The organism is Streptomyces sp. NPDC048291, assembly GCF_043201715.1.
GTDB lineage: Bacteria > Actinomycetota > Actinomycetes > Streptomycetales > Streptomycetaceae > Streptomyces.
Window position 1 is genome coordinate 283007 of sequence record NZ_JBICZC010000001.1, and the last position, 57671, is coordinate 340677.

A 57671-nucleotide genomic window follows, 5' to 3' on the forward strand; every position below is an offset into this window, starting at 1 on the left:
TCCGTCGCCTACTGCCTGCAGAACACGGCGCTCCCGCTGGCAACCCGGTTGCGCGTGCTCAGAGCCCTGGACGCCGCCCGCGAGGCCGCCCCCAGGAACGTGTGGCCGGCCCAGGTCGTGTTGGCGGGCGACCTGGTCGAGGAGCACCTGCGGATCTTGAAGGACCTCAAGACGGTGAGGGTGAAGCCGCATGTAGTGCGCAGCATGCTGAAGTCATGGGTGAACAGTGGCTCCACGACGGTGCTGGCCGCCGTCGCGGACCGACTCCGTGAGCTAGACACCGGTCTGAGCGATACGAACGGCCGTAACAGCGAGAGCCTTAAGACCCGGGCTCGGCTGGAGAGCCGGCTCGCGCATCAGGACAAGAAGGCACGCGCGTGGCTGTCGGCCGCCGTATTGGAGGGCGAGAGCCAAACAGTGGCGGGTACGGCGGTCAAGATCATTCAGGAGCTTGAGGACCTGCCGTGGGACGAACTGACGCCTTGGCTGTGCGAACTGTTCCGCAGCCCGCACACCGACGCGGTCATGCGGTTGACGCAGATCTTTCTGGACCGGTCCCGCGTCGTCGACGCCGTCTTCACCCAGCATGCGAGGCCGCTACTCGGGACGGCAACCGCCCGTATGCGGCAGGCGGTCGCGACCGACGAGGACCCCAACCTCATCAGAAGCCTCCTGAAACTGATCATCCGCGTAAACGAGCACGCGACGCTCGGGCGGGACGAGGTGATGGAGGTGTACGCCATCACCCGGAGTCGTCTGCCGGACGCGCAGCCAAAGGAGGGGGGATCGTCCACGCTCTCGGCATCAACCGCACCGTCCGCGGAGCGTGAACGGCGGCGGGAGCAGAGGGGCTGGTACTCAGCCGCTCTCCAGGACGTCTCCACCATGTGTGGGGCCCTCCTCGGTACCAGGCTCAGCCGTGCGGAAATCCGTGGGCTGCTGACCGAACTGCTAACCCCGATGCCATCCCAGATCATGGGCAGCACGGTTCGCAACACAGCCGCGACCCTGCTCAAGGGGGTCTGCCACCGTGACCCGGAGGGACTGCACTGGCTGGACGGCCTCTTCGTGCGTACGGACCTCACGCCCGGCATCAAGTACGCGATCGCCAAGGCGGTCCTGAACATCGACGGCAAGCGGCGCGAGGGCAGGGCAGCAGGGCTGCTAGCGCTGCCCGGCTGTCCGAGCGAAGTCGCCGACTACATCCGCGACGAACTGCGCCACTGCGATTAGCGGTGCGCCTTCGGAAAGGCCGAGATCAGGAGACGATCTGCTGCCCAGCCGCCTTAACAAAGGCCTCGACTGCCTCGCGGGCAGCGTCACCGCTGCGGTGGCACTCCTGCTCGTCCTCAGCCTTGTGGATCACGCTTACTCGGTCCAGCGCCTCCTCGGCCAGCCGGACGAGGCCGGGCGACTGGGCGACGAGCCGGAGCCGGAAGAGTTCCTGACGCGCCACTGAGCGCAGCCGGTAGGACTCGACGCGCGCTTCCGTCGCCTCCGCACTGCCAGGATTCTCGTGGGCCCGGTGCCAGCGGTCGAGTTCGCCCCGCCGACAGTGCGCGAGTGCGGCCGCGTACGCGCTGTACGCCGCCATTCGTTCCTCCTGGACGAACCGCCAGCGGGCAAACCGCTCGTTCCGGATGGTCATCCGGTGCTGCACCAGGTAGCTGAAGCACCCGCCGAGGAGGATCCCGACGACGGCTACAGCACTTGTGAGAACCGCTTCCATCCCTGGATGACACCACGTCGGCCGGGCCGCTGAGAATACCGCCCCGTCAGGAGACCCGCCCGACCGCTCCGCCACGTGCATTGGGCACTGGGGAAGTCGGTGACCGGAACCCTGTGGGTCGTCAGGGCTCAGTGCCGGGTTCTGCGGGACATCGGATCCCGGCTCAGGACTAAAGTCCTTAAGGGCCCTCAGTGGGAATTCAGGGAAGGTTTCTGACGCTGCATCCCTTTTGTGGGTAGCGTTTTCTGTGGTGATTAACGCCGGATGGCCTGTTCATACTTTTCAGCGCATCGGCCCAGCTGACCGTTTGGTTCGTACATGACGCTCGGATTCCGTCTGGTTTAGGAATGGGGGTGAAAACTCCCTACGTGCAGGGAGTTTCCGGGCATTTTAGGCTGTGCGCATTGGTGATAAATGGGGACGAAGAATGCCGGAATGGCCATCGCGAATCGACATCAAATGCTCACTCAGGTCGCTCTGGAACTCAAGGAGTCGGCCTCCCGGGCGGTCCGGGAAGGAACCTGGGGCGATCTTGTATGGAAACTCGTCGCTTGCGATGACTGAGCTGAGAGGTCGTGACCGGCAGGCCGATCTCGGTGACGGCGCCGTCGGCGGACGCCAGTCAGGCGGGACGTACCAGGGCGTCGAGCATCTTCTCCAGTAGGTCGTTGTTCGCGTTGAAACTGGCCACCGATGCAGCGATGTTCTCCTCTTGGTCCATGTCCTGCCAAGAGATGGTGTATCCGGCTTCGCGGGCGAGTTGGGCGAGGAAGGCGCGCTGGGTGCGGCCGTTGCCTTCCCGGAAGGGGTGGATGGCGTTCACATCGCCGTACAGGTCGGCCAGGGCTCGGGTGAACTGCAGGCGGTCCAAGTTTTGCAGGTGGCCGTTGTCGGCGAGCTTGCGGAACACGTCCTTTGCGAAGGAGGCAATGTGGATCGACGGGCAGAATGATGTGCTTTTGGAGATTTCAATGGTTCGTAGCTCCCCGGCCCACGGGTACACGCTGCCGAAGATCTGCCGGTGGAACGCTTGTAGGTGTGCGAGGTCGTAGCTGCCAGGCAGCGGCTCGGCGTCCAGGATGGCGAGTTCCACGGCGGCAATGTCCGCTTCGGCCTCGGAGAGCTCGGTTGCGTCGGTGATGCCGAGACTGTTTCGGAGGACGCCGTTGGGCTCGCTGTAGGGGTCGGTCACTCAGCGGCCTTACGGGTGTAGCGGGCGAGGGTGCGGGCGCGCAAGGCTGCGGCGTCGAGCTCTCCGCGTGCGTAGGCGTCGAGGCCGGCGGTGGTGTCTGCGCTGACGCGCAGCCCCTCGGCCTCGGTGGAGCCGATGGCGGAGGCGACCGCGGCTTGGCGACGTTGGGCTTGCGCGTTCTGTTCGCGTCGTCGGTAGCCCTCTAGGGATGCGACGTCCACGCGGCGGTGGGTACCGACCATGCGGAAGTCGATCACGCCCTTGTCGAGCAGCTTGACCAGGTGCGGCCGGGAGACGCCGAGGGCCTTCGCTGCCTGGATAGTGGACAGCTCCATACTCTTGGCGATTACCTCGACGGCGCGGCCGGAGGTGATGAGCGCCATGGTCTCCATGAGGACCGCCAGGGCTTCGCGTGGCACCTCCATGGTGACCTTGCCCGCTTCGGCGACGGTGATGTGGAACGTCTCGGCACTGCTGGTGAGGGCGTCACGCAGGCATGGCACGGCCTCCTCGACGCTGCGCTTGCGCTGCTCCTTCCGCGTCCGCTGCGCCTGGGTCCCACGCAGTGCAGGCGGGTTCTCGGTGGGGCGCTTGCGCGGCACCTTCTTCCGAGTGCGGGAGGTCTCGACCTCGTGGCTGAAGGTCGTCGTACTGTCGTCGGTGGGGTGCATCTTCTGCTTGGCCGGTTTCTGTTCCTGGCGGGTCACGGGCACAGGTACGTCCTCAGCTTGAGTGGCTGCTATCACCCTCAAGTGTATGAAACAAGTGCACCAAGTGCAATATGTGTAACTACTTGAAGTGGCGGCACTGTCCCTTGTGGTATCGGAGGCAGCAGTTTGCGCCTTGTCCCGTGCAGGTCGTACGGCCGCAGTGCCATGGACTGTCCGCCCCCGGGTACAGGGTCTTCGCCCCAGCCTCGCGCATCCGCTCGGTGGCCTGGTTCGGATTGACTGAGGTGAGGTGGCATCCCAACTCCGTACTGACTGACGGCTCGCTCCGCCAGCAGCGTAGAAGTGGTCACGGACATCGAGGCCAGGTCGTGTTACCGCCAACAGATTGAGCTCGCTGTGGGCATCGCGATCCTGGTCCTGCCGAAACCTGTGGACGTAGCGAATTTGAGTAGGGCCAGCAACGGGCGAGGGTTCCACGTCCTTCGGGCGCACGTTCGCCTCCCTCGCGCCTGAAGCCTCCCGGCCGAATATCCCCGAGAAGTCCCAGCGGCCGCATCGGGCCCTCCGCCTTACGTAAAGTACCTGGTCAGGCGGGTCTGGGTGTGACCGTGGCCAAGGTTGACCCAAAGTGGGCGTACAGCCCGACTCGTCTGCCCCTGGTGGTCTCCGATCCGGTGAATGCTGGTCGGGGGCCGCTTTTCTGTCGGTCGAGGGGCTCGGCCGACCCCGTTCGAGCGACCCGGCGTCGCGGGTTTCATCGGCCAGATGGCGGTGGCCGAACCCGGATTCTCACGACCGGCGGTGAACAACCTGTTCTCGCCGTAGGCCTCTTCCAGCACCGCACCGGTCACCGACGTGCAGGGCGCAGCCGTCCGGCGAGCTTCAGGACCCGGCACATGCGCACCCGCGTTCCGCCTCCATGCGCATGCACGTGTTTGAGGCATCGGTCACAACGAGGCCGTGTCCCGCGCGTCAGTGGGAAAACGAGGTCTCAACGGAAAGGAGGCTGATGTGTCACGCGATCGGATCGCACTGGCCGAGGTGCTGGCAGCGGCGGAGGATGCCGCGCCGGTGCGCTCTCTTGATGTCGTGGCCCGCAATCTGCGCGAGCGGTTCGGTGCCCGATACGTGTCGTTCCTGTTCCTCGACGTCGTCGGCCGACGCCTGTTGCGGGTGAGCGAGGAGGCCGCCACGCCCCAGGAGCGTCGCGACGAGGAGGTTCCCTTCGACGGCAGCGTCTACGACGAGGTCCTGCGCGTACAGCAGACGGTGCGGGTGCCGGAGGGCGAGCGCGGGCACCGGGTGCTCACCCCCGTCACCAACCGCGGCGACGCCATCGGCGTCCTGGAGCTGTTTCTCTCCGAGGCCACCCGGGAAGTGCTGGAGCAGGTCGAAGAGGCCGCGCACGCGCTGGCGTACATCATCGTCGCCGACCGCCGCTTCACCGACCTCTACCACTGGGGCAACCGCACGACCTCGGTCGGTCTGGCCGCGGAGATCCAGCGCCAGCTCCTGCCCTCCGCCGCTTCCTGCGAGGCCCCGGAGTTCGCCCTCGCCGGCGCCCTGGTCCCGGCCGCCGACATCGCCGGTGACACCTACGACTACACCCTCGACCACGACACTCTGCACCTGTCCGTCACCGACGCCATGGGCCACGACGTCAGCGCCGCACTCATGGCCACTCTCCTGGTCAACGCCACCCGCGGTGCCCGCCGTGCCGGCTGCGACCTCGCCGAACAGGCCCGCCAGACCCACGAGGCCCTCCTCGCCCACGGCCGACAGACCTTCGCCACCGGCCAGTTGCTGCGCATCGCCCTGGACGGCACCAGCTCCCAGCTCGTCAACGCCGGCCACCCCTGGCCCCTGCGGCTGCGCGACGGCACGGTCGACGAACTGCGTCTGGCGGTGAACCTGCCGTTCGGCGTCGCCACGCACGAGGGACCGTACCGGGTGCAGGATTTCGACCTGCGCCCCGGCGACCGCCTCGTGCTGCACACCGACGGCATGCAGGAACGCCAGGCGAGAAAGGTCGACCTCCCCGGCCTCATCCGTGACACCGCCGCCGAGCACCCGCGCGAGGTCGTGCGGAGTCTGGCGACCGCGGTCACCGACGCCTGGGACGGCCACCCGCAGGACGACGCCACCGTCCTGTGTCTGGACTGGTACGGCCCACATGCCCGCAGACCGTCGCGTGATCGCCGACGTCGGCCCCTCCCCGACTGAGGGGCGGCGGGCGGACCGACTACACCTGCTTGGCGCCGCCGTCGATGAAGATCTCGGTGCCGGTGATGAAACTGGACTGGTCGGTGGCGAGGAAGAGCGCGAGGTCGGCGACTTCCTCCGGTCGGCCCATGCGGCCCAGGGGCACGGTGCCGGCGAGGGTCTCCCGCAGTTGCGCGGCCCCTGCCTCGTCCGCGGCGAGACCGTTGATGCCGGGGGTGGTGATGGGGCCGGGCGAGATGGTGTTGACGCGGATGCGGCGCCCGCTCAGTTCGTTGGCCCAGGTGCGGGAGAAGGCGCGGATGGCGGCCTTCGAGGCGCCGTAGACACCGAAGGCCGGATCGCCGGACACACCCGCGATGGAGCCTGTGAGGATCACGGAGCCGCCGTCGACCAGATGGGGAAGCGCCTTCTGGACGGTGAAGACGGTGCCCTTCACGTTGCTGTCGAAGGTGTTGTCGTAGTGCTCCTCGGTCATCTGGTCGAGGGGGGCGAACTCGCCGCCGCCGGCGTTGGCGAACAGGACGTCGATCCGGTGTCCGGCGTCGGCGACGGTGGCGTAGAGCCGGTCGAGGTCGGCCAGGTTCGCGCTGTCGGCCTGCACCGGGGTGACGTTGCCGCCGATCTGCTCGGCGGCCTTGTCGAGGGTTTCCTTGCGGCGCCCCGTGATGTAGACGTGGGCGCCTTCCTGTGTGAAGCGCTGGGCCGTGGCCAGCCCGATGCCGCTGGTGCCGCCGGTGATGACGACCGTCTTGCCGTCCAGCTGTCCCATGATGTCTCTCCTGTATCCGTGGCGGCCTCCTCGGCCGGCCACCAGAATCTTTAACTTTCAATCAACCTACGGATTGAAAGATGACGTGTCAACTATCTGGATGATACGTCACCCATTTCATCGTTCGCCGGCTCAGTGGTCCGTCGCGACATGCGCATCTGCGTGGTTCGTCGAAGCGTTCGGCTGCCGCGTCACGCCGGGGGAGGCGCCGCCCGGGTCATCCGCGCCCGCGCGGGACGCTGCTTCCCCCGGCGGCGTCTGCCGTGGCCCCGGTCGTCAGCGCCAGCCGAGTTCCGGCGCGACGTGCGTCAGGATGCTGTCGACGACATGTGCGTTGTAGTCGACGCCGAGTTGGTTGGGCACCGTGAGCAGCAGTGTGTCCGCGGCGGCGACGGCCTCGTCCTCGGCGAGCTCCTTGACGAGCACGTCGGGCTCGGCGGCGTAGGACCGGCCGAAGATACTGCGTGTGCCGGGATCGATGTAGCCGATCTGGTCCGTCGAGTCGCGATCCCGGCCGAAGTACGCGCGGTCCCGCTCGTCGACGAGAGGGAAGATGCTGCGGCTGACCGACACCCTGGGGGAGCGGGTGTGTCCCGCCGCGCGCCACGCCTCGTGGTATGCCTCGATCTGCTTGCGCTGCTGGACATGGAGTGGCTCGCCGCTCTCGTCGTCCTTGAGGGTCGAGCTCTGCAGGTTCATCCCGAGCCCGGCGGCCCAGACCGCGGTGGCGTTCGAGCCGGAACCCCACCAGATCCGGTCCCGCAGCCCCTCGGAGTGCGGTTCGATGCGCAGCAGGCCCGGCGGGTTGGCGAACATCGGCCTGGGGTCGGGCTCCGCGAATCCCTCACCCCTGAGCACCCTGAGCAGTTCCTCGGTGTGTGCGCGGGCGAGGTCGGCGTCGGTTCCGCCCTCCGGCGGCCGGTAACCGAAGTGCCGCCAGCCGTCGACGACCTGCTCCGGTGAGCCCCGGCTGAGGCCGAGCTGGAGCCGGCCGCCCGAGATCAGGTCGGCCGCGCCCGCGTCCTCCGCCATGTACAGGGGGTTCTCGTAGCGCATGTCGATCACGCCGGTGCCGATCTCGATCCGGCTGGTGCGCGCGCCGATCGCCGCGAGCAGCGGGAACGGGGAGGCGTGCTGGCGGGCGAAGTGGTGAACGCGGAAATAGGCGCCGTCCGCCCCCAGTTCCTCGGCGGCGACCGCGAGGTCGATCGCCTGCAGCAGGGAGTCCGCGGCGGAGCGCGTCTGCGAGTGCGGCGACGGCGTCCAGTGCCCGAAGGACAGGAACCCGATCTTTTTCATACCGCTTTCAACAATCGGTGACCGTGTTCATTCCGCTGCGACCCGGTGGCCCGGCCGGGCACGGAAGACCGGGTGACGGTCTGTACGAACCCGCACGAACCCGACTCCGGTCTCCGTGAAGCCCCGGAACGGACGACTCGGCACCGTGCGTTCCAGCGGGCCGGGTCGGCGGCCGATGCCCTGCTTCGTGGGTCCTTCCGTCCCTGCCGGCTACCCGTCGAATGACGTCTCCGGGGGCGGCGGGGCCTGTGGGGAGGACCCCTGACTACTTGGTGTCGATCTTCTCGATGACCGTGTCGGTGATCTCCGCGAGGAGTGTGATCTGGCCTGGCGAGAGGTGGTCGAGGAAGAGCCGCCGGACGTCCTTGACATGCTGTGGTGCGGCGGCTTCCAGGGCGGCACGGCCGGCCGGGGTGACCATCATGTACGCCCCGCGTCCGTCGTCGATGCACTCCTCCCGGGCGACCAGGCCGCGCTTCGCCATCCGTGCGAGCTGGTGCGACACCCGGCTCTTCTCCCACCCGAGCACCTTCGCGAGTTCCAGCACGCGCAGTCGGTCGCCGGGCGCGCGGGTCAGCTCTGCGAGCACGGGATAGTCGGTCGCGGACAGCCCGAACTCGTTCTGGAGCGTCCGGCCGGCCTGGTTGACCAGCAGGTCGTGCATGCGCAGCATGCCGCGCCAGGCTCGTTCCTCGACCGGGCTCAGCCAGCGGGGTGCTTCCTCCTCCATGGCCACACCCTATGAGAAGGTTGACCCTTCCACCATATTGCCCGCGGGACCCGGGACGACTGCTCGTTCCCGGGCAATCGCGCCCTCAAGACCTCCGCCTCGTGGCCGCTCTGCTGATCGCCAGCCGTCGCCCGGGCGTGCTGCGGCAGCGGGCCGGGACGGCGGCCGGCGTCGCGGAGTCCGGTCTTCGTCCGGCGGCCCGCGGCGCCCGGTCAGGACCACATCCCCGGTGCGGCGCGGCCATATATGTGATACATCAACTATATGCATCGCGCGGGACGAAGCGCGAGCTTGGCAAGGAAGGGGGCGAGTCGCCATGCCGAACGCCGTCGTCATGACTGGGTACGGTCCGCCGGATGTCCTGAAGTGGGCCGAGGTTCCCATGCCGCAGCCCGGTGACGGGGAGATCCGGATCAGGGTCCGTGCCGCGGGGGTGGGGCCGACCGACCTTGACATCCGGTCCGGCCGTCTCGGATTCCCCCTGCCTCCGCGGCCCGTGCTGGGCTACGAGGTGGCCGGTGTCGTCGATGCCGTCGGTCCCGGCGTCTCGGGCACGCGCGTCGGTGACGAGGTGGCCGCCGTACTCTTCGGCCGCGGAGGCTACGCCGAGTACGCGGTGGCCTCGATCTGGGCGCACAAGCCGGAGTCGGTGTCATGGGTGGACGCCGCCGCGCTTCCGAGTTCGGTGGAGGCCGCGGCCCGCGTTCTCCGGCAGCTGCGGGTCGAGAGCGGAGAGACGCTTCTGCTTCTCGGCGGGGGCGGTTCGGTGGGCGTGATCGCGACGCAGCTGGCGGTCGCCCGGGGCGTGAAGGTCATCAGTGCGGTGGGCGCGCGGGACGAGGACCTGGCCAGGGAACTCGGAGCATCGCCGGTCCGGTACGGCTCCGGCCTCGTGGCCGCCGTCCGGGCCCTCGGATCCGTGGACGCCGTCTTCGACGCGGCCGGCAAGGGGGCGCTCGCCGACGCCGTCGAACTCGCCGGAGGGCCGCAGCGTGTCATCACCCTGTCCGACCATGCGGCGCCCGAGTTCGGAGTCGTGCTCTCGGCGCCCACGGCGGACCGCGCTCCCGGCGCCCTGGACGAGGGCATGGCGATGCTGGCCGAGGGGCGGCTGCGCATGAAGGGCCGCAGGGCCATGCCGTTGCGGGAAGCCGCCGAGGCGCATCGCCTGCTGGAAAGCGGGGAAGTACGGGATCGCGTCGTCCTGACCGTCGACGAGTGATCCGGCCGCGGGCTCTCGGCGTGGAGCTTCCGGTACGGCCGCGCAAAACAGGTCCGCACGGTGGTGTACTTCCTGCACGGCGAGCAGGTCTCGCCCGCCCCGCGCGCCGTGATCGATCCGGCCACCGCCACCGCGGCCGTCCGTGCCCTGCTGAACGGCCCGAGCTGCTCCGAACGGGACCTCGGCCATGTGGCGACCGTCGACCTCTCAGGCCGGTACGACGGCGGCAGCAGCCTGTGGAGTCCCGGTTGAAGGTCACCGACACCACCGGTCACACCGCGGCCGACGTCCGGGTGACGTCCGGGTGACGGCCGCCTCCGGTGCCGGAACCCGGGGTGCTTTCGACGTGACCTTCGCCGACAAGCCCGTCCGTACCGGCCCGGGCCTGCTGACCGCGTACTAGCTGTCCGCCCGGGACGGCAGGGCCGTGACCGTGGACACCGTCCCGGTGCACCTGAACCGGTGAGGAGAGTGCCGGCCGGACCGGACGGGCTCGCGAGGTGATGCCGGCCGCCCGGCCGGCGTGGGCGGCCCGGCTCGGCTCGTCACCTCACCCCGCCGTCGGACTCGGCGACACCGTGCTGTTCGCCGGTGGGGTGAGGACGACCTGCGGCTGGCCCGCGACCGCGGGCGGCGGGGTCAGTTGCTGGGCCGGAAGGTTGGGTGAGGTGGTCTCCTGGGCGAGGGCTTGAGCGAAGTCGACCAGGCCGGTCTTCTCCACAGCCGTGATGTGGTCGAGGACGGTGTCGTTGGCCTGGTCGGCCAGGGCGCGGACCAGCGAGTTCCTCGTGGTGGTGCGGACGCTCGCGATCGTGGTGAGGAACTGGCCGTTCGTCGCGCGCAGGGTGGTGGCCAGGTCCGTGTCGAACTGTTTGCCGCTTTCCGTGTTCAGCCAGGTCTCGAAACTCTGCTGCTGCGGCGACGGCTGGTTGGGCAACGTGATGCCCAGCTGATCGGCGACATCGCGACAGGCGGCGTCCAAGGAGGCATCCCCGTCGACCAGTTGCTTCCCGGCGTCCCTGACCGCTTTCGTTGTCCCTTTCTTGGACGCCCTCTGGCCGACGGGGTACTCCCACAGTCCGGCCGCGCGCACCTTGACCACGAAATCCCGGTCCGCTTCCGTCAGCGGTCCGGTCGCCGGGGTGGCGACGACCCGTTCGGGCGCGCTGCTGACCTTCTGGACTCCGAGCATGGCGGGGTAGAGGAGGGAGCCGAGGGTCATGCCGAGCGCACCACCCACGAAGAGAGTTCCCGCCGCCTTCCGTGAAACGAGCACCGTGTCTCCTGATCCGGTTCTTCGGATCCCGCACGGACAGAGATACGGATGCGAGGGTTCCGTAGAACCTTTTGGGCTCGTCATGGGTTCGTAAAGCGATCGGTGGCCGCCGAGGAAGAGCCGAGGAAGAAGGGCCGTTCGGCCCTATCGACAGGGCCAGGAAGGGACTGTCGGCCCCTGTCGGGGCCGGGTGCCGCACGGTCGATCATGTAGCGGCGACCGGGAAGGGCCAGGCCCATTCCCGCACTTCTGGTCTTTTCCGGCTCGTCGACGACAGTCACCGGCTGATGGGGAGGAGGGCGCCGTTCGGTCATCACACAGGTCATCAGGGCCGGCGGCGAGGAGAGCCGGTGGCGAACGCTGCTGCCGCTCGGTTCTTCGCGGCCCGGCTGCCATCGTGTTCGCGGCTGCTCGTGGCGAGTCGTGGCAAATCGTGGCGAGTTGTGGCAAGTCGTGGCGAGGAGTGAGCCGCCTCGGTGTGCCGTACCCAGGCGGACGCAGGAGGACGCAGGCGGACCTGCCGACGGAAGCTCTGGTTCCGTGTCCGGGCCCGGGCCGTGCTCTCCCTGTGCTTGTATGCATGGAGAGTCGCGTGCAACGCAAGGAGTACTCCATGGGCGGCGAAGAGGTCTTACGGACACCGCACGACAGCGGGGCCCTGGACGGGCAGTCGGCGGGGCCCATGGTGCCGAGGCTGGCGCTGGGCGCGCGGTTGCGGCGGCTGCGCGAGGAGCAGGGCATCTCCCGTGAGGCCGCAGGGGAGTCCATCCGGGCCTCCCGGTCCAAGATCAGTCGGCTGGAGGCCGGCCGTCATGCGTTCAAACGGCGTGACGTGGCCGATCTGCTCACGCTCTACGGAGTCACGGACGAGGCCGAACGCGCGACTCTGCTCGCGCTGGCGGAACAGGCGAACGCGCCCGCCTGGTGGCAGTACTTCAACGACGTGGTGCCCGCCTGGATGCAGCCCTTCCTCGGAGCCGAGCAGGCGGCGAGCGTCATCCGGTGCTTCGAGGTCCAACGCGTTCCGGCCCTGCTGCAGACCCCCGACTACGCGCGTGCCGCCGTCCGGCTCGCCCACTCGGGCGCTTCCGTGGAGGAGACCGAACGGCGGGTGCTGCTGCGGATGACCCGCCAGCGGGTCCTGCACCGGCACCCGGCGGCCCACCTCTGGGCGGTGATCGACGAGGCGGCGCTGCGGCGCCCGGTGGGCGGCCGCGCGACGATGCGCGCCCAGCTCCGGCATCTCGTCGAGATGTGCCGGCTCCCGCAGGTCACTCTGCAGATCATGCCGTTCGCGGCCGGCGGCCACGCCGCGGAGTCCGGGCCGGTCACCATCCTGCGGCTGCCCGGCGGGCAGTTGCCCGACGTGGTCTGCCTCGAAAGGCTCGGCACGGCCCTGTATCCCGACAGGCCGGCCGACGTCGAGTGCTACTGGGATGTCATGAACCGCCTGGTGGTCGAGGCAGAATCACCGGACGAGACTCCGACGATTCTGCATCGCGTCCTCCAGGAGACCTGAGCGCCTCAGTGCTTGCGGGCGACACCGCCGTACTGGTGTACCTCCTCGGGCAGTTCCCAGGCACCGGCGTCGGGCCGCCAGCGTGAGCACGACGCCACGCCCGGCTCCAGCAGTTCCAGGCCGTCGAAGAAGTGCGCGATCTGCGCGGGGCTGCGCAGGATGTACGGGAGCGAACCGCCCTCGTTGTACTGCCGGATGGCCTCGACGTACTCCTTGCTCGTGTCCGTGCTGTCGTACTGCACGAGGTAGCTGCCGGGAGGCAGCGCGTCCACGAGCCGGCGTACGATCTCGCGCGCCTGGTCGAGGTCCGCGATGTGGCCGAGGATGCCCATCAGCATCAGGGCGACGGGCTGGTCGAAGTCCAGCGTCTTCCTGGCCTCCCGCACGATCGTGCTCGGATCGCGCAGGTCGGCGTCGACGTAGTTGGTGACCCCCTCCGGTGTGCTGGTGAGCAGCGCACGGGCGTGTGCCAGGACCAACGGGTCGTTGTCGACGTAGACGATGCGGCACTCGGGGGCCACCCGCTGGGCGATCTCGTGGGTGTTGTCCACGTTGGGCAGTCCGGTGCCTATGTCGAGGAACTGGCGGATGCCCTCGTCGGCGGCCAGGTGGCGGACGGCGCGGGCGAGGAAGTACCGGGCGGCACGGGCGCCCGTCTCGATGCCGGGGAAGGTCGCGCGGAACGCGTCGCCGGCCACCCGGTCGACCTCGTAGTTGTCCTTGCCTCCCAGCCAGTAGTTCCAGATCCGGGCCGACTGCGGCACGGAGGTGTCGATCTTGGAGATTGCCTCCTGCTCGGAGTTGTCTGCCTCGTGCGCCATGGAAGCTCCTGTGTCTGCGTGTGGTGAAGAGGACCGAACCGTCGAACACCGGTCGTGGCTGCCCACGCTATTCCGCGACGACTCGACTCAGGAGCATCACGGACCCCAACTGCCGCTGTTCAGACGTCCGTTGGCTTGTTTTCTGCACAGAGAGGGGGCGGGCGAGCCACACCGGGTCGTTGTGACGTTCTCCGCGGGCCAGTCGAGCACGGTGAGTTCGGGCCACTGCTGTTGCCAGCGTGCCGTCTTGGTCTCGTAGACCGAGCGGGGGGCGAGTACGGGGTTCGGCCGGACGACGAGGTTGAACACGTCCGAGAGGCCGTGCGGTGCGTACACGCGCCATCGGCCGCCGGGCTCCAGCCGAACCCCCAGACAGCACGTCGTCGCGGCGAAGCTGTCGATCGCCGCCTCGGTGGAGTCGTACGGCGGACACGCCACGCCGAACTTGTCCTCGTACCAGAGGTGAACCCGCGCCTCGTTCCGGATCTCGACCTCCGCCGGGAGGCCGGCGAACACCTCCCGGCCGGTCTGGATCACGGCGTCCTCCGCTTCCCAGGACAGCCGCCCGGCGTCGAAGTAGAAGACGTCGTAGTCCTTGATTCCGGCGGTCGGCGGTCTGCCCGTCGCGACGTTCCACACGGTCTGGAACAGGCATCCCGCCGTCACGTACCACCCGGGCAGGTCCAGTGTCGCCGTCCGCGCCAGCACCTCCGTCAGCACGTCGTTCCGTGACAGCACCGCACGCAGGGATTCGAGTTGCTCGTCGAGAGGGAGTCGGCCGATCACCGTCCCTGAGTACCACAACTCGCCTTGGGTCAGGGCGGGTCAACCTCTCGCGCACCTGCGCCCCGGTCAGTCCGCCGTGCCGCCCAGCCGGGCGGTGAGACGGTGGGCGACGGCCAGGCCGAGGCCGCCGCCGACGGGGCGGACATCCGGGTAGCGGTCGGGGGGTGCAGAGCCAGGACGAGAGGGGCTGCCTTCCGGGGTGACGCGCAGGGCGTTCTGTCAGTCCATGAAGCCGAGGCTCCCCTGGCCGGGCCCCGGGCTGCGCCGGGATTGCCGTGGTGGCCTCGGTTCCTTGGTCGCGTAGGCAGGCACGGGCAGGATGCCCTCGTCCCGGAGGTCCTTGGTCGTGATGAGCGGGCCGCTGCTCACGGCGTCCAAGAGCCGGGCCTGTCGGGGCTCGAGGGCTACAAGGAGCCCGAGCGCGTTGATGAGGTCCAGCAGGTCAACGGTCCATCGGGAAGGCCAGGTCGGAGGCAGGATGTCGTTCAACGGGGTCTGCCGCTCCACATCCGGCTTGCGTTTGCGGAAGCTGAACCACTTGCGGATCACCTGCACCCCGCCGATCCGGTAGTCCCAGACCTCCGGCGCCACAGGACGTATGGAGCCGGTACCCACCGTGAGGGTTCGCGTCGTCTCGTCGTAGGAGATGCTGTCCGGCAGCCCGTCGTCCTCTCCGATCGCGACAACGCATTCCGGTTGCTCCGTCGGAGGGAGTCTCGGGGTCGTTCCTGGCGGGCTGTCCTGGTGGAGTGAAGCGAAACGCCGACCGTACGTGTGGATCCACACCGTACGCCTGCCCGCCTCCACCACCTCCGCCCACAAGGCCGAGTCGCGCGTCAGCGGGATACGGGTGCCGCGCTCGGCCAGGTTTGCGGCGAAGCGGCGGGTGTAGCCGCGGTGGCCGGCTGTCCCCGCGATGTACGCGAAGAGGTCTTCGGCGGTGACCGTCATGCCGTGCGTCTTGGTGAGCAGTTGCAGAAGCCCGGGTGTCACGTTCGGTTCGGGCAGGCGGGGGTGGCGGTAGAGGGGCGCGACGCGGCCGCCTTCGGTGCCTTTGAAGTGGTGCATGTCGGGTAGGAGGGCGGTGAACCCCACCGCCGGGCCAGGGCGTCCCGACTCTGTGTGAAGCTCGGAGAGGTAGATCTGGCGTCGTTCGTTGTGGGCGAACCACAGGGCCGGTCGCGGAAAGTCGATCACTCTCCTGTCCGCAATGATGTACTGCCGGTCAAAGGTCATCCGGCCGTAGGGAACGATGACTGGCGCTGTCTCCTTCTCCGTGACGAGGGTGCCCTTCTCCTGCTGACCGGGCAGCGGTGGTTCCGGCTTGTCCGGACGGCGGTCTCTGGTGGTTTTCATCAGTGCCGCCTTGGCCTCTGCCGGAGCCTGGACGAGCCTGCGCCACCGCCTTTCCAGAACGTCCCGGCTGGGTGAGACGGGCCAACTCCGGTTGTTCTTGTTGCCGGAGCTCGTCCAGGGCAGCAAGGCGTCCACCGGCGGCATGGCCGACCACTCGGAGTCGGATGTGACGTGGAAAGGCGCGGTCCAATGGGCGGGGCAGAGTTGCCAGGAGGTTCCGTTCCGGTGGCCCTCGACGCCGAGCCCTTCCAGCCAGCCGAACTTCTCCTCGCGCGTGCCCTCAGGGACGTCGAGTCGCCAGACCCGCGCCGGGGTCCCCGGATCCGGAGAACCCCGGCGGACGAAGACGGCGATGCAGATCTCGCGCTTCACGTCCTGGAAGACGCGGGTGCGTGTATCGGAATAGGGACCTTCGGGTGAGAGGCCGATGACCCAGCCCTCGTCGGCTGCCTCGCGCAGATAGTGACGCATTCCGGCCGCGCCCTCGCTGTCGAGGTATCCGGAGTTGGTGATGAGGGCGACGATCCCGTTGGGCGCCTTCGGTGCGCCCGTGGCCGTGAGCTGGTCGAAGACCTTCCAGGTGGACCACGCCCAGAAGTAGACGTAGAGGTTGTCGAGTGCGTAGCCGACGCGTCCGTTGTCCTCGGGGTGGAAGCGGGCGAGGATCGGGCCCTGCTCGTTCGGGTTGCCCTCGGTGACCCAGCGGCCGACGCCCGACTGCCTCGCCCCCCGCAGGTAGGGCGGATTGCCGATGACGACCATGACCTTCTCGTCCGCCTTGATCTTGTTCGCCATACGGCGGTGGCGGGCGATCGCCTCGTACATCAGGCCCAGGTGGTGCTCGACGGCTGGATCGTCGAGGGTGTCGGCCACGAGAAGCCTCGGCTGGTGACGCGTCACATCGGTTTCGTGGGCCCGGAAGGCGTGGTGCACACGGAGTTCGGCCACGGCGTAGGGCCCGGTCTGCTTCTCCAGCCCGACGAGCCGCTTCGAGAGTTCCCGCAAGAGCCCGGACTTGAGGTGGCTGCCGTACTTCAGCGCGAAGTTCTTGGCCACATGGTCGATGATGTTGATCAGGAAGGTCCCGGTACCCATGGCGGGGTCGACCACGGTGACGTCATCACTTCCGAACCCGTCCTCCTGGCCGAGCCGGTGGCGCAGCACCTCGTCGGTGAACCCGACCATGAAGCGGACGACTTCCCCGGGTGTGTAGTACGTCCCCGTCCGCTGTCGCAGCTCCGGGTCGTAGGCGCTCAGAAAGCCCTCGTACAGGTGGAGGTAGGCGTCTCCGGTCTCGTCCTTGAACATCTCGGGGTCGACGGCCGATATGACGTCGATCAGCGTGTCGATGATCCCTCGAAGGTCGACGAGGGCCTCGTCCGTCAGGACCGCGAGCGCCTTGCCCATCAGGGAGTGCCGTTTGCCCAATCGGATCGCGACCTCGGGGAGGGAGAGTTCGGCCAGGTCGATGCGTTCGAGGCGGGCCAGCAGGATGGCGAACGTCAGCGTCTGGCTGTAATGGTCCGCGAACTCCTCCGGACGGGCGTCGGGGAAGAGCAGGTCCTTCCAGTTCCCGGCCAGGATCGAGAACGCCGCGTCGGCCTCTCCGTGTTCCTCGCGGGTGAGACGTTCGGTGACCTCGTCGCGCAGCAGGGCGCAGATTCCCGCGATGCGCCTGACCAGTTCGTCGACGCTGCCGTGGGTGAGGGGTGCCGGCATGAAGAAGTGCGTGAGGGCACGCTCGAACCCGTCCTCCGCGACGACGGGTTGCCGACCACTGGACTCCAGGTCTCCGACGAGGCGTCCGGTAGGCCCGACTTGTACGCCGAAGCGGTAGACCGCCCACTCATGTCCGTCGGTGTACAGCACGTTCGGAAGGGCCTTGATCTTCTCCCACTGTTTCCGGTCGTGGCTCTTCACGGGCCACTTCTCCGGATCGACGCCCTTGCCCGGCTGCTTCAGTTCGACATGCCCTATGGTCCTGTCACCGCAACTGATGGCGAAGTCAGGCCGGACCCTGAGCCTCTTGACACGGCTCTGACCGTGGGCGACGAGTCTGAGGCGTTGCCGCCAGGCCATGCCGCGCAGCAGGTGTTCCACCGGCGCGGTGAGGCTGTCCTCCTTGCCGCTGACCGCCCCGGCGGGACCTTGCAGCTTGGCCCTGACCTCCTGGCCGAACTTGGCGACGAGGTCTGCGACCGATCCCGTGGTGCCCTTTCCCGCCCAGCCGTCCCCTCGTGACATCGGCCCCCCAAGGCTGCACTCACGCAGGTGATCAGACCAATACATAATGCCCATGACATGACAACCAGTAAACGCCGGATAACTGGGGTATGGGGGGCGTATGTGATGCCTGCTCGTTGTGTGGCTGAGGGGAGCGGCGAGGAGTACCTGAGTGCCGAACGCCCCTGCGGAGGGCTCCTGCTGACCAGCACAGGGGGGGCGCTGCGACCGGTAACCAGTGGCGCTGTTCCGTACCACCTGTGCGGCATTCACGTCTCACGCAGAGTGATGCGGGTGGAGCCGCCGCCCCAGGTAGCCGGCCGTGCGTGCCCCGTCCCGTGCCGCCCCTAGATCACCTCGCCTCCCCGCACCCCCCTGCCTAGCATGGGAAGGACGCCGCTGACCCCGGCGGTGTGTACCCCGTCCCGGCAAAGGGTGAGAGCCGTGGCTACCTCACACGACGAGCAGAAGCGGACGTGGTCGGCGGATCCGGACACCGATCCGGGGACGGGTGGGGAGCGGGTGGGGCCCAGGCCCGACGGGGAGCCGTTCTTCCATCCGTATCACCATCCTGCTGCCGGCTGGGGCGCCGCCAAGAGCGTGAGCAAGTTCCTGGTGCGGGAGCGGGCGCTGGTGGACGGGCCACGGGCGATCATGAAGATGAACCACGAGGGGGAGGGGTTCGACTGCCCGGGGTGTGCCTGGCCCGACGACACCAAGGGGCTGCGGCTCGATCTCTGTGAGAACGGGGTCAAGCACGTCACCTGGGAGATGACCCGGAAGCGGGTCGGGCGGGAGTTCTTCGCCGCGCACTCCGTGGGCGAGCTGGCCGGGTGGAGCGACTTCGCGCTGGAGGACCAGGGGCGGCTGACCGAGCCCATGGTGTACGACGCGGAGTCCGACCACTACGTGCCGATCAGCTGGCGGGACGCGTTCGACCTGGTCGGAGGCGTGCTGCGGGGGCTCGACCATCCGAATCAGGCGTCCTTCTACACCTCCGGGCGGCTCGGGAACGAGGCCACCTTCCTGTATCAGCTCATGGCTCGCGAGTTCGGGACGAACAACCTTCCGGACTGCTCCAACATGTGTCACGAGGCCAGCGGGCGGGCCCTCACCGCCTCGCTGGGTACCGGGAAGGGGACCGTCGACCTCCAGGACTGGGACGCCACCGACGCGCTCTTCATCATGGGTGTGAACGCCGCGTCCAACGCGCCCCGGATGCTCACCGCCCTCGCCGCCGCCTACAAGCGCGGTGCCCAGATCGTGCACGTCAACCCGCTGATCGAGGCCGCCTCGCGGCGGACGATCATCCCGCACGACTTCGTGGACATGGCGGCCTGCCACTCGACCCGCACCGGCACCCTCGACCTCCAGGTGCGCGTCGGGGGAGACATGGCGCTGCTGCGGGGGATCGCCAAGGCCGTCCTCGACCAGGCCACGGCCGATCCCAAGGCACTCGACCAGGAGTTCATCGACCGGTACACGAGCGGGTTCGAGGACTACCGGAAGGCGTGCGAGGCCACGTCCTGGGAGGAGATCGAGCGGCAGTCCGGGGTCAGCCGCGCCGACATCCTGCACGCGGCCCGGATCTACCGGGACGCCGACCGCAGCATCGTCAGCTGGTGCCTGGGGGTGAGCCAGCACGAGCACGGCGTCGACACCGTACGGGAGATCGTCAACGTGCTGCTGCTCCGCGGCAACCTCGGGCGGGAGGGGGCCGGGCCCTCGCCCGTGCGCGGGCACAGCAACGTGCAGGGCAACCGGACCTGCGGCATCGACCACCGGCCGACCGGCCAGTTCCTGGACCGGCTCGCCGCGGTGTGCGAGATCGACCCGCCCCGGGAGCACGGCCTCGACACCGTCGGCACCATCCACGCGATGCTCCGCGGCGACGTCAAGGTGTTCGTCGGCATGGGCGGCAACTTCGCCCTCGCCGCGCCCGACACCCGCGCCACCTACGAAGCCCTGCGCACCTGCGAACTCACCGTCCAGGTCAGCACCAAGCTCAACCGCAGCCACCTGGTCCACGGCCGGCAGGCGCTGATCCTGCCCTGCCTCGGCCGTACCGAGAAGGACCATCAGCGGTGCGGCATCCAGAGCACCTCGGTCGAGGACTCCATGAGCATGGTGCACCTGTCCGTGGGGATGAAGAAGCCGGCCTCCGCGCACCTGCTGTCCGAGCCCGCCGTCATCGCCGGGATCGCCCGCGCGGCGCTTCCCGACAGCACCACGCCCTGGGCCTGGTACGTCGAGGACTACGACCGCGTCCGCGACACCATGGCCCAGGTCCTGGACGGCTTCGAGGACTTCAACCGGCGGGTGCGGCTGCCGCTGGGGTTCCGGATCCGGCAGCCCGCCCGGGAACTGGTCTTCCGTACGCCCTCCGGGCTCGCCGAGTTCTCCTCGGCGCCACTGCCCGACGTCGTACCCGCGCCGGGGACCCTGGCGCTCGGCACCATGCGGTCGCACGACCAGTGGAACACCACCATCTACTCCGACAACGACCGCTACCGCGGGATCAAGAACCTCCGCACCCTCGTCTTCATGAACGCGGCCGACATGCGGGAGCGCGGCATCGAGGAGTTCGATCCGGTGGACATCGAGAGCACGGCCAAGGACGGCAGCACCCGCGTGCTGAACGGGTACCTCGCCGTTCCGTACGATCTGCCCCGCGGCTGCGCGGCCGGGTACATGCCCGAGATGAACGTGCTGATCGCCCTGTGCGACTACAGCGAGCAGAGCGACCAGCCGTTGATGAAGCACATCCGGGTGACGATCGGACCGGCGGCTGCCGCTGCCGCGTCCTGAAGCACCCCGCTCCGGTCAGGAGGCTTTCGGACCGCGCAGCCCGCTCGGCCGCCACGGTCGTTGATGTCATCGAAGGCGCCACCGCCGCCGGTTGAGGCACCGGCGGCCCGAGTCGCGCCCGTGGGACGTCTCGTGTGCGTACGCTGTTCACCGCGCGGAGCACATCGGCGTCCCCGCGCGCAGCACATCGACGAGAGGCCCGACCGTATGTCCGAGTCACCCGGGACCGAGCTGGCGTCCGAGTACAGCGCGCGGATCGCGCGGGACCTCGAAGTCAACGCCGAGGAACAGGACCGCCTCGCCACCGAGATCGCCGCTCTGGAAGAGCAGTTGCGCGCGGTACGGGAGAACAGGGTGGTCCTGGAGCGGCTCCAGCAGGCGCTCACCCCACAGGCCACCGCCACCTCCGCTCCCGTCTCCGTTCCCGCACCCGGAACGGCCGACGCGGACGCGGACGCCGTCGTGCCGCACCAGCGGACCGAGCCCGCGCCGAACCGCCGTTCCCTCCCGCGGCAGGGCGCCGCGGAGCCGAAGCCGAGCCTGGTCGACGCCGTGCACGCCTACCTCGCCCAGCAGCGGGAGCCGCGGTCCGCGACCGACGTCGCCGAGGCGATCAGGGCCGGCCAGCCCGGCCGCACCATCAAGACGACCGTGATCCGCACAACGCTGGAAAACCTGGTCGCCAGGAACCGGGCCCGACGCACCAAGCAGGGCCGGGCGGTCTTCTACACCCTGTCCTCGGCGGAAGCCTCCGAGGCCCCCGAAGCCCCCGAGACCGAGGCCTGACACCCCTCCCGGTCCGCCGGGACATATGTCTGCCGCCCACGGACAAGGCGGGGCCGCATCCTGTGCGGCCGGACCCACACACCGAACGAAAGGGCGCCCGCCCCGCTGGGGGAAGGCCCACGCCGCGAAAGGCACTACGGGGGCATCAATTCGCCACAGAGGGGAGGAAGTTTCACCGGGTCATTTGACGTAAGGCCGATGCCCCAATGCGCGACATGCTGAGCGCCCCGGTCTCCGCCGTGGAGCGGGCGAGCGACGCGACCCTGGAACGCGTCAGCGGCGCCTACGTGGAGTCGGGCGCACGCGTGCAACTCCTCGCCGCGCAGGGGCTGCCCGACGCGGATGTGTCCGTCCTCCTGCTGAACGCCGTGAACGACCACTGGATCACGGTCATGCGCCGGGACGCCGCCCGCACCCCCGGCACTCCCGTCCCGGTCGTGATGACCGCCGACCGCATCACCGAGCGGCAGCTCTCGCCGGCCGTCGAGTACGGACTGACCAGCTCTCTGTGAACTGGGCCGCCGGCAACGGCAGCAGATCCTCACCGACCTGCCTCGCAGGGACGGCCTCCTGCCCCGGAAGGTCGAGGTGGTCGGAACGCACCATCAGGGGCATCATCCACGAGGCCGTGAAGCGACTGCGCGTCAGGAACCGCACCCAGGCGATGGCGTACGCGATCCGGAAGGGCATCTCCTGACGGCGAAGCCCGACCCACAGGGGCAGCAGGTCTTCGACCCGGCGTTCGTCGGCGGGTTGTGTAGGTCCTGTCCTATAACCGGGGTGTATCGGTTCATCGCCGCTGAAGGGCGTAGTCGCCGACGACCGCGGCATAAGGCTTGAGCAGCGGCTGCAGCTCGCGCTTGACGAGCGCCGCGTCGGCTTCCGGCAGCTTCAGGGACGCTCGGCGCATCCGGACGCTCCAGGAGCGGGGGTCGGGGAACACCTGGAGGTCGGTCACCAGGTCCCGCAGCACAACTCCGTTCCTGAAGGGCGCCAGCCCGTGGACGCGCAGGCGGCAGCCCTCCGTGAAGCGGCGTTCCCCGAACGTCACGGGCTCGTCGAGGGTGCTCACCTCGCTGGTCAGCGTTGCCAGGCCGATGATGCGACCGAGGTCGCGGGTGGGATTGCCGAAGCAGCCGCGCGTCGTGTACAGCAGCACTTCGTCACCCTTGTCAAGGCTCAGCGACGCGCGCGTGCGGCCGGCCGGGAAGGCCATGCGCTGGTTCTCCAGGACCCAGGCGAGCGGCTCGCGGTCGCTGATGATGAGGAGATGGGTGGCGGGGGCGTTCGAGGGAGCCATGAGATGCGTGTCCTTCCGTGGACGGTGGAGCGGCGTCTGATCGCGCAGCTGGTCACATGGTCCTGATCCCGGCCCTGCGGAGGGACTTCAGCTCCTCTCCCGTGCGGGTGACACGCCAGAAGGACCACCCGTTCGCGTTTGGTGTGGTCCGGCCAGGGTTGACCGCCTGGATGACGGCCATGGCAGCGGCGCTGGGGGAGGGGAAAACCTGGCCGGCGCAGGGTCCGGCGGTCACCTCCAGAGTGCGGGTGGCCGGGTTGAAGAGTCCCTCGACACGTTCGCTCCGATACACGGCGTAGGCGCGCCCGTCGTCATCTTCGCCGCTCTCAAGATGGCGCGCATGTCAATGCCAGGGTGTCAGATATGACCTATTTCACGTCTCTGGGGTCACTGTACGCCGTCGAGGATCTGCCAGACCTTCCGGTAGGCCGAGCCTTTGGCCCCCAGGGCCGACTGCCAGGCGGAGCCGGGCAGTGCCGCGAGGCGGGTGCGCGCCTTGGCCGGCGTGATGCGGTCATCCCCGTCGGTGACCGCCGCGGCCAGGCGGGGCGCCGCCGAGCGCGGTACGCCGGCGAGCCGCATCGCGATCGCGTCCTCGGAGTGGACGCCGTAGTACGCGTACGACGGGATGTTCCGCAGTTCGCGCTGGGTGTCCGGGGTTAGCGTCGCGAACTCCTGGCCCAGTGTCAGGGACTGGAGTGCGGACAGCCCCCAGGAGACGGTGGGTGCCATTTCGCCGAAGAGGCGCTGGCAGCACTTGGTGACGGCCTTGAGGTCATCGGACTCGTCCGCCTTCTTGAAGTGGTCGGCGGCCAGTTGCGTCACGGACGCTCCGTTCACCCAGTCCTGCATGACCCGGGCGATGAAGTCCCCGCTGCGGCCCTCGTGGTCCTTGGCGACCTCGGCCAGACCCTTGCGAAGTTCGGGCACGTCCAGCATGAGGCCGATGAGCTGGGCGAGAGGGCGCCGGTCGCCCTGGAAGAGCGGCTGGGCCCACACCTCGCGATCGATGTGCGTGGCGCTCAGCCTGCCGAGGGTGGCCTCGACGCTCTCCCAGGAGAAGCCCGTGCTGTCGACCAGGGTGAGTGCCTTGCCGGTCAGCCGTTCCGCGTACACGCGCACACTGCGCGTCAGTTCCGCCGCCCAGCCGCGGTCCCTGCGCCGCAGGTCCTGGAAGCCCAGGGTGCCGCGCAGGATCTGCTCGATCTCCTCGGCGAACTCCTCGTGGTCCCCGATCTGCCGGTACGTGTGGGCCAGGTACTGCACGAACGCGGACCACTCAGGGATGTGCGCGAGGACATGCAGGTCGAGATAGCCGTTGCTGGCCATGGCCTTGGCCACCATGTCGACCAGGGTGGAGTTCAGATCGGCCACCTGGCGGCCGACGAAGTCACGCAGTTGTCCGGCTCGTACCTCGTCCGGCGCGGCCAAGGCCACCAGACCCACCTCGCCCTGTTCGACCCGACCGGCCCGTCCTGCCAGGTTCCAGAAGTCCGAGGCGGGCATGTCGTTGCCGTACGGGTACTGGTGGGAGGCCAGGACGACGTTGGCCACCGGGAAGTTGACCCCCGCGGCGACGGTCGTCGTGGCCACCAGGTGGGCCAGGTCGCCGGACTCCATCAGGAACTCCGTCACCGTACGGATGTCCTCGGGTAGGCCCCGGTGGTGCACACCGATCCCCTTGGCGAGCAGTCCCACCAGCGGGAAACCCGCCCCGAACTCCTCCTCCACCACCTCCTGCACGGCTTTGAGGTCCTCGCTCACCTCGGTCAGCGCGGTTCGGCCGCTCGCGATGCTCTTGGCGATGGACCAGGCGTAGTCGGGCCGTCCGGCGAGGGTGATGGTCTGTCCTCGCTGGGCCAGGACGGCCGCCGTGGCCGCGGCGAGCTTGGTCGGACTGCCCACCTGGGACCAGGTCATGCGCAGCGGGCGGTCCCCGTCCAGGGGCAGGAGGTCGGGGACGCTGAGCGTCCCCCTGCTGGTGACCAGGGGCTCCAGCTCGACTTGGAAGCCGCCGTTGCCTGCGGCACGCCTCCGCCGGGCCAGCGCCAGTATCCGGTCGTTGGGCGTCCAGTCCACCGACAGCCCGACCGACTGCCGGCTTCCGCTGTCCAGCCACTCGGCGATGACGTCCCCGTTGTCGATGAAGGGCGTCAGTAGCAGGAAACCTGCGTCCTGGGCCTCCCGGTTGACGGTCGCCAGCAGCAGCTCCAGCTTGATGCCGCGCTCGTCGACCCCGAGATGGTGTGCCTCGTCGGCCACGACCAGACACAGCGGACGCGCGATCTTCTCCTGCCAGCCCGACCGCAGCAGCAGATCCAGTTTCTCGGGTGTGGACACCAGCACCCGGAACTGCCGCCCGCCGCGCTCGGTGAGCATGTCCCCTTCTAGCCCGTCGAACTCCAGGGCGGGACTGACTCGTTCCACCCCAATCCCGAGATCGGCGAAGTCGCGGCGCAGGCGCCGGGTCACCTGGTTGACGAGCGCCCGGTTCGGGGCGACGTACGCGACCCAGCCCCGCTGCTTGTCGTAGGCGTTGAGCGCCTGAAGGATCCGGAACTGGGCGATCAGCGTCTTGCCCGCACTGGTCGGCAGACTGACCACGACACTGCGGTGGGCGGTCCGGATCAGCCCCTGCTCGGCGAGCGCCACCCGCTGCGGTGGCAGCACCTCGAAGATCGGGCGTGGCCGCCCCCGGCCGACGAGGGACGCCACGAAGGCGTTCACCTCCGGGCTGACCGCACGGGCCACGGTCCACAGGCTGTTGTCGATGATCTGGTCCGCCGTGGCGGTCAACAGCCTTACGAGGACCTCCAGATCGGGGTCCGTCGAAGCGGTCGCCGCCTCCAGCGCACGGTCGCAGTGCGACTGAACACGCTCGCGCACGCCGTAGTGCCGGCTGGAGCGATGCTGGCGCAACAGGCTGCCGGTCGCCAGGTACTCGGCGAGCAGCTCCGCCGTCTTGAGCAGGTGGTAGTGCGCGGCCAGCGCCCAGGCGGCGGGCACGGCGTCGTCACCGGCTGCCGACAGGTACTCCTCCTCCGCGCCCGTCTGCTCACTCCGCAGCCGTGCGAGGAGCTGGTCCAGCGCGTCCAGGTCGCCCCACCCGCGCTTGCGGAGCAGCAGCAGCCAGGCGTCGGCCGCCCCGCGCCGGATGTGTGACTCCCAGTCCTCCGCCGGATCCGGTACGGAGGGCAGCTCGACGTCGGCGAGCAGCCGGGCCGCGAGCGGGGTCTCGTCGGCGATCCAGCCCAGACAGGCCGTGCGCAGCAGTTCCAGCCGCGCGTCGGGGGAGTCGCCCGCAGGCAACCGGGCCCGCGCCAGCGCGAACATCTGCCCGCACAACCGCCGCGTGGCCTCCGCCTTCGGATCCTTCGCGATGGCGTCCCATGCCAGCAGATCCAGCGCGTCTACCGCGAAGTCGACCGCCTCGCGGCTGTTCGGGGGGCCTTCCGGTACCTCGCCGTGCACGGCCCGCAGGGCTGAGCCGATCAGCACGCGCTGCGCACGCTCACCGGCCTCCTGTACGAGCCCGGGATCCAGGGCGCCTTCGAGCCAGCCGAGGTCAGCCATCGTCACCCACCCCGGAGGTGGCGTAGGTGGGCCAAGTGGCCTTGGCGATCGGCAGGTACCACGCCGTCAGCAGGGCGTGCATCGGCTCTACGACCGTCTTGGCGAGCTCGGCGGCGGGACCGCTCAGGTCCGTCGACAGCGGCGCGGTGTCCCGCACGAGACAGCCGAAGAGCCGGAAGTCCTTGCCCGAGGAGTGGATGAAGCGCCGCGCGGCCGTCTGGTAGGCGCTGATGTGCTCCTCGGTACGGCAGCGGTGGCGCAGCCACTTCAGGAGCGTCATGTGGTCGTTGACCTGGGTGAGCCGCTTGAGTTGCTCGATCATGCCGTCCGGGCTGCCGGTCACGACCTTCGGCGGGCTCTTCACCTCCGACGACGACTTGACCTCGCCGAACAGCAGTGTGGCCGAGCCGTCCGCCACACACAGCCCAACCAGATCGGCGCCAGGCAGGCTCGCCTTGCGGGTCCGCCGGTCCCGGGCGCCGTCCCACAGCCATACCGCGCCGTGCCAGTGCTCCAGCAGCACCTCGGCGAGGGCCTCGCCGTACTGCCAGTCCTTCGGCTCCGGCTCGGCCGCGAGCAGCGTGCCGATGAACGTGGTCTCCATGTCGGTCGTCGCCAGCGACCGTAACTCGGTGACGATGTCCCGGTTGGCCGTCAGGTCGCCGGCCCGCTCGGCCCACGGCGCCTGTAACTCCCGCATCACGTCGACCGTCAGCTCGACGCCGCTCCATGTCACGGCCCCGTCCGCGCCGGTGTACACCTCGATCCCGTCCGAGATGCGCGGCACGCCGCCGTCGACGGCGTTGTCTTCCCCCACGTGCGTATCCCTCCCCCAACGTGATCAGAATTCTCTCCACCTCCATGGGAGTTGTCCACGCCTCGTGTCCGCCTGTGGACGGACTGTGCCGTATTCCCCGTCAGGGGAGTGGCAGACATGCCCAGACGGTCTTTCCGGACGGCGGATACGGGACGCTGCCCCAGCGGGTCGTCAGCGCGTCCACGAGGAGGAGGCCGCGACCGGACTCGGCGGTGAGGTCGGCGCCGGCGGCCGTACGGGGCTGGGGCGGGCGGTCGCCTCGCGGATCGGCCACCTCGACACGGAGCGTGTCCGGGGCGTCGACGGCGAGGCTGAGCCGGAAACAGCGGCCTCTCACCCGGCCGTGGGTCACCGCGTTCGCGGCCAGCTCGGCGACGACCAGGGCGGCCGACTCGCTCGCCGTGCAGGAGGCCGGCCAGCCCCATTCCGTCAGCTGCTGCGTCGCCAGCAGACGGGCGAGGCGGGCGCCCCTGGGTGTGGAGCTGAGGAGCTGGGTGAAGCGGAGCGGGGCGAAGGGGGTGAATCGGGGGGTGGAGATTTGTGACTTCATGTCACCGAGCGTGGTCGGACCGCTCTACGCTGACCAGGGAATCCTCCGGTACGGAGGGCGAGGTGTACCGGTGCGCACGGGGTGCGGTACCGGGTGTCGGCCGTGACGTGGCAGGGGGTACGGGTGGTGGCGGAGGGCCAGGAGTCGCACGACGAGGGCGAGCTGAACGGTGACCTCATGCGGGCCATCGGCAAGCAGGTGAAGCTGCTGCGGGAGCGGGCCGGGCTGACTCAGAAGGAGTTGGGGGACCGGCTGGGGTACAGCGAGGATCTCGTGTCGTCGGTGGAGCGGGGGAGGCGGACTCCGCAGGCGGAGTTTCTGGTGGCGGCCGATGAACTGCTCGGTGCGGGTGGGTTGTTGAAGGCGACGATTGAGGATGTGGAGAAGGCCAAGGCGAGGGCTAGGGTTCGGCATCCGGCTTGGTTCAAAGATTATGCCCGGCTGGAGTCGAGCGCGGTTGAGATCAACTTCTACAGCACCCTTGCGCCGCCCGGGTTGTTGCAGACCGAGGACTTCATCCGGACCTTGCTGAACGGTCGACAACCGCTGTTGTCTGAGGAGACCATCGAACAGAGGGTGGTCTCACGGCTGGCGCGGCAGGAGATTCTTACGCGCTGGCCGCTGCCCATGGTCACGGCCCTCATCGACGAGTCCGTGCTGCGGCGGAGACTCGGAGGTCGCAAGGTGCAACAGGGGCAGTTGGAGCACTTACTGAGGCTCGGTCGGCTGCAGAACATCACGCTGCAAGTGCTGCCGCTGGATTGCGAAGAGAACTCCGGGGTGGACGGGCCGTTCATCCTGCTCACGCCCAAGGGAAGGCCGCAGGTTGGTTACCTGGAGGTGCAGGGAGTCGGGCAGTTGATCACTGATCCCGAACGAGTGCGTATCCTGGCCGCGCGCTACGGAAGCATTCGTGGGCAGGCCCTTACCCCGAGTGAGTCCCTCGCCTTGATGCATGAACTGTTGGGAGAGCGATGAGCACTGACACAACCTCGCCCGAACTTGCCTGGTTCAAGAGCAGTTACAGCGGTGCCGAAGGCGGCGAATGCGTTGAGGTCGCCGCGATGTCCCGCACCATCCACGTCCGCGACTCCAAGGCACCGGCCCGAGCCCAACTGGTCATCGGTGCCTCGGAGTGGACCGCGTTCATACGGTTCGCGGGTGCCCGCTGACGATCAGGTCTGGGTGTTGTCCGGGTGCGGGCCGATGTACCCGACGTAGACGTGACCCGAGCCGGGGCCGTCGTCGTGGAAGTACAGGCGGGGTGACACCGTGTTGCCGCCGCCGATGCGCAGGTGGGCCTGCATGAAGAGCTTCTCTTTTCGGTCGACGGACTTCGGTACGGGGAACGTGCGTTGGCGGCGCCACTCCCCGTTGTTCCCGACCGTCTCCGACTCCTTCATCTTGACCTTGCCGGACGGGAACGGGTTCTCGCAGCCGTCCGGCAGGTTGTCGCACCAGTGCCGGAAGTCGCCGCCCGCTTTTCCTGCGGCGGAGGCCGCGGCGTAGTCCTCAAGGGCGTGCAGGGCGTCCCAGGCGACGGTGACCCAGTTGCCGATGCACTGGGCGTCGAGTTCCTTGGTCTTCTTGGCGCTTCCGGTGAAGCGGAGATGCGGGAACTCGTCCATACGGTCGAGGATCTCGGCGAAGGTGGCGGGCCGGTCTGCCGGTTCCGGGGGCGCGGTGTGGGCGGCCGCGTGGATGCCGGCCTCTTCGAGTTGCGACTGGATGAACCGGAGCTTGCGGTGGGCGTCCTGGAGGTCGCCGTACAGCTGGTCGTTCTCAACGATCTGCTCGAAGTCCCGGTTCTCGGCCTGCTTCAGGCGCTGGCGGAAGTCCCGGATCTCCACGCTGCGGGACTCCTCGCGCTGCTCCGCCTCTTCGAGCAGTGCTTCGGCCGTTCTCAGCTCGCCGCGCAGTGCGTCGAGGCTGGTGCTGTCGGCGGCGGGGCGGGGGCGAGTGCGCTGGACGGGCAGGGTGTCCAGGGAGTCGGGGAGGGGCTGGCTCAGGGCCAGCTGTTGGGGGAGGGACGCGAGGATCGCGGCGGCGCGGTTCGGATTCGTCTCGATGGTGGGCCTGGACATCACCGGGTGGCGCTGGGCGTCAGGCTGCCATGCGGGGTCGACGCCGGGGAGGTAGGTGCGGATGCCGCCGCCGAAGACGGGGTGGTATTCGAGGGTGGTGTTGAAAGCATGCAGTGCTTCGGGGCGGAGGACGTACATGACGGCAATTCCGCTCAGGTGCCGGAAGACCGGTTCGACGACCTTTTCCGTCCAGGACTCGGCGTCCTGCCCGTAGGGGACACTCGCGACGACGACGGGCAGCCTGCGGTTCTGCTCGCAAAGTTCCTCGATGACCTCGTCGACGTCGTCGGGTTCGATGAACTTCGGGACCGTGCCGACGTCAGCGAGGCCGTCCTGCGTGGGGAGGGCGTCGAGCAGCAGCTTGGCTATGCCGGGGGTGTTGGCCCGAATGTGGGCCTGGCCCGGCGCTGGCTGGTGCTCGATGTCGACCTGGATCCACGTGCGGCGGCTGTCGTTGCGGTTGCCCGAGCGGACGACCAGCGTGGACTGCCAGGTGCCCTGGGTCGGTGTCTTCGTCTCGCGCAGCCGCCAGCGGGAGTACGAGCCGTGCCGGCCCGCTGCGGCGTCGTGGTCCAGGGTGACCCCCTTGGCGATCTCGTTGCGGCCCTCGTCGAGAGCGGCGGTGCTGTACCTCTTCATCACGCCTAACCAGTGGTGCAGTTGGCGGTCTGCCTCGGCCGAGGCAGTGACGAAGTCCTGCGTGGTCGAGACGACCATGCGGTAGTTACGGGGTTCCATATGCGGCTGCCTGTGAGGTGTCGTGGGCGGGCGATAAGGGGGCCTGACTGTACGGTGGAACACCCAGCTTGGGGGCGGAATGGTTCCGGATCCGACGAACTGCCGACGGATCGGAGGAAGCTGAGCCGGCCCGGCCAAGTACTTCACCGGCCGCGCATAAGTAGTCCTTTCGCGCTTACGAGCCGGGTGCCGCAGCGCCCCGAGTGGCCGCCTGGGCTGTTGAAGGCCGGGCAGGACGAACTGGTCGGCGTACGCTGTTCCAAGTGAATCCAATAACTTCCAATAACTTCCATGTTTCTGGGTGTGTGGGCTATCGTCATCTGCAGCTCACTGCTCACACGTCACGCCGACCGCCCCGTGCCCTTCAAGCTGAGCCGCCTCCGTCTAGGGCGCGTATTGAGTCGTGATCAATCTTCGGGATTAGCCTCGCGCTTTCGCGCGCCCAGCAGACTCGGAGGTCTTCGTGACGTAGTAGATCTTGAGTCGTAAGCTCGCTGTCGCCTGCCGGTGGAAGTCCGGTCCGGGTAGCTGCCAGGAGGCCCGGTAGCAGACTGGCGGCGTCGGGGGGAAACGCCCGGCGTCGAAGCCCAGTGTCGAAAGCCCTGTAAGGGGGAGCAAAGCAGCGGTCCGTAGCATCACGCGAAGCCTGCGGCGTCGTTAGAGGCCCGCCTCTCGGGGCGGGGACAGGGAGTGCCGAGCCCCCGAAATCAGGGCGAAGGCCATGGAAGCGGCGAAGATCCTGGAGATGCAGCCGTGAAGGACTCCCCGGCGTATGGGGCATGGAACGTTGCGACGGTGACAGCGGGAACTGGGGAGGCCCTCCCCGGCCCGGCGGCCTGCGGACAGCTGCCGTCGGAAGCTGCGCGTCCTATAACCGGGTGCACCCCGGGAAGTGGACGCGGGTCGGGTGGGCGTCGGAGGCGGCCGTAGTACCGCGATGAGCCGGCGGACAACACAACCGCCGGCCAGGGAAGGGCCGCTGCTTCGTCGATGCGCAGTCTGTCTGGAGGGACTTGGTGAGTGCCGTCGCGGCTAGTTCCACCACGTCGGGATCCCTGAAGCTGGATCCGGTCCGAGCCTTGCAGCATGCGCTCTACCGGGCGGCCAAGGCCGATCCCGGACGACGGTTCCACGCGCTGGGGGACAAGATCCACCGCAGGGACGTCCTGCGGCGCGCGTGGGCAACGGTGCGTCGAAACAATGGCGCCCCGGGCATTGACGCCACCACTCTCGCTCAGGTCGAGGAGTACGGCATCGACCGGCTCCTTGACGAATTGGCCGTGGAACTCAAGGAAGGCCGCTGGCGGCCGCTGCCCGCGCGCCGGGTGTTCATCCCGAAACCCGGCACGACCGCGGAACAGAGACCGCTGTCGATCCCTTCCGTCCGCGACCGGATCGTGCAGGCGGCGTTGAAGATCGTGCTCGAGCCGGTCTTCGAGGCCGACATGCTCTCGTGCTCGTTCGGGTTCAGGCCCAGGCGCGGGGCGCACGATGCCCTCCAAGTCTTGATCGATGAGGGATGGCGGGGCAGGCGCTGGGTGGTGGAGACGGATATCGCCAACTGTTTCGAGGCGATTCCTCACGAGAAGTTGATGCAGGCGGTCGAGGAACGCGTCTGCGACCGGTCGGTCCTCAAACTCCTGCGCGTAATGCTGCGGGCCGGGGTGATGGAGGACGGGCAGGTCCGGCGGCCGGTGACCGGAACCCCACAAGGCGGTGTGGTTTCACCGTTGATGGCGAACGTCTATCTGCACCGGCTGGACCGGGCATGGGACGTGCGTCGTCATGGGGTCCTGGTCCGTTATGCCGACGATGCCGTGGTGATGTGCACTACCCGCGAGCAGGCCGAGGCTGCCCTTGGGCAGCTGAAGGTCCTGCTGGCCGAACTCGGCCTGGAGCCGAAGGCGGCCAAGACCAGGATTGTGCACCTGAAGGTCGGAGGCGAGGGAGTGGACTTCCTCGGATTCCACCATCGATGGGTCACGTCCCGGCCTCGCGGCGGGCGGCATCCGATCGCCTTCCTCGCTCGCTGGCCCTCGGACAGGGCGGTGCAGCATGCTCGTGACCGGATCCGTGAACTCACGGAGCGGCGCAGGATGTTGCGGCCGGTCAAAGTGATCGTGGAGGACGTGAACGCGTTCCTACGCGGATGGGCCGCGTATTTCCGGTTCGGGAACTCGGCCCATCGGTTTGACCAGATCAGCTCGTACGCACGGATGCGGATCGGCGGGTTCATTGCCAAGAAGCACCGGCGCAGCCGGAAGTTCGGCTGGTCGGTAGTCGCCCACGCGGCCTCCGACTCGTTGGGACTGGTCGCCCTGCACGGGACCGTCGTTGCACCCAGACCCTTCCGGGACTGGCGGGGCAGGCCGAATGCCGGTGGTGAACGGCGTCGGTGAGCCGTGTGCGGGAGAACCGCACGCACGGTTCGATGTGGCGGGGGCTGGAAACGGAGCGTACGTACTACGCCACCGCGCCAGTCCCCGACCCTACTTGATGGGCCGCCGACGGAGTCGGCGGCCCATCTTGTTGCCGGTGGCGGAGACTGCGCAGGCTGAGGGCCCGAGTGTCGTCTCGGGTGGACGCCGGGTTCCACTGCTCCGGTCTGGGGGTTCTCTCGCAGGGACGGGTGGATCTGCTGGTCAGCCTGGGTTCGGCAGGAGTGCGAGCCGTTCGAGGGCAGCGGTGATGTGGCTGGACCAGGGCCAGTGCCCGGTAAGGCGGAGGATCCTGCGGCGGCCGGTGGTCACGAGCTGTCCGGCCGTGGTGAACAGGCGGAGCCGCAGACGGCGGGGTTCCCAGAGCCGGGCTTTGCCGGTCAGCGCGAGCATCGGCATCCAGGCCAGCAGGTCCAGGGCGATCTGCACGATCTCCAGCCAGATGCGGTTCTGCGCGGTGTCGTGCAGGGGAAGGTTCCGCAGTCCGGTCGAGCGGGCGGCCCGGATGCGGTCCTCGGCCCTCGCCCGCAGCCGGTGACGGAGCTCGAGCTCGGCGATCGGACGGCCCGGCGTGTTGGTGGCGAAGCATGTCAGACGCATGCCGTTCGCGTCCGTGAGCCGCAACTGGGCCCCGGGGTGCGGCCGTTCCTTCCGCACGATCAGCCGCATCCCCTTCGGCCAGCCGTCCAGCACGTCACCGGCGATCTCGGCGACCCAGGCCCCGTCCCGGATCTCGCCGCCGGGCTCGACGGCCGGCGTCCAGGCCGACGCGGGGACCTTGAGCACGTGCTGGTGGATCGCGTCGGTGATCACCATCCCAACCGAGTACGAAAGCCACCGGCCGCGCTGGGACAGCCAGCTGACGAAGTCGTGGGTGCCGCCCGCGGAATCGGCGCGGATCAAGGTCCGGCGCCCGCGCCGGTACTTCGCCGGCAGCTGGGCCAGCGCCAGGCGGGTGGCGGTGATGTGGTCGGCGGCAGTGTTCGATCCCGCGTTTCCCGGCCTGAGCAGGGCCGCGACCGGCTCACCGGTGCCGCCCGGCCCGTGGTCGACGAACCCCATCAGAGGGTGATGCCCGTAGGTCCGCTTCCAGGTCGGGGCCGCATCCTCCTTGTCGGAGTGCGCGATCACCAGCACCCCGTCGAGGTCGACGGTCACCGTTCCACCCGCCCCGGGCGCTTCCTCGCCAGCCAACCGCCAGACCAGTTCGCGGACTTCGGCCCGCGCGGAACGGATCGCCGCCAGGGCCTTCTCGCCGGAGCCAGCGAGGGCGTCGACGAGGCGGGAGACCGTCGGGTCGGAGGCCACCGGCCCGAACACGGCCGGCTCCGCCCGCAGCATGCCGACATCCGCGAGGCAGTCCCCGCCCAACGCGACCGCCAGGGCCACGTCCAGCAGGACCTTGCCCGGATCGTGCACCGCCCGAGCCTTCCGCCACGGTGCCAGCGCCACTGATATCGCGGTGTCCAGACCAGCCTTACGGACGGTCTCGACCAGCAGCACACTCCCGGCCTGCGAGACCACCGCCCGGCCGCCGCCCTTGATGCGGACACGCGGGTAGAACCCGATACGCTTCTTCACCTGGAGAGTGCTTCTTCCCATGCAGCCAATAGGACCCTAGACAAGTCCCATCGTTGCAGGTCAGGAGCACTCTCCGCTTATTTGATCAAGCTTCGGACAGCCCACCTCGTGAAAGCGCGAGGTTAGCTAGTATGACTAGCTGATCAATGGTTACGATCATCGCGTGCATGCGACTGACCTCACCCAAGGCGTGACGGACTCCATACCGGATAATCCCGAAGTGCGAGTCCTCGTATGCCCGGCATACGGGAGCAAAGAGTCGCGTGCACATTGGCGTGACACGCTTCAGCAGGAAGTGCCCTTTACGGAGGCGTCGTTGGCGAGATATCTGTCGCCTCGACAGCTTGAACAGCTCAGCCGTCTTCACGCCTCGGGCGCGGCCCGCTTCTGGGGTGCCACATCGACCCATGACAAGGCGATGTCCAACGTTCGCACTGGCGACGTGGCCCTGTTCACCGGGGCGAAGAAGGTGCTGGCTGTAGGAGAGGTGGGCGCCATCTTCGTCAACGACGCGGTTGCCGACGTGCTCTGGCCTCCGTTCCCCGGAGGCAAGAGCTGGCATACCGTGTACAGCCTGCGCGACTTCGTCCCCGCCGAGGTGCCGTACGAGGAATTGGCTGAACTGATCGGATATGCCAAGAACTATGGTTTTCCTGGCCAACTGGTACTGGAAGGCGGCAAGGCCCGAGCTGTCATAGAGGGTTTGCGCATAACCACCAGGACGGTGCTGGAGCAACTCGGCGTCGAGAAGCCACCTGTTCGCGGCGCGCTACCGACCCGGCGGACTGAATTGGAACGGCAGCACACTCCGATCGTCAGCTTCGATCGTGCGGCGGCGGCGACCCTCTACAGGCGTGAGGAACAGCCGTTGGTCATGGAGTTCTGTGCCACGCTCGCCATCTCTGCCGAGCGATTCCGTTCTCCGGTCGGTCTCTGTGACATTTATTTGCCGGGGCCCGACAGCGTGGAGGTGATCGAAGCGAAGAGTCGCACCGAGCACGCGTATGTGCGTGAAGCTCTCTCGCAGTTGTTGGACTACGCCCCGCACAGTCCGCGCCCTGTGGACCGGCTCGCTGTGCTGGTCCCTGGTCCGCTCGACGAGCGGGAACTGCAGTTGCTGCACCGGTATGGCGTCGATTGCATTCACCGGGTGTCCCCGGGTGTCTTCCGGAGAGTTCCGGCCCCCGACCACAGACGGCGTCTGATGAAGAAAATGTGGACTGAGAGCTGAGTCCTCCAGCTGCGCCGCCTCAGCGATGCCTGCGGCACGACGGGTGCGTGGACGTCAGCCACGTACCCTGTGCTCCCCTTGCTCCAGGTGCCCCATGACCACCTGATGCGCCCGCCACCCATCCGGAAACTTGGGCGGCACGTCCAGGTACACCGGACTGCTCCGCGGATGCCGGTCCAGCAGATCTCGGATGCCGGCCCGGGCCACCACGATGCACGCGAAGCGGTGCCGGGAGAGCAGGACGCACAGGCGGCCTGTCTCCAGGTGGAAGGCGGAGGCGTCGTGGCGGCCGGACAGCGGGTGCCAGACCAGGGTGACGTCGAACTCGCGGCCCTGGAGGCGGTTGGCCGTGTCCACGGTGATGCCGGTCAGGCCGCCGGCGGCGAGGCGGGAGCGGACCGCGTCCGCCTGCACGGTGCGTGCCGTGCCGATCGCGATGCGGTCCGCGGTCAGGGGCTCCCCGTTGACCAGAGCCCCGCGCTCCAGCAGCCGGGCCGCCGTCGCCGTCAGGGCATCCGCCACTGCCGGGTCCTCATCGAGTGTGTGGCGACCGGGCAGTTCCAAGTGGCCCCAGCCGGTGTCGGCGGCACGGGTGAGGACGTCGTCCAGCGAGGTGGAGCCGTGGGGCAGGCTGGCGTACGAGAGCACGCGCTCCGGGGCCGTCGTGCCTGGGACGAACCGGTAGAAGGGGTAGAAGGCCCGCTCGACCAGGGTGGCCGCCGTCTCCGGGAGGCGCCAGGAGACGGGGAGCTGGTGGCGTAGGAGGTCGGGGTTGTGGGCGAGGGCGACGTCGACCGCGTTGCGCAGGGGGTCCCAGGTCAGGCCGTTCCAGCGATCGGTCTCCACGGTGGCGAAGGGGTCGAGCTGGCCGGGGTCGCCGACGAAGAGGACCTGTGAGTCGTCCTGGGCGAACAGCGGGGCCGTCGCCAGGAGCCCGTCCGAGCGCATCTGGTACGCCTCGTCGACGATGGCCCACCGCCACGGCGTGCACTTGTCCGGGGTGACGAACGACCACTTCTTCGCGGTGGACACCACGACGGGCAGGTCGCGCAGATCCGTCACCTGACTGCTCCCGGTGACGTTGGGGTGCCGGGTGACGCGGGGCGGGAGGACGTGGCCGCTGGCGTGGAGGCGGCCGAGCGCCAGGCCGGGATGCTCCCTCGCGATGCGGTCCACGAGGTCGTCGACCTGCTCGTTGGTCTGCGCGACGATCATGAGCTGGTGGCCCGCGGACGTCAAGTGCCCGGTGGCCCTCACCACCAGCGTGGACTTGCCGGCCCCGGGAGGCGAGTCCACGACGACGCCCCGGCCGGGCGCGGTGTCTAGGCTGGTCAGGATCCCCGCGACCGCACGGTCCGCGCGCTCGCCGGGGGTGAGGGCTTCGGGCTGCCCGGTGTCGGGAAGGAGAGCGGTCACTCCCAGGTCTCCTCTGCGTCCTCGTGGGTGGGCACGTACGGCTGGGGCGGACCGCCGTGGGTCCAGGGTGTGTTCTCCTCGTCCGGCAGGGCGGACGGCATGGCGGTGGGGTTGAGCGTGGTGTACGTCAGTTCCTCGCCGGTCTCCGCGAGGGTGCCGGCCGGTGCCGGCGGTGTGCGCTTCCTCGCGAAGCCGCCCTCGAGCTGAAGCACCACAATGTGGCCACCGTCGTCCTCCTGCCGTACTTCGAGGATCCGGGCTCCTTGGCCGGGCCGGGCGGGAGACTTCACCTCCGTGCCGACCGCGAGGCCGACGCGGGCGTCGGTGCGGAGCGCGATCGTCGGGCGCCACACCTGGGAGCCGGAACGGCCGCCGGGGGCGAAGCGATTCTCGTCCCGTTCCGTCACCGTGCCCGTGAAGGCCTCTCCCGTCAGTTCGTACTCCGCCATCACCAGCGGATCGTCGTACGCGCGCTGCGCCTCGTAGCGGGCGACCGCGTCCTCCAGCCGGGCCAGACGGCGGGCGGCTCTGACGGCCTGGTCGCGGCGGGCCTGAGGGCGGCCGTCGGCGTCCAGGTACTCGGCGTACTCGGAGAACCAGCGCCGGTCGAGGGCCCAGCGGCCGGGGACATGGGCACCTTCGGGCAGTTCGCGGAGCAGCTCCACGCCGCGCCACATCAGCTGCCAGGTGGGCAGCATCTGGCCGTGCAGTTCACGGTCGATCTGGCGGCCGACCGCCTCGCGTCCGCGGTCGTCGGACGCCTCGTCGTAGCGCGTCATCAGCTCGTGGAGCGTACGGTCGAAGACCGGGTCCGTGGACGGGCCGGCCGGCGGCCACACGGACGGGTCCTCCGCTTCCCGCGCCGCCCGCGCACCGTCGCCGCCCTCCGGTGGATTGATCCAGGCGAGCAGGGACGCGAGGTGGGAGTCCTCGGAAGGGCTCTGGCCGGTCACCCAGTGCGCGGCGAGCAGCCGGGTCATCGCGAGGAGCACCCCGGAGTCCGGGAACTCGGCGAGATCCGCGAACCAAGTCAGCCACTTGCCGAGCGCGGGCACGGACGGGGCCACCGCGTACGGTCCTTCGGTGGCGCGGAGTCTGGTCAGACGGCCGAGCAGGCGGACGTACGCGATGCCCTCGCCGTTCGGTACGAGGAGCTGGGGTGCCCGCAGGCAGCGCTGACGTTCCTCTTTGTCCTTGCCGCGGCCGACGGTGTACGGCTCCGTCTCCGTCCGGCATCCGTCGATGTGCGCCAGCAGCAGCGCGGCGAGACGCTCGGCGAACCGGAACCGCTCAGCGCGGTCACGGGGTTGACGGACCGTCAGCAGGATCGGATGTTCCGGGTCCGTGCCCGCGAGGGCGGCCAGAGGTGCGCAGGCCTCTCCGGCGAGCGTGAGCGGGACCAGCACGAACGGCTTCTGGTCCAGGTGCTGGTGGCGGACGGTCGTCAGTGGTTCGGCGTGGCCGGTGCGGGATGCCGTGAGCGCCGCGACGGTGGACAGGGTGCTCATGCGGCTCCTCGGCGGAGGACGCGCAGCCGGGCGGCGGCGCGCAGCAGGTCGGCGGCTTCCGCCTCGGCCTCTCCCGGGGCGGCGACGCCGTCCAGGTAGTCGAGCGCGGTACGGGTGGAGTCGATGCCCGGCAGGTCGTTGCGCACGCCGCTGCCCAGACGGGCTGGTGAGGCACACGCGTCGGCTTCGTCGCGGCAGTAGCGCGCCATCTCGCAGAAGGAGAGGCAGGCGGGCGTGTACGAAGCGTCCAACGCCGCCACGGACGAGGAGAGTTCGTCCGCGCTGCGGTCCGGGTCCAGGGTCGCGCTCTCGGGGAGCTGCGCCGCCAGGTCCTCGGCGCGCCGCAGCCGCGTGAGTTGGAACTGCAGGGCGTCGAGCTCCTGGCGGAGGTCGATCAGACGCCCGTAGGGCCGGTTGGAGAAGTCCTTGGGGCAGACGAGAAGGAAGTCGTGGGCGAGCTGTTCGGTGGGCAGGCCCGCAGACTCGAAGGCGCGGCGCAGGGCGAGGACGTACACGGCGGCCTGCTTGGCTGCCTCAGCTACGGCCGTCGGGTTGGCCTGTCCGTCGATCGCCGCGAACGAGCGGATCAGGACGACGTGGAACTTCCCGTCGATGCGGTGGGTGAGCGCGTCCGGCTCCAAGTACGCTGTTCGCCCGGCGACTTCGAGAGTGAGCACGGGGCGGTCGAGGATCAGGCGGACGTCCTGCCCGGAGGCGACGTGCGCGATGAGCCGGCGGGTCTCGCGCTCCCGTACGGGCAGGGAGACGTTGCCTCCGGCCTCGTTGAGGTCCTGGACGTGGGCCTCTGACACGGGGACGGAGAGCTCCTCGCGCAGCAGCCGGATGAGCTCGGCGTACCCGCCCCACTTCACGAGGCTGTGGAACGCCTGCTCGCGGGCGAGGGCGAAGGGTGACTGGCCGAAGCGCGGCTCGTAGCCGACCCGCTGGGCGAGCAGCGCCTTGTCCACGCCGGCTGCGTCGAGGACGGCGCGGCGGGAGCAGGCGGGGTTGGCCGTCAGGGCGGTGATCTTGCGGGCGGTGCACGGCTGAGGAGGGCGTGCTCCGCGTAGCCGCGTGAGTCTGTCGTCGGGCGGTTCGGACTGCTGCGAGGGCATCGTCTCTGCTTCGGGAACGTCTTCGGAGGTGTGCCGGCGGACGAGGCGACTGTCGTCATCGCTGCCGGTGGGGCTCAGTGCATGCTGCTGCTCGCGTCACGCAGGGCGTCGTGCAGCGGTGGGGCGCCGAACAGCTGCTGTACGTCAGCCAGTTGGGAACGGGCACGCTGTGCTGCCGCTCGCCGCTGTTGGTCGTCCTCCTGCTGGTGGACGGTGGCTTCGGCATGGGCGGCGGCGATCACCCGGGCGGGGTCGGGTTCCGGGGCGGCGGCATCGCAGGCGCCCGGGATCGTGAGGGCGAAGCGCCGCAGCAGCCGCCAGGCGGCGTCCGGGGCCGGATGTCCCGCGGTGGCGAGTCGCCGGATCTGTTCGGCTGTTCCGACGGCGTGGGTGAGGAAGTCGGTGCGCGGGCTGAGCGGGCCGATGATCCGTCGTTCCACGGGCCAGGTAGACAGGGCCAGCAGGCCGCGGGCGGGAACGAGCCGGTCATGGGTCAGTGCCGCGCAGATGTAGTAGGGGCGGGCGTAACCCTGGGCCGTGAAGGAGCGTTCTTCGTCTCGGCGCAGCGACGCGAGTTTGGCTGCGATGAGCGGCTCGGTGAAGAACGCCTCGTACGCGGAGGAGATGAGTTTTGGGGACGCGGGAGCACCTAGCAGGGTGAGCGCTTGGTGAACCTGTTCGCGGATCGGGATGGAGCCGTGCGCAGCGCGCTGCGGGTGGCGTGATTCACCTCTGGACGTCGGTGGTGTCCGCGTCTCGGCCTCGGGTGGGAGTGCCTCGGTGTCCGGTCCGGCCTCTGCCTCAAGAGCACGTTCCCACGCGGCCTCCGCCTCGCGCAGAGCACGACGGATGCGCGTGGTCTCGGCCTTGTCCCGGGCGCGTACGGCGCCGCGCAGTTCGGTGCGCAGGTGGGACAGGTGCTGCTCCAGCTCCTCGAGTGATGCCGACATGGTGGGCAGCTTAGCGCAGCGGCCAATCTATGCCAAGAACTTCCAAGGAGTTCCAATGTTCTGTGCTACGGTCGAAGACGTGACGCACCCGGTCGGTCCGAGGGGTGACGTCTGTCTCGAAGGGGGAGGCAATGGGCCACGACATGGCATGGCGCAAACCGCACTGGCTCGCCGGGGACGACAGTCTTCTGCGGGTCGGGCCCGGCACAGGCGGGGACGAGGAGCACACCTGCCCCTCGCACGCCGCCGCCAAGGCCCGGCCTGCTCTGTGGCCGGCCCAGCGCCTGCGGCTGCCGAAACCGGAACTCGAAACCTTCACCCTCGGCCCGGTCATGGACGCGATCGACCGTGTCGAGTTCCACGACGAGACGCTCGACCAGGCCCTGGAGGCGCTGCGCTCCCGGACTCCTGCCCTGCACCCCGGTCATCTCACGTACGCCGAGCACGCCCTGCGGTCGTACACACAGACGTTGGCAGGGGACGACGGCAAGGAACTGAGGCCAGTCCGTCCCTACTGGGTGGTGCAGCGCGAGAACGGCAAGTTCTGGGAGATGTACTCCTGGTGGCGGCGGTACGAGTCCGCAGGCGGACGGCTGCGCGAGTACCGGCGGCTCCGGCACGGTCAGGCCAAGGGGTCGGAGCCCGGCGAGATCGCCATCGCCGTGTACGTCGCGGTCCACGGGCGGCCGGCCGCCTGGCCCCGCAAGTGGTCCCGGGCCTTCCAGCCGCACGGATCCGTCGCACGGCCCGAACGCGTGCGAGTCGTAGAGGTAGGGCTGGCCGACGGCCGGGCGCGGGTGCAGTTCGACGGCACGGCGGAGGACGCCGAGGCGTACTACGCGGAGCACGGGCACGCGCACGTGGCCCGGGTCGTGGCGGGCGGGGCGCCGACGCCCGGCTCCTCGTGTGTCGACTGCAAGCAGTTCACGGGCTGCGAGGCGGTGCCGCGCCGGCCCGGTGTCCTGGGGGTCTCCTCGCGTGTCGTGCCGCTGCGGAAGGTGTCCGTCAGCGACCTGCGCTACCACGCGGCCTGTCCCGCGCAGGGATTCCTGCGTGCGCTGCACCTGCCCAAGTCCGACGAGTACGGCAGCGCGGCCAAACTGGGCCAGGCGGTGCACGGCTGGATCGAGAAGCTGCACAGGCGGGACGGCTGGCCGCCCTGCGCCATCGCGGACATGCCCGCCGAAGGCGAGAACTGGACGGAAGGGCGGTGGCGGGTCTCCGACGAGGACGCCGCGACCGGCCGGGACATGCTGCTCCACCATGTCGACGCCTGCCCCTTCCAGGACCCCGGTCTCATCCAGCAGGTCGAGCCCGAAGCGCTCCGAGTCGTCCACGACACAGCCGCACAGGCCGTTGTCATCGCCAAGCCCGACCTGCTCTACAAGGAGGACGGCTCGTGGGTGTGGCGAGAACTCAAGACGACGAGAAAACGGCGTCGCCACCACGTGGACCCCCTGGAGACGTACCCCCAACTCGCCCTGGCGGTCACGCTGCTGGCGCAGGGGGCCCTCGGCGGTGACCCGGGCGGATCACGCGTCGAGGTGGAGATCCTCCGGCCCGACGGTTCGGATCCGCACGTGATCGATCCGACGGACCCCGGCCAGCAGGCCAAGGCGCGGTCCGTACTGCGGCGGTACGCGGGTCCCTGGCGGGAGGACGAAGCCTGGGAAGCCCGGCCCGGACCGCATTGTCAGTCCTGCCCGGTATCCCAGTGGTGTCCGAATGCAGCGCCCGGCTTGGCCGTTGCGGGGGAGGGAGAGGTATGACCACGACGGACGTGCGGCCCGGGAGCCCCGAGGGCACCGGGACCGCCGACGAGACGCTGTTGCGCCTGATCGCCAGCGCCCTTGCCTGCCTGTCCCGGCAGCGGACCGTACCCAACCCGGTCTACCCGGCCAAGGTGCAGAACGCCTACAACCGCCTCGTCCTGCACTGCCTGCGGCGGGGCGAGGAACCGCCTGGCAGTGTCCCGGAGATGATCCGTTGGGCCTGCGAACGACCTTTGGAAGACTGGCCGTTGACGCTGCCCGACGAGGATCGTGCCGGGACAGCCGTGCTCGTGGACCCCGAGACCAGACTGCCGCACCAACTGTGCCTGGAATTGGAGGTGAGCGCGGCCGACCCCGCCGCCGAGCTGTTCGAGAACGAACGCATCCTGGAAGCCCTCGCCGTCTGCCGTGCGGCCAAGTCCCCCCGCGCCTATACCGCGTTCCGGGCCCTGCTTACTTCCCGACCTGTGCTCACCGGCGCCGAACTGGCGCTGCTCGGCGGTGATCCGGAGTGCGGGATGCTGCTGCACAGCGTCATCAAGCGCTGCTACGAACCCGTTCCCGCGTCCTATCTGCGTGAAGGCACCTACCGCCAGTGCACACGTTGCCGCTGCCTCATGGTGCCGCTGCTCGGCGGCGGACACCGGTGCGAACTGGACCGGTGCCGCCGTGACGGGACAGGGGACGACGGCACCTCGTTGCGACCGGACAAGGGAGGGGTCTTCCAGCTCAGCCGCCCGCTGCGGATGTTCGTGACCAGCCCCGGACTCGCCGAGACGGACCTGGAAACCGCTCTGAAGAACAAGTTCGGCATCACGGCCGAGATGTGGCCGAACTACGACGCGTACGACCTTCGCGTCCCTCTGCCCGGACGTCGTTACTGGGCCGTGGACGTGAAGGACCGCGTGAACCCCGCTCTCCTGGCGCGCACGATCACTCCCTTCCGGGGCGACCCGCCGTACGACCGGGCCTTCCTCGTCGTGCCTCGCTACCGCTTCCGCGAGAACGAGGCGTACGGGCGGCAATTCCGTCGCAACCTGCCCGACGACATGGCCGGGCGGGTCACCCTCCTGGACGACCAGGCCTTCCAGCGGCTGGTCGGTCGTGAACTCACCGACCCGAGCCGGCAGGAAACAGAACCGCCGCGCACCGAAGGAGGACGCCATGCGTGACCGCAGCGGATGGCACCGGCGCTGCTCGCCGCAGCAGCTCACCGAAGTATGGCCGGCGAACCTCGGCAGTTTCCGTCCCGGCGACCTTCTCGACGTCGAACTGGGCCTCTACCTCCTTCAGGACGTGACGCCGACCCGCACGGCCGCCGACGTCTGGCCCCTGCTCGGCGGCTACCCGTACAGCGAGGCCTTCGGGGACGTGCGCACCGACGGGCAGCGACTGCGCGTCCTAAGGGCCCGCCACCACCTGTGGGACCTGCGACGGCGCCACGCGTGGCACGAGGCGCTGGCCGACTACCTGGCAGTCCCTCAGCAACTACGTGGATACGACCTCGACGGATCCGACGACGTGCCCCGCCGCCGCGAGCCGGCCCGGGCCACGCGCCGCTTCGAGGTCTTCGAAGACCTGCTCAGCACCGCGCCCGACTTCTCGACGCGCTCCATTCCACTCGCCGAGGCGGGAGAGCACACCTTCCGTGTGCAGGACCGCATCCACTCCGTCGTGTTCGACGAGGAACTCCTGACGGACGTCCTGCCGCGCGCTCATGCCCTGGACGCGCCGCCCGCAGGGTACGGGGAGCCTGTCAGCGTCACCTGGGAGGAACTCGAAAAGGCCGCCGAGGCGATGGACACCGTCGAAGCCATGGCAACGGACGGCCCTTGCAACGACTGGGCCGGACGCCTTGAGCGGGTCAAACTGCTCGTTCGCGACCAGGAGTCAGGGAGCTATACGGAGAAAGGGCGGCTGACCGTCGACCGGCTGCTGCACCTGGTGGGCATGGTCGGCGCCGGCAAGTCGACGATCCGCGACATCCTGACGTACCACGTCGTGACCCAGACGCCGGGTCGCGTCACCATCGTGGTCGGCGACGTGGCGGAAACACTCGCCGTCGTCGAGCAGTTCGCCCGACTGGGCGTGCTGGCCGCGCCGATCCTCGGGCACTCCACGCGCGAGCGCAACATCAACCGGCTGCACCGCCGTACCGCCACGGCCGGCGCCGCCACCATGCTGGGGCACGACCACGCAGGTTTCGCCTACCTGAGCAGCGCCTGCCCGGTCGACGTCCTGCGAGGCCTGGAGGCCCGCCGCCCGCTCGGCATCCGGGAGGCGCCGTGCCTCACACTCTTCACCGTTCCCGAGGCCGAGGCGCCCGAAGGGGATCCGCTGCTCGACGGCGAAAGCCCGGCCGTTCACGATTCCCGGCGTCCGAAGCCGCAGCGGCGACTCTGCCCGCTGTGGAACCGTTGTCCCCGCCACCGCGGGGCCCGGGAGCTGGTCGACGCCCAGGTGTGGGTCGCCACCCCGGCCGGACTGGTGCACAGCTCCGTGCCGCAGCACCAGCACGACGAGCAGTTGCGGTATCTCGAACTCGCCTGCCGGATGAGCGATCTGATCATCGTGGACGAGGCGGACCGGGTGCAGATGCAGCTCGACACGGCCTTCGCCCCGGCCAGCACCCTCGTGGGCAAGGCCCCGAACTCCTGGTTCGACGAGGTCGCCGTGCACAAGTTCCAGCAGATGGCCCGTGACGGACGGCTCCAGCTGTCCACCCGCGACGTCGACGACTGGACCAACGCCGTCAACACGGTCAGCGCCGCCACCGACCGCCTCTACGCGCTGCTCGTCAAGGACGACGGGCTCAGGCGGTGGATCAGCGTGGACTACTTCAGCGCCTTCACCCTGCACAACCTGCTGCTGGACAGCTGGTTTCCCGGCCGCAAGGAGGGCGAGCGCCCGCCCCCGGCAGCCCGGACCCTGGACACCGCCCTCGGACGGTTCCGGGACGATCCCCTGCACGAGCAGCAGAGCGATACGGACGACGAAGTGACCCTCCTGGTGAACACCCTCGTTCACCTCACCTTGGAACTTCTGCACGCACCGCAGGGAGCCCGCACCCGCGAACGGTTGCGCGAGACTCTCACCGACATCGTCGCGGACGACTCCGGAGTGCTCGACGCGATCGACCTCCAGGCGCGGCGCTTCGAGTTCACGCTCATCCTCTCCGCACTGCACAGCCGCCTCGACTTCATGACCACGCTGTGGCCGCGCGTCGAGGCCGCCCTCAACCTGGAGAGCGCCTCCAACGTGCTCTCCCGCAGGCCCCCGAAGGACTACGAGGCGGTCATCCCCGAGTCGCCCATGGGCAACGTGCTCGGCTTCCAGTTCCGCCACGACGACCGGGAGCGGGACGGCGACCGCAGCGGCGAACTCCGCTTCTTCCACTGCAATGGCGTCGGCCGTGAACTGCTGATGCGCCTCGGCGACCTCTGCGCCGTGGACGGTCGCCCGGCACCGCACGTCCTGTTGATGTCCGCCACGAGCTGGGCGGGCACGTCCAGCAGGTACCACGTGCACGCCCAGGTCGGCGCCGTACTGCGGCCCCGCGACGAAGAGGCCGAGGCCGTGCTGCGCAGCGAGTTCCGCAAGGAGTTCCTGTACTGGCCCGGAAACGACCAGCCGAAACCGCTGCGCCTGTCGGGCTGCGACCCGGAGGAGCGGCCACAGGCCCTGCTCCACATGCTGCACCAGCTTGCCGTGCCCGACCGCAGCCTGCCCGACTCGATGAGCATGCTCGACGCCGAACTGGACGAGATCGACGACCCGGAGCGACGCCGCATCCTGCTCCTCGTCGGCAGCTACGACGAGGCGCGCAGGGCCGCCGAATACCTCAACCAGATCCCCGAGTGGAACGGCCGGGTGACCCAGCTCGTCTCCGACGACGCGGATGCGGACACCGCCTGGACCCGACTGCCGGAGGACACCGCCGCACGTACCCTTCCCCGCGGGGATGTCAAGGCGTTCCCCTCCATGGGCGGTGACCTCCTTGTTGCTCCCCTGCTCGCAGTGGAGCGCGGGCACAACATCGTGCTGCGCGGCGGCAAGGCGGCCATCGGCACCGTGTACTTCCTGGCCAGGCCCCACCCGCGGCCTGACGACATCTCGCTCGCCATCCAGTCCATCAACGACTGGGCCGTACGCCAACTACACGATACCGACGGCACATTCCGACAGGGGGCGCTCGCCGCGGCCACACCCGACCGGGCCGCCGTCGCGTTCCGCAGCCGCGCCCGCCGTCAGTGGAACCGCTACCTGACCCGCAAACTCGCCTGGTCGAGCCTGCGGGACGACGAGAAGGTCGCGTTCACCTGGGACCAGCTCGTCGTCATGTGGCAGGTCATCGGCCGGCTCGTGCGCGGCGGTGTGCCGGCCAGGGTGGTCTTCGTCGACGCGGCGTTCTCGCCCCGCGAAGCCGGATTCCAGGCAGCGGACACGCCCGACACCAGCCTCCTGGCAAGCATGCGCGAAGTCCTCGCCCCCTACTTCGAGGCGGGCCGGACCGCCGACCTGGAGCCGGCACCGATCGACAAGTCACTCGTCCGCGAGCTGTACGAACCGCTCTACCGCGCCCTCGTGGACATGGGCTGACAGGCACGACCCGATATTCGCACGTCCTCTCTCACTTCCGAGGAGAACCAGCATCGTGGAATACCAGTACCTTCGGGCCGCCGCCTACCTGCCCGACCCGGCGCAGGGACCGTTCGCCGTCCCGATGCACACGCTCGCCCTCCCCGCCCACTGGGAGGAACCTGTCCTGCGCCTGTACTACGACGGGCTGAACGAGCGCCACGCCGAGCGACGCCGCCGCGTGCCGACGAAGCACATCAACCAGCTGCTGCGCGCCACCGCCCCGGACATCGTCACGGTCGACTCCACGGCCCGGTTCGGCTCGGCCAACCCCTGGCTGTACTGCACGAAGCCGTATCCGATGGCGGTGACCAACCTCTACGTCGCCACCTGGCTGAAGAGCCTCCAGCGGAATACGGACGACCTTGAGACGGCGGGACCGCTGATGGACTGCTTCCGGGACCTGGACACGTCCACCCTCAGCTGGCAGCCGGGCATGGTCGATCTCCTTGAACTACAGGACACACCGCGTGCGACCGCGGTCCCCGCCTCGCACGTGTACCGGCTTCTCCCTGACGTCCTCGCCGCCAGAATCACGCGTCTGGCGGCGTACGAGCACAACGGGCAGCGGCTGGTCTTCCGCCAGGTCGCGGGTCTCGGAGGTTCCCGGGGCGCAGGCAGCGGGGGTGCCGAGCTGATGTCGGACCTCATCGAGTACGTGCCCGCGCGTCGCGGCGGGGGAGACGGCAAGTCGGCGTACTACGCCGCGACCATCAGGGTCACCGTGCGTACGGTGCCCTTCTCGCCCGTCCCGCGGGTCCATCTGAGCGCCGGTGTCCGCCGGTTCGTCCGCGGCAAGGTGTACATCCCTTACGGCAAGGGTGTCTCCGCGTACCTGCTGCCGGACGCTTCCCTCGTGGACGACGGACCGGCACCGGAGCGCTTCGCCGTCGCCATGCTGGACTGGAAGAACGGCACGACCGGCTGGCGACACGGCGGACCGGAGGGAATGCTCACCCAGGTCACCGCTCTGGACGCGCTGCCCTCCCCGGACCGGCTGGTCAAGGAGGCCGACCACTGGATCCGTGGCCGGGACGGCATCCAGGTCGCGGTGGGACATCACGCAGTCATGGGCAGGCACACCATCGGTACGGGACTGATGCCCAGCGAGCGGCGAAGGCTGATCGAATGGGCGGAACAGGCGCTCGCGCCGGAGTTCGTGCCCGCCCCTAAGCTCAGCCGAAGTTTGTATGCCGGGCCGCCCATGAAGCAGTTGAAGAAGCTGCCCTCCATCCCCAAGAAGGAGCAGACGCCCGAGGCCCTCGCGGCCATCCTCGCCGAGCGCGGACAGCGCTCGGCGCATAACGCCCAGGTGCTGCGCGCACGCCTGGCCGAGGCCTTGGAGGGCGAGGACCTCACGGCCTTCGTGCTCTACCAGTCGGACATCATGCGCGACCGGATCGTCGCGGCCGCGGAGGCCGGACTGGGCCTCGCCGGGCTCCGGCGGGAGGAGGCGGCCGACACGTGGGTCTGGGAGTGCGAGGAGCTGACGGTCCGGCTCTACGCCCGGCCCCTCGGTGCCCTGGGCGGTCCGCTGGGCGGCGACCAGGTGCCCCGCCGGGGCAAAGAGCACGACGAGGCCATCGCTGATCGCCGGATCCAGGTCGTGAACGCTGTGAATGCCCTGAGGACAGCCGTCCCAGGCGTGCGGTTGGCCTTCGTGGAGCTGGACGGCGAGGAAGCCTTCCGCCATGCCAAGCGGCGCAGCGATCCCAAGTACGCGATCCGCCTCGGCTGCGCCGATGCCGGCCTGGTGACCCAGTTCATCCGCCCCCTGGACGCCACCATGGAGACGGAGGAGAAGGCCATGGAAGACGCGCGGATGCGCGCCGCCTCGGCCTGGTCGGACGGCATGCGCCAGACCGGCGTGCGGTTGGTGCCCCAGCACACGCTCGGCGACGACCTCATCCCCGCCGGCCTGAACCAGGTCGCCTTCCACCTCGTGGAGCGCCGCCACGACGGGCCCACGGGCAAGCAGCAGTTCACGCCGATCGCGGTGCTCATCCGGCCGGGAGCGAAGTGTGTCCTGGGCCGGTCCGCGGACATGCATGAATGGGTTCCGTATCCCGAGCTCCTCAAGGCATTGACCGGACGCGTCGAGGCGAAGAGGAGCAGCGCCGACCAAGCGGCCCTCATGGCAGCCTTCATCAAGCAGACCCTGTCGAGCCTGCGCAGCACCCCGACGCTGGTGCTGACGCACGCCCAGGACGTGCGGAAGCGTTGGGCGTGGCTGACGAACGACGGGTTGGAGCAGGACAGGCTCGGCCTCGACGGTGGTCCGGCGCAGCGGATCGGGCTCTACGGCAAGCAGCTCCGGGTCGTCCGGATTGCCGACGGCACCAGGGACGAGACGGCGCAGTGCTGGGCGGAGCGGGAGGAACTCAACCCCAAGCTGGAAGGGCAGCAGCGCGGAGGTATCACGATGGGGTTGTGGAAGCCTGAGGTACCGGGTGATTCGGGCCGCGTCTTCTACAGCACGGTCGGCAAGTCCAGCACCCAGACCAAGCTCACCAACGACGACGCGAAACTGACGCCGCACACCAACCCGTCGGGCAACAGCGCACATCGCCCGACGGCGAACGCCTGGAACCCGGATCTTCTGGAATTCACGGTCGCCTGTCTCCAGCCGGGCGACGATGCCGAGGCCTGGGCGGCGTTCGTGCACCAGCAGCGTTTCAGCGAGGACTACCGAGAAGCCCGCGACGGGCTGGGCATGCCCCTCATCCTGCACCTTGCGGGGTTGGCGGACGACTATGCCCTGCCTCACGAGATCGAGGACTCCGTGGACCCGACACAACCCCAACCTTCAGCTCCGCCTTGTGAGGATGCACTGGGTCAGCTGGCTTTCGAGTTTGGCGTAGAAGACGGGGACGGCGGCGATTGACCGTCAGCTTTCGACATACATCGGCCTCTGTCGAATCGGAAACCCGAGCCAGGCCCGGATGGCAACGTCGCCGCGCTGGTCATTCGTGCGAGTCGGGCGACCGGTCTCCTGAGAGACACTGGTAGCCCCTGATCTGTCACGGTGGGCCGGGAAGGACAAAGGGGAGTATGCCCACGACCGTCGGTTCGGAGCGGTCGGCGAGGGCGATCACCGAGCGGTCGAGGAAGCCCGCGAGCAGGCGGTGGCCATGATCGAGGGGCATGACGGACCGTTCGCAGCCGAGACGAACTGGCGGGAATGGCGCACGGAGCCCGACGGCCCGGGTCCCGCCCTGCCCGACGGCGTCCTGCCCTTCGGTCTCAACTGATCGCTCGCCGCCCGGCGGTACCGAGCGGCCCTCAGCGGCAGAGTGCAGATCGATATTGGCCTCGCCCTGCCCGAGACCGCTTCACGCGGGTGGACCCAGCGACCGCTCTCTGACACCTTGAAGGTGGGTCTTGAACACCTCCCGCGCGTCCGGGGTCAGCGTGCGCAGGGCCACCAACGCTGTGATCACGACGTCGCACAGTTCGCCCTGCACGTCCTCCCAGGTGTGGGTGACGCCCTTGCGGGGGTTCTGGCCGGTCGCTCCGATCACCGCCTGGGCGACCTCGCCGACCTCCTCCGTGAGCTTGAGCATGCGCAGCACGAGGCCGGTCTCGCCGCCGTGCCTCCGGTGGGCGTCCAGCCAGGTCCAGAGGTCCTCGACGGAGGCCCACAGGTCCGGGGTGGCCGGGGTGCGCTGGGCCTCCGTGGGCGGTGTCATGTGCTGTTCCGTCATGGCGGAGAGCCTGCCCCGCCCGTCCCCGCCGCCAATCCCGGCCACCCATCCCCGCGACCGTCCCCGCTGTCACTCCTCGAACAGCGCCTCCTGCTCCCCCTCCTTCGCCCGCCGTACCCGTCGGTTCCGGGCGCCGATCACCACCGATGTCACCGCCGCCGTCACGCCCAGCGCCGCCGGGACCATCCAGCCCCGGTCGAAGACGTGCCCGAGCGCGTGGTCCAGGGAGAGCCGGCCGGGGCCCGCGACGGCGAGGCCCGCGGCGGCCAGGCCCAGGGTGGCCGCGTACTCGTAGCCGCCCTCCGCGGCGAAGAAGCCGTTCGGCCGGTGCAGCGCGGTCGCGCCCGCCATCGCCCCGGCCGCCGCGGCCCCCGCCGCCGGGGTCGCGAGGCCCAGCGCCAGCAGCGTTCCGCCGCCCGCCTCCGCGAGCCCCGCCGCGAGCGCGCTCTGCTTCCCGGGCGCGTACCCGACGGACTCCATGAACTGCCCCGTGCCCTCGACGCCGCCCCCGCCGAACCAGCCGAACAGCTTCTGCGTGCCGTGCGCGGCCAGCACCCCGCCGGTGCCCAGCCGGAGCAGCAGCAGGCCCACGTCACGTCGGTCGTCACAGGTCACGGGAGCTCCCATCGGCGGCATCCGGATCACGGGCCTCCACCGTCGCACCCGGCACACCCGGTCGGCCCGTCCGCGCGCCCGTTCGGGTGGCGGGCGGGTGGCGGGCCGCCGGGACCGATGTGACGCTGACTGGCATGACGATCAAGACAGCCAAGCTCAGCGACCCGGCCGTCCGGGCCTTCGTCACCGCGGTCAACGGCAGCGACCGCGAACGCCTGGTGGAACTGCTCACCCCGGACGCGACCATGGCGGACGACGGCTCCGACCGGAACCTCGACGACTGGATCGACCGGGAGATCTTCTCCTCCAACGGCCACATCGACGTCGACAACGAGTCCAACGGCGGCCGTTCCCTGCTCGCCCACTACCGCAACGACACCTGGGGCGAGATGGTCACCCGCTGGGACTTCACGGTCGAGGACGACGGCCGCATCTCCCGCTTCGAGACCGGGCAGGCGTAGAAGCGGAAACAGACCGCGAAACCGCTTGCCCTCGGGTGCGCTCCAACTCCTACCGTCTCGGGCATGGAAACCGACAGGACCACCAGGACCCTGGGCCGTTCCGGCATCCGCGTCAGCGCGCTCGGCTTCGGCTGCTGGGCCATCGGCGGCGAGTGGCAGGACGCCACCGGGCAGCCGCTCGGCTGGGGCCGGGTCGACGACGAGGAGTCCGTACGGGCCGTCCACCGCGCCCTCGACCTCGGCGTGACCTTCTTCGACACCGCCGACACCTACGGCGCAGGACACAGCGAGCGGGTCCTCGGCCGCGCCCTCGGCGGGCGCCGGGACGAGGTCGTCGTCGCCACCAAGTGGGGCAACGTCTTCGACGAGGAGACCCGCACCCTCACCGGCCGCGACGACTCCCCGGCCCACGTCCGCCGCGCCCTGACCGCCTCGCTGCGCCGCCTCGGCACCGACCACGTCGACCTCTACCAGCTGCACCTCTCCGACGCCGACCCGACCCGGGCCGCCGAACTCCGGGACGTCTGCGAGGAGTTGGTCGGCGAGGGGCTGATCCGGGCCTACGGCTGGAGCACCGACGACCCGGCCCGCGCCGCAGTCTTCGCCGAGGGACCGCACTGCGCGACCGTCCAGCACACCCTGAACGTGCTCCAGGACGCGCCGCAACTCCTCGACCTGGCCGAGAAGCTGGACCTCGCCGCCGTCAACCGCAGCCCGCTCGCCATGGGGTTGCTCGGCGGGCGGCGGGCGGGGGCCGCGGCAGGCGACATCCGCAGCAGGCCGCCGGCCTGGCTGCCCGGGTTCGGGGACGGCGACGGGGCCGATCCCGCGTGGGTCGAGCGGATCGAGGCCCTGCGCGAGATCCTCACCAGCGACGGGCGGACCCTCGCCCAGGGTGCCCTCGGCTGGATCTGGGCCCGCAGCCCGCGCACGGTCCCGATCCCCGGATTCCGGTCGGTCGCCCAGGCCGAGCAGAACGCCGGCGCGATCGCGAAGGGGCCGCTCACCGCCGGGCAGCTGGCCGAGATCGACCGGCTCCTCGGGCGGTGAGCGGCCCCGCGCCGCTCACTGACCGCGGTCAGTAACCCTGGCCGCCGCCGTACTGCTGCTGCACGTACGGCTGCTGGCCCTGGCCCTGGGGCTGCGGGGCGCCGTACGCCGCCTGCTGCCCGCCGTACGCCGCAGCCTGCTGCTGTCCCTGTCCGGCTGCCTGCTGCGCGAACCGCTGTCCGCCGCCCTGCTCGGTGAGGGTGATCTGGCCGGCCTTGATGGTGGCCAGGCGCGGGGCGCGGCGGGCGATGGAGGAGTCGTGGGTGACCATGATGAAGGTCAGCCCGTACTCGTGCCACAGGCCTTCGAGGAGGGCCATGATGTCGTCCCGGGTGCCCTCGTCGAGGTTGCCGGTCGGTTCGTCGGCGAGCAGCACCTTCGGCTTCTTCACCAGCGCGCGGGCGATCGCGACACGCTGCTGCTGGCCGCCGGAGAGCTCGGACGGGGCGTGCGTGAGGCGCTCGCCCAGGCCCACCGAGCGCAGTGCCTCCGCCGCCCGCTCGCGGCGCTCGGCCGGCTTGACGCCGAGCGGGACGAGGGCCGTCTCGACGTTCTCCTGGGCGGTGAGCGTCGGGATCAGGTTGAACGACTGGAAGATGATCCCGATCTTCTCGGCGCGCAGCCGGGTCAGCTTGGTCTCGCTGACCTTGGCGAGGTCGACGTCGTCCAGCAGGACGCTGCCCTCGGTCGGGCGGTCCAGGCCGCCGATCATCTGCAGCAGGGTCGACTTGCCGCCGCCGGTCGGGCCCTGGATGACGAGCTGGTCGCCGTCCTCGATGGTCAGGTCGATGCCGCGCAGCGCCTCGACCGTCTCCTTGCCCCGCGTGTAGCGCTTGGTGACTCCGGTGAGTCTGTACATGGGTTCTCCACTGGGTGCTGAGTGAGGTGGGGCGCCGCGTCCCGGGGGGATCGGAAGCGGCGCCCCGGTCAAGGGGGGGCGGGGGGGTTACGAGACGCTGCGCAGGGCGTCGGCCGGGCGCATCCGCGAGGCGCGCCAGCCGCCCATCGCGCCGGCGATCAGACCGCCGGTGACCGCGAGGCCGACCGCGAGGCCGATGGTGGTCAGGGAGACGGGCGCGGTGAGCGCGATCTCCAGGGTGTTCTGGGTGGACTGCTGGCCGGGACCGCCGCCGCCGGGACCGCCGCCCATGCCGCCGCCACCGCCGCTGGTGGAGCCGAGCTGGGCGGTGAGCTTCGGGCTGATCGCGGTGACCGCGTAGGCCGCGCCGACGCCGAGGGCGATGCCGAGGGCGCCGCCGACCAGACCGTTGACGATGGACTCGCCGACGACCTGACGGGTCACGTTGCGCGAGGGCCAGCCGAGCGCCTTCAGGGTGCCGAACTCACGCACCCGGCGGGAGACCGCGGAGGAGGTCAGCAGGGCCGCCACCAGGAAGGCCGCCGCGAGCACCGCGATGGACAGCCACTTGCCGACGCTGGTCGCGAGGCTGGAGGCGGTGGAGAGCGAACCGGAGACGGTGGACGCCAGGTCGGCGGAGGTGGTGACCGTCGTACCCGAGATGTTCGACTGGATCTCCTTCTTCACGGTGGAGATCTGCTTCGAGTCGGTCGCCTTGACGTAGATCGTGGTGACCTCGTTCTTGGCGTCGCCGAGGGTCTGGGCCAGCTTCAGCGGGACGAACAGGTCGGTGGTGGACTCGCTGCTGTCCGGGGTCGCGATGCCGATGACCGTGAACTTGGTGCCGGAGATCTTGAAGGTCGAGCCGACCTTGTACTTCTTCTCCTTGGCGTACGACTTGCTGACCAGCGCGACCTTGGCGCTGGTCTGCGCCGAGGTGAAGGTCTTGCCCGAGGTGATCTTCATCGAGGCCAGCGGGCCGAGGCCCTGGTGGGCGACGTCGACGCCGACCACCGAGTAGCTGTTCACGTTGAAGTTGGCGCCGCCGCCCTGGACCTGCGGCTGGCCGGTGGAGGTACCGCCGCCCGGCTGCCCCTGGCCGCCGCCGTTGGTGCCGCTGGAGCCGGAGCTGGAGCTGGAGCCCGAGCTGCTCTGCGCCTTGCCCTGGGTGAAGGAGCCGTTGACCTTGGTGACGTTGAGGGAGAGCGCTCCGACCGCGCTCTCCACGCCCTTCTGGTCGGCGACCTTGGTGACCAGTGACGACTTCAGAGCCTGGCCGCCCTGAGTCATCACGCGGTCCGAACTCTGCTTGGAGCTGCTGCTCGACTTGGCGTCGAACTTGAAGCTCGGACCGCCTGAGCTGCCCGAGGTGGGCGCCGACTGGGCCTTGGTCACTGTCATGTCGGTGCCGAGACCGTAGAGCGACTGAAGGACCTTGTCCTGAGCCTTGGACATACCGGCCGACACGGAGCTGACCGTGATGACCAGCGCGATACCGAGCGCCAGACCCAGAGCGATGACCAGGGCTGCCTTCTTTCTACGGCCCAGCTCGCGCTTGAGATAGATGCCAAACATCCCGTTCCTCGAAGGTTCTTGGCGCCCGCTGTGGGCGCTGGCTCAAGTTAGGGAGAAACCTTTGAGCCGCCCTGGGTAAAAGATGTGTCAGAGCTGAGAAACCGGGATGTCTTAGCAAACTTTCATAAGACAGCAAATTCATATGCCGGACAGGGGGTCCTCCTGGCAAAGCCCTGTTGGATGCGGTGTACGGTCCCGGGATGCGCGATTCCTCTCGGCTGACCCGGCGTGCCGCCCTCGGACTGACGACCGCCGCCCTGCCCCTGTCCGCGGCGGCCCCCGCCTCCGCCGCAGCCACCGTCATAGGCGGCGAGCGGCTGGCCCGCGGGGGCGTACAGGTACGGGGGGCCACCGGCCTGCCGAAGAAGATCACCGCCCACGCCTGGCTGCTCGCCGACTGCGACAGCGGTCAGGTCCTCGCCTCGTACAACGCGCACCGGCGGCTGGCACCCGCCTCCACCCTGAAGATGCTGTTCGCGGACACCGTGCTGAAGAAGTTCGAGCGGACCGAGCGCTACAAGGTCAAGGACTCCGACATCTCCGACGTCCCGTCCGGCTCCAGCCTGGTCGGCATCAAGCCCGGCCTCACCTACTCCGTCGAGCAGCTGTGGCAGGGCGTCTTCCTGCGCTCCGGCAACGACGCCGTGCACGTCCTCTCCCACATGAACGGCGGGATCGCGAAGACCGTCGCCGAGATGCAGGCCAAGGCGGCCGACCTGCAGGCCCTCGACACCCATGTGGTCAGCCCCGACGGCTTCGACCACCCGGGCCAGCTGTCGTCGGCGTACGACCTGACCCTCTTCGCCCGGCACGGGCTGAAGGACGACGACTTCCGCGGCTACTGCGGGACGCGGACCGCCGACTTCCCGGCGGGCGGCAAGAAGACCTTCCAGATCCAGAACACCGACCGCCTGCTCACCGGCGCCTGGGGCCTCGACGTCTACAAGGGCCTGTTCGGCGTCAAGAACGGCTACACCAGTCACGCAGGCAACACCTTCACCGGCGGTGCCACCCGTGACGGCCGCACCCTCCTGGTCACCGTGATGCACCCGGACCCCGGCACCAACGCCGTGTACGAGCAGACCGCCGCGCTGCTCGACTGGGGCTTCGGGAAGGGGAGTTCGGCGGACTCCGTGGGCACGCTGGTCGATCCGCTGAGCGAGGGCGGGGCGAGCGCGAGTCCGTCGGCGTCGCAGGGCAAGGGGGCCGCGGGGGCGGCCGGGACCGGGGCGGCGGGCGGTTCGGGATCCTCGGGACCGTCGCCGTGGCGGATCGCGGAGGGCGGGGCGGTGACCTTCGCGCTGCTGGGCGCGGGGGCGTGGGCGCTGCGCCGGCGTCGGCGGGCGGCCGGCGCGGGGGCCGGAGCCGGTGTCACGGCCGACGCCGGTGTCACGGCCGGTCCCGACTCGGCTGTCGCACCGGCCGACCCGGGTGCCGCACCGGCCGACCCGGGCGGCACGGCCGCGGGCTGACGTCACGCGGCAGCCGCCCCACCCACCGGGTGCGTACCCGCGGTCCCTCGCGGGTCCACCCCCACCCCGGTCCGGTGGAACGGCTGCCGCCTCCCCCCTCGGTGTGGTCGGCGGAATGCCAGAGCCTCAACTGTGAAGTTCTGGTGGAGGAGAGTTGAGCATAGGCCCGTTACCGGCCGCAATACCGCGGACGTCGACATTCCGCTTGTGCAGGTTGTGGATTGTCCGACTGAACGGCGGTTCAGCCCCGGCCCACGTACGGCATCGCCGTCGCCAGCACCGTCGCGAACTGCACGTTCGCCGCCAGCGGCAGCTCGGCCATGTGCCGCACGGTCCGTGCCACGTCCGCCACGTCCATTACCGGTTCCGGGGCGATCTCCCCGTTCGCCTGGAGCGCGCCGGTCTCCATCCGGGCCGTCATGTCCGTCGCCGCGTTGCCGATGTCGATCTGCCCGACCGCGATGCCGTACGGCCGCCCGTCCAGGGACAGGGACTTGGTCAGCCCCGTCAGCGCGTGCTTGGTCGCCGTGTAGGCGACGGAGTGCGGGCGGGGCGTGTGCGCCGAGATGGACCCGTTGTTGATGATCCGCCCGCCCTGCGGCTCCTGCTCCTTCATCTGCCGGAACGCCGCCTGGGCGCACAGGAACGCCCCGTTGAGGTTGGTGTCCACCACGTGCCGCCACGCCTCGTAGGGCAGGTCCTCCACGGCCACCCCGCCCGGACCGAACGTCCCCGCGTTGTTGAACAGCAGGTCCACCCGCCCGAACCGGTCCACGGCCGCCGCGAACAGCGCGCTCACGTCGTCGGGTTGGGA

43 protein-coding genes and 1 pseudogene (2 of these 44 running past the window's edge) are annotated in these 57671 nt (G+C 69.3%); 19 read left to right on the plus strand and 25 right to left on the minus strand.

What is annotated here, in order from left to right; all coding sequences use genetic code 11:
- A protein-coding gene (locus ACGF5O_RS01230; RefSeq protein WP_393807847.1) for a hypothetical protein crosses the window boundary here: on the plus strand, positions 1-1233 show its final stretch. 2538 nt of this gene lie to the left of the window's left edge; 1233 of the gene's 3771 nt are visible here — the last part of the coding sequence; the start codon falls outside the window, past its left edge; the stop codon is at positions 1231-1233.
- A 25-nt stretch (positions 1234-1258) separates the two neighbouring features.
- Here ACGF5O_RS01230 and ACGF5O_RS01235 read toward each other — a convergent pair whose 3' ends face one another.
- From ACGF5O_RS01235 to ACGF5O_RS01245, 3 genes are all read right to left on the minus strand, one after another.
- Positions 1259-1729 (minus strand): hypothetical protein, encoded by a 471-nt coding sequence (locus ACGF5O_RS01235; protein WP_393807848.1) that lies wholly within the window; start codon positions 1727-1729, stop codon positions 1259-1261.
- A 622-nt stretch (positions 1730-2351) separates the two neighbouring features.
- Positions 2352-2921, minus strand: a complete 570-nt coding sequence (locus ACGF5O_RS01240; protein WP_393807849.1) for a Fic/DOC family protein — start codon at positions 2919-2921, stop codon at positions 2352-2354.
- Positions 2918-3628, minus strand: coding sequence for an excisionase family DNA-binding protein (locus tag ACGF5O_RS01245; RefSeq protein WP_393807850.1), 711 nt, complete (start codon positions 3626-3628; stop codon positions 2918-2920). The genes ACGF5O_RS01240 and ACGF5O_RS01245 overlap by 4 nt, the downstream gene beginning before the upstream one ends.
- A gap of 975 nt (positions 3629-4603) precedes the next feature.
- Here ACGF5O_RS01245 and ACGF5O_RS01250 point away from each other — a divergent pair.
- A complete protein-coding gene (locus tag ACGF5O_RS01250; protein WP_393807851.1) occupies positions 4604-5815 on the plus strand; it encodes a PP2C family protein-serine/threonine phosphatase in 1212 nt (403 codons plus the stop codon).
- 19 nt (positions 5816-5834) lie between these two features.
- Here ACGF5O_RS01250 and ACGF5O_RS01255 read toward each other — a convergent pair whose 3' ends face one another.
- From ACGF5O_RS01255 to ACGF5O_RS01265, 3 genes are all read right to left on the minus strand, one after another.
- Entirely contained in the window at positions 5835-6584 is a 750-nt protein-coding gene (locus ACGF5O_RS01255) for an SDR family NAD(P)-dependent oxidoreductase (protein ID WP_393807852.1), read from the minus strand.
- Positions 6585-6860: 276 nt separating this feature from the next.
- Complete coding sequence (locus ACGF5O_RS01260) at positions 6861-7883, minus strand: LLM class flavin-dependent oxidoreductase (protein ID WP_393807853.1); 1023 nt, start codon at positions 7881-7883, stop codon at positions 6861-6863.
- A 265-nt stretch (positions 7884-8148) separates the two neighbouring features.
- Positions 8149-8547, minus strand: coding sequence for a MarR family winged helix-turn-helix transcriptional regulator (locus ACGF5O_RS01265; protein WP_393808389.1), 399 nt, complete (start codon positions 8545-8547; stop codon positions 8149-8151).
- 382 nt (positions 8548-8929) lie between these two features.
- Here ACGF5O_RS01265 and ACGF5O_RS01270 point away from each other — a divergent pair, with 382 nt between their 5' ends.
- Both ACGF5O_RS01270 and ACGF5O_RS01275 read left to right on the plus strand, forming a co-directional pair.
- On the plus strand, positions 8930-9835 hold the full coding sequence (locus ACGF5O_RS01270; RefSeq protein WP_393807854.1) for an NADP-dependent oxidoreductase: 906 nt from the start codon (positions 8930-8932) through the stop codon (positions 9833-9835).
- A 60-nt stretch (positions 9836-9895) separates the two neighbouring features.
- Positions 9896-10087: a hypothetical protein gene (locus ACGF5O_RS01275; RefSeq protein WP_393807855.1), complete on the plus strand. Its 192-nt coding sequence runs from the start codon at positions 9896-9898 to the stop codon at positions 10085-10087.
- 298 nt (positions 10088-10385) lie between these two features.
- On the opposite strand, the gene ACGF5O_RS01280 is transcribed toward ACGF5O_RS01275, so the two are convergent.
- Positions 10386-11075 (minus strand): DUF4142 domain-containing protein, encoded by a 690-nt coding sequence (locus ACGF5O_RS01280; RefSeq protein ID WP_393808390.1) that lies wholly within the window; start codon positions 11073-11075, stop codon positions 10386-10388.
- A gap of 649 nt (positions 11076-11724) precedes the next feature.
- Between ACGF5O_RS01280 and ACGF5O_RS01285 the strand changes: the two genes are divergently transcribed.
- Positions 11725-12630: a helix-turn-helix domain-containing protein gene (locus tag ACGF5O_RS01285; RefSeq protein ID WP_393808391.1), complete on the plus strand. Its 906-nt coding sequence runs from the start codon at positions 11725-11727 to the stop codon at positions 12628-12630.
- 5 nt (positions 12631-12635) lie between these two features.
- Here ACGF5O_RS01285 and ACGF5O_RS01290 read toward each other — a convergent pair whose 3' ends face one another.
- From ACGF5O_RS01290 to ACGF5O_RS01300, 3 genes are all read right to left on the minus strand, one after another.
- Complete coding sequence (locus ACGF5O_RS01290) at positions 12636-13451, minus strand: SAM-dependent methyltransferase (RefSeq protein WP_393807856.1); 816 nt, start codon at positions 13449-13451, stop codon at positions 12636-12638.
- A gap of 96 nt (positions 13452-13547) precedes the next feature.
- A complete protein-coding gene (locus tag ACGF5O_RS01295) occupies positions 13548-14237 on the minus strand; it encodes a nucleotidyltransferase family protein (RefSeq protein WP_393807857.1) in 690 nt (229 codons plus the stop codon).
- 219 nt (positions 14238-14456) lie between these two features.
- Complete coding sequence (locus ACGF5O_RS01300; RefSeq protein ID WP_393807858.1) at positions 14457-17837, minus strand: type ISP restriction/modification enzyme; 3381 nt, start codon at positions 17835-17837, stop codon at positions 14457-14459.
- A 423-nt stretch (positions 17838-18260) separates the two neighbouring features.
- Here ACGF5O_RS01300 and ACGF5O_RS01305 point away from each other — a divergent pair, with 423 nt between their 5' ends.
- From ACGF5O_RS01305 to ACGF5O_RS01315, 3 genes are all read left to right on the plus strand, one after another.
- Positions 18261-20624 (plus strand): FdhF/YdeP family oxidoreductase, encoded by a 2364-nt coding sequence (locus ACGF5O_RS01305; RefSeq protein WP_393807859.1) that lies wholly within the window; start codon positions 18261-18263, stop codon positions 20622-20624.
- A 207-nt stretch (positions 20625-20831) separates the two neighbouring features.
- Positions 20832-21410, plus strand: a complete 579-nt coding sequence (locus tag ACGF5O_RS01310; protein WP_393807860.1) for a hypothetical protein — start codon at positions 20832-20834, stop codon at positions 21408-21410.
- Positions 21411-21616: 206 nt separating this feature from the next.
- Entirely contained in the window at positions 21617-21922 is a 306-nt protein-coding gene (locus ACGF5O_RS01315; RefSeq protein WP_393807861.1) for a hypothetical protein, read from the plus strand.
- Positions 21923-22200: 278 nt separating this feature from the next.
- Here ACGF5O_RS01315 and ACGF5O_RS01320 read toward each other — a convergent pair whose 3' ends face one another.
- From ACGF5O_RS01320 to ACGF5O_RS01335, 4 genes are all read right to left on the minus strand, one after another.
- Positions 22201-22710, minus strand: a complete 510-nt coding sequence (locus tag ACGF5O_RS01320) for a hypothetical protein (RefSeq protein WP_393807862.1) — start codon at positions 22708-22710, stop codon at positions 22201-22203.
- Positions 22711-23097: 387 nt separating this feature from the next.
- Positions 23098-26283, minus strand: a complete 3186-nt coding sequence (locus tag ACGF5O_RS01325) for a DEAD/DEAH box helicase (RefSeq protein WP_393807863.1) — start codon at positions 26281-26283, stop codon at positions 23098-23100.
- A complete protein-coding gene (locus tag ACGF5O_RS01330) occupies positions 26276-27100 on the minus strand; it encodes a hypothetical protein (protein WP_393807864.1) in 825 nt (274 codons plus the stop codon). The genes ACGF5O_RS01325 and ACGF5O_RS01330 overlap by 8 nt, the downstream gene beginning before the upstream one ends.
- Positions 27101-27200: 100 nt before the next feature.
- Complete coding sequence (locus ACGF5O_RS01335) at positions 27201-27650, minus strand: ATP-binding protein (RefSeq protein WP_393807865.1); 450 nt, start codon at positions 27648-27650, stop codon at positions 27201-27203.
- Positions 27651-27752: 102 nt separating this feature from the next.
- On the opposite strand from ACGF5O_RS01335, the gene ACGF5O_RS01340 reads away from it, so the two are divergent.
- Both ACGF5O_RS01340 and ACGF5O_RS01345 read left to right on the plus strand, forming a co-directional pair.
- The gene (locus ACGF5O_RS01340) at positions 27753-28628 is read left to right on the plus strand and encodes a Scr1 family TA system antitoxin-like transcriptional regulator (RefSeq protein WP_393807866.1); all 876 of its coding nucleotides are present in this window, start codon (positions 27753-27755) and stop codon (positions 28626-28628) included.
- Positions 28625-28822 carry a DUF397 domain-containing protein gene (locus tag ACGF5O_RS01345; RefSeq protein ID WP_393807867.1) on the plus strand — a complete coding sequence of 66 codons (198 nt, stop codon included), beginning with the start codon at positions 28625-28627 and terminating at the stop codon, positions 28820-28822. Before ACGF5O_RS01340 ends, ACGF5O_RS01345 begins: the two co-directional genes overlap by 4 nt.
- Before the next feature lie 3 nt (positions 28823-28825).
- Here the strand turns inward: ACGF5O_RS01345 and ACGF5O_RS01350 are convergent, their stop codons facing one another.
- A complete protein-coding gene (locus ACGF5O_RS01350; RefSeq protein WP_393807868.1) occupies positions 28826-30472 on the minus strand; it encodes a hypothetical protein in 1647 nt (548 codons plus the stop codon).
- A 1016-nt stretch (positions 30473-31488) separates the two neighbouring features.
- On the opposite strand from ACGF5O_RS01350, the gene ltrA reads away from it, so the two are divergent.
- Positions 31489-32871: a group II intron reverse transcriptase/maturase gene (ltrA, locus tag ACGF5O_RS01355; protein WP_393807869.1), complete on the plus strand. Its 1383-nt coding sequence runs from the start codon at positions 31489-31491 to the stop codon at positions 32869-32871.
- Positions 32872-33114: 243 nt separating this feature from the next.
- On the opposite strand, the gene ACGF5O_RS01360 is transcribed toward ltrA, so the two are convergent.
- Positions 33115-34491: an IS1380 family transposase gene (locus ACGF5O_RS01360; protein WP_393808392.1), complete on the minus strand. Its 1377-nt coding sequence runs from the start codon at positions 34489-34491 to the stop codon at positions 33115-33117.
- Positions 34492-34654: 163 nt separating this feature from the next.
- Here ACGF5O_RS01360 and ACGF5O_RS01365 point away from each other — a divergent pair, with 163 nt between their 5' ends.
- Positions 34655-35722 (plus strand): hypothetical protein, encoded by a 1068-nt coding sequence (locus ACGF5O_RS01365; protein WP_393807870.1) that lies wholly within the window; start codon positions 34655-34657, stop codon positions 35720-35722.
- A gap of 54 nt (positions 35723-35776) precedes the next feature.
- On the opposite strand, the gene ACGF5O_RS01370 is transcribed toward ACGF5O_RS01365, so the two are convergent.
- The 4 genes from ACGF5O_RS01370 to ACGF5O_RS01385 all read right to left on the minus strand — a co-directional run bounded on the left by ACGF5O_RS01370 (position 35777) and on the right by ACGF5O_RS01385 (position 40711).
- Entirely contained in the window at positions 35777-37138 is a 1362-nt protein-coding gene (locus ACGF5O_RS01370; protein WP_393807871.1) for an AAA family ATPase, read from the minus strand.
- Positions 37135-38646, minus strand: coding sequence for a hypothetical protein (locus tag ACGF5O_RS01375; RefSeq protein ID WP_393807872.1), 1512 nt, complete (start codon positions 38644-38646; stop codon positions 37135-37137). The genes ACGF5O_RS01370 and ACGF5O_RS01375 overlap by 4 nt, the downstream gene beginning before the upstream one ends.
- Positions 38643-39761 (minus strand): hypothetical protein, encoded by a 1119-nt coding sequence (locus ACGF5O_RS01380; RefSeq protein ID WP_393807873.1) that lies wholly within the window; start codon positions 39759-39761, stop codon positions 38643-38645. The genes ACGF5O_RS01375 and ACGF5O_RS01380 overlap by 4 nt, the downstream gene beginning before the upstream one ends.
- A gap of 74 nt (positions 39762-39835) precedes the next feature.
- Complete coding sequence (locus ACGF5O_RS01385; protein ID WP_393807874.1) at positions 39836-40711, minus strand: hypothetical protein; 876 nt, start codon at positions 40709-40711, stop codon at positions 39836-39838.
- Positions 40712-40842: 131 nt separating this feature from the next.
- On the opposite strand from ACGF5O_RS01385, the gene ACGF5O_RS01390 reads away from it, so the two are divergent.
- From ACGF5O_RS01390 to ACGF5O_RS01405, 4 genes are read left to right on the plus strand one after another with little or no spacing between them, the layout of a single operon-like run.
- Positions 40843-42480 (plus strand): PD-(D/E)XK nuclease family protein, encoded by a 1638-nt coding sequence (locus ACGF5O_RS01390; protein WP_393807875.1) that lies wholly within the window; start codon positions 40843-40845, stop codon positions 42478-42480.
- The gene (locus tag ACGF5O_RS01395; protein ID WP_393807876.1) at positions 42477-43655 is read left to right on the plus strand and encodes a hypothetical protein; all 1179 of its coding nucleotides are present in this window, start codon (positions 42477-42479) and stop codon (positions 43653-43655) included. Before ACGF5O_RS01390 ends, ACGF5O_RS01395 begins: the two co-directional genes overlap by 4 nt.
- The gene (locus tag ACGF5O_RS01400; protein WP_393807877.1) at positions 43648-47082 is read left to right on the plus strand and encodes a signal recognition particle; all 3435 of its coding nucleotides are present in this window, start codon (positions 43648-43650) and stop codon (positions 47080-47082) included. Before ACGF5O_RS01395 ends, ACGF5O_RS01400 begins: the two co-directional genes overlap by 8 nt.
- A gap of 55 nt (positions 47083-47137) precedes the next feature.
- The gene (locus ACGF5O_RS01405) at positions 47138-50005 is read left to right on the plus strand and encodes a pPIWI_RE module domain-containing protein (RefSeq protein WP_393807878.1); all 2868 of its coding nucleotides are present in this window, start codon (positions 47138-47140) and stop codon (positions 50003-50005) included.
- 448 nt (positions 50006-50453) lie between these two features.
- On the opposite strand, the gene ACGF5O_RS01410 is transcribed toward ACGF5O_RS01405, so the two are convergent.
- Together ACGF5O_RS01410 and ACGF5O_RS01415 are read right to left on the minus strand one after the other, a co-directional pair.
- Positions 50454-50825: a MazG-like family protein gene (locus ACGF5O_RS01410; RefSeq protein ID WP_393807879.1), complete on the minus strand. Its 372-nt coding sequence runs from the start codon at positions 50823-50825 to the stop codon at positions 50454-50456.
- Positions 50826-50894: 69 nt separating this feature from the next.
- Positions 50895-51440 (minus strand): DoxX family membrane protein, encoded by a 546-nt coding sequence (locus tag ACGF5O_RS01415; protein ID WP_393807880.1) that lies wholly within the window; start codon positions 51438-51440, stop codon positions 50895-50897.
- 134 nt (positions 51441-51574) lie between these two features.
- Here ACGF5O_RS01415 and ACGF5O_RS01420 point away from each other — a divergent pair, with 134 nt between their 5' ends.
- On the plus strand, positions 51575-51901 hold the full coding sequence (locus tag ACGF5O_RS01420) for a nuclear transport factor 2 family protein (RefSeq protein ID WP_393807881.1): 327 nt from the start codon (positions 51575-51577) through the stop codon (positions 51899-51901).
- Between the two features lie 63 nt (positions 51902-51964).
- Positions 51965-52951: an aldo/keto reductase gene (locus ACGF5O_RS01425; protein WP_393807882.1), complete on the plus strand. Its 987-nt coding sequence runs from the start codon at positions 51965-51967 to the stop codon at positions 52949-52951.
- Between the two features lie 172 nt (positions 52952-53123).
- Here the strand turns inward: ACGF5O_RS01425 and ACGF5O_RS01430 are convergent.
- Both ACGF5O_RS01430 and ACGF5O_RS01435 read right to left on the minus strand, forming a co-directional pair.
- A pseudogene (locus tag ACGF5O_RS01430) lies at positions 53124-53810 on the minus strand (ABC transporter ATP-binding protein); the annotation flags it as partial.
- An 87-nt stretch (positions 53811-53897) separates the two neighbouring features.
- Complete coding sequence (locus tag ACGF5O_RS01435; protein WP_393807883.1) at positions 53898-55385, minus strand: ABC transporter permease; 1488 nt, start codon at positions 55383-55385, stop codon at positions 53898-53900.
- 200 nt (positions 55386-55585) lie between these two features.
- Between ACGF5O_RS01435 and ACGF5O_RS01440 the strand changes: the two genes are divergently transcribed.
- Positions 55586-56857 (plus strand): D-alanyl-D-alanine carboxypeptidase family protein, encoded by a 1272-nt coding sequence (locus ACGF5O_RS01440; RefSeq protein ID WP_393807884.1) that lies wholly within the window; start codon positions 55586-55588, stop codon positions 56855-56857.
- Positions 56858-57098: 241 nt separating this feature from the next.
- Here ACGF5O_RS01440 and ACGF5O_RS01445 read toward each other — a convergent pair whose 3' ends face one another.
- Positions 57099-57671: the 3' portion of an SDR family oxidoreductase gene (locus ACGF5O_RS01445; protein ID WP_393807885.1), read on the minus strand. It continues 186 nt past the right edge of the window; 573 of the gene's 759 nt are visible here — the last part of the coding sequence; its start codon lies off the right edge, out of view; the stop codon is at positions 57099-57101.

What these genes read in the sequence shown, in the direction of transcription:
- ACGF5O_RS01300 (WP_393807858.1), bottom strand. Translation starts at nt 17,837, where the DNA reads ATGTCACGAGGGGACGGCTGGGCGGGAAAGGGCACCACGGGATCGGTC.
- ACGF5O_RS01310 (WP_393807860.1), top strand. Translation starts at nt 20,832, where the DNA reads ATGTCCGAGTCACCCGGGACCGAGCTGGCGTCCGAGTACAGCGCGCGG.
- ACGF5O_RS01350 (WP_393807868.1), bottom strand. Translation starts at nt 30,472, where the DNA reads ATGGAACCCCGTAACTACCGCATGGTCGTCTCGACCACGCAGGACTTC.
- ACGF5O_RS01290 (WP_393807856.1), bottom strand. Translation starts at nt 13,451, where the DNA reads ATGGCGCACGAGGCAGACAACTCCGAGCAGGAGGCAATCTCCAAGATC.
- ACGF5O_RS01260 (WP_393807853.1), bottom strand. Translation starts at nt 7,883, where the DNA reads ATGAAAAAGATCGGGTTCCTGTCCTTCGGGCACTGGACGCCGTCGCCG.
- ACGF5O_RS01375 (WP_393807872.1), bottom strand. Translation starts at nt 38,646, where the DNA reads ATGAGCACCCTGTCCACCGTCGCGGCGCTCACGGCATCCCGCACCGGC.
- ACGF5O_RS01315 (WP_393807861.1), top strand. Translation starts at nt 21,617, where the DNA reads ATGCGCGACATGCTGAGCGCCCCGGTCTCCGCCGTGGAGCGGGCGAGC.
- ACGF5O_RS01270 (WP_393807854.1), top strand. Translation starts at nt 8,930, where the DNA reads ATGCCGAACGCCGTCGTCATGACTGGGTACGGTCCGCCGGATGTCCTG.
- ACGF5O_RS01335 (WP_393807865.1), bottom strand. Translation starts at nt 27,650, where the DNA reads ATGAAGTCACAAATCTCCACCCCCCGATTCACCCCCTTCGCCCCGCTC.
- ACGF5O_RS01410 (WP_393807879.1), bottom strand. Translation starts at nt 50,825, where the DNA reads ATGACGGAACAGCACATGACACCGCCCACGGAGGCCCAGCGCACCCCG.
- ACGF5O_RS01380 (WP_393807873.1), bottom strand. Translation starts at nt 39,761, where the DNA reads ATGCCCTCGCAGCAGTCCGAACCGCCCGACGACAGACTCACGCGGCTA.
- ACGF5O_RS01265 (WP_393808389.1), bottom strand. Translation starts at nt 8,547, where the DNA reads ATGCACGACCTGCTGGTCAACCAGGCCGGCCGGACGCTCCAGAACGAG.
- ACGF5O_RS01345 (WP_393807867.1), top strand. Translation starts at nt 28,625, where the DNA reads ATGAGCACTGACACAACCTCGCCCGAACTTGCCTGGTTCAAGAGCAGT.
- ACGF5O_RS01320 (WP_393807862.1), bottom strand. Translation starts at nt 22,710, where the DNA reads ATGGCTCCCTCGAACGCCCCCGCCACCCATCTCCTCATCATCAGCGAC.
- ACGF5O_RS01400 (WP_393807877.1), top strand. Translation starts at nt 43,648, where the DNA reads ATGCGTGACCGCAGCGGATGGCACCGGCGCTGCTCGCCGCAGCAGCTC.
- ACGF5O_RS01385 (WP_393807874.1), bottom strand. Translation starts at nt 40,711, where the DNA reads ATGTCGGCATCACTCGAGGAGCTGGAGCAGCACCTGTCCCACCTGCGC.
- ACGF5O_RS01435 (WP_393807883.1), bottom strand. Translation starts at nt 55,385, where the DNA reads ATGTTTGGCATCTATCTCAAGCGCGAGCTGGGCCGTAGAAAGAAGGCA.
- ACGF5O_RS01285 (WP_393808391.1), top strand. Translation starts at nt 11,725, where the DNA reads ATGGGCGGCGAAGAGGTCTTACGGACACCGCACGACAGCGGGGCCCTG.
- ACGF5O_RS01395 (WP_393807876.1), top strand. Translation starts at nt 42,477, where the DNA reads ATGACCACGACGGACGTGCGGCCCGGGAGCCCCGAGGGCACCGGGACC.
- ACGF5O_RS01420 (WP_393807881.1), top strand. Translation starts at nt 51,575, where the DNA reads ATGACGATCAAGACAGCCAAGCTCAGCGACCCGGCCGTCCGGGCCTTC.
- ACGF5O_RS01235 (WP_393807848.1), bottom strand. Translation starts at nt 1,729, where the DNA reads ATGGAAGCGGTTCTCACAAGTGCTGTAGCCGTCGTCGGGATCCTCCTC.
- ACGF5O_RS01325 (WP_393807863.1), bottom strand. Translation starts at nt 26,283, where the DNA reads ATGGCTGACCTCGGCTGGCTCGAAGGCGCCCTGGATCCCGGGCTCGTA.
- ACGF5O_RS01425 (WP_393807882.1), top strand. Translation starts at nt 51,965, where the DNA reads ATGGAAACCGACAGGACCACCAGGACCCTGGGCCGTTCCGGCATCCGC.
- ACGF5O_RS01390 (WP_393807875.1), top strand. Translation starts at nt 40,843, where the DNA reads ATGGGCCACGACATGGCATGGCGCAAACCGCACTGGCTCGCCGGGGAC.
- ACGF5O_RS01255 (WP_393807852.1), bottom strand. Translation starts at nt 6,584, where the DNA reads ATGGGACAGCTGGACGGCAAGACGGTCGTCATCACCGGCGGCACCAGC.
- ACGF5O_RS01440 (WP_393807884.1), top strand. Translation starts at nt 55,586, where the DNA reads ATGCGCGATTCCTCTCGGCTGACCCGGCGTGCCGCCCTCGGACTGACG.